52 protein-coding genes and 1 pseudogene (2 of these 53 running past the window's edge) are annotated in these 57671 nt (G+C 66.2%); 31 read left to right on the plus strand and 22 right to left on the minus strand.

Features of this window, described 5'->3' with window-relative positions:
- Together NL115_RS00785 and NL115_RS00790 are read right to left on the minus strand one after the other, a co-directional pair.
- Positions 1-1654, minus strand: partial view of an ATP-binding protein gene (locus NL115_RS00785; protein ID WP_254831334.1) — the 5' portion only. Its footprint begins 11 nt before the window's first position; the window shows 1654 of its 1665 coding nt (coding positions 1-1654); the start codon lies at positions 1652-1654; its stop codon lies beyond the left edge, outside the window.
- 58 nt (positions 1655-1712) lie between these two features.
- Positions 1713-2168, minus strand: coding sequence for an RDD family protein (locus NL115_RS00790; protein ID WP_254831335.1), 456 nt, complete (start codon positions 2166-2168; stop codon positions 1713-1715).
- Between the two features lie 232 nt (positions 2169-2400).
- On the opposite strand from NL115_RS00790, the gene NL115_RS00795 reads away from it, so the two are divergent.
- The 3 genes from NL115_RS00795 (at position 2401) to NL115_RS00805 (ending at position 6089) form a co-directional block, all read left to right on the plus strand.
- Positions 2401-3054, plus strand: coding sequence for an AIM24 family protein (locus NL115_RS00795; RefSeq protein ID WP_254833126.1), 654 nt, complete (start codon positions 2401-2403; stop codon positions 3052-3054).
- Positions 3055-3358: 304 nt separating this feature from the next.
- Entirely contained in the window at positions 3359-4444 is a 1086-nt protein-coding gene (locus tag NL115_RS00800; RefSeq protein ID WP_254831336.1) for a sensor histidine kinase, read from the plus strand.
- A 28-nt stretch (positions 4445-4472) separates the two neighbouring features.
- Positions 4473-6089 carry a bacterio-opsin activator domain-containing protein gene (locus NL115_RS00805; RefSeq protein WP_254831337.1) on the plus strand — a complete coding sequence of 539 codons (1617 nt, stop codon included), beginning with the start codon at positions 4473-4475 and terminating at the stop codon, positions 6087-6089.
- A gap of 11 nt (positions 6090-6100) precedes the next feature.
- On the opposite strand, the gene NL115_RS00810 is transcribed toward NL115_RS00805, so the two are convergent.
- A complete protein-coding gene (locus NL115_RS00810; protein WP_350355269.1) occupies positions 6101-6676 on the minus strand; it encodes a response regulator in 576 nt (191 codons plus the stop codon).
- A gap of 256 nt (positions 6677-6932) precedes the next feature.
- On the opposite strand from NL115_RS00810, the gene NL115_RS00815 reads away from it, so the two are divergent.
- The 3 genes from NL115_RS00815 (at position 6933) to NL115_RS00825 (ending at position 9559) form a co-directional block, all read left to right on the plus strand.
- Entirely contained in the window at positions 6933-7340 is a 408-nt protein-coding gene (locus NL115_RS00815) for an ArsR/SmtB family transcription factor (protein ID WP_254831339.1), read from the plus strand.
- A 5-nt stretch (positions 7341-7345) separates the two neighbouring features.
- Positions 7346-7567, plus strand: coding sequence for a hypothetical protein (locus NL115_RS00820; RefSeq protein ID WP_254831340.1), 222 nt, complete (start codon positions 7346-7348; stop codon positions 7565-7567).
- A gap of 144 nt (positions 7568-7711) precedes the next feature.
- Positions 7712-9559, plus strand: coding sequence for a sensor histidine kinase (locus tag NL115_RS00825; RefSeq protein WP_254831341.1), 1848 nt, complete (start codon positions 7712-7714; stop codon positions 9557-9559).
- A gap of 212 nt (positions 9560-9771) precedes the next feature.
- On the opposite strand, the gene NL115_RS00830 is transcribed toward NL115_RS00825, so the two are convergent.
- From NL115_RS00830 to NL115_RS00840, 3 genes are all read right to left on the minus strand, one after another.
- Positions 9772-11895 carry a heme-binding protein gene (locus NL115_RS00830; RefSeq protein ID WP_254831342.1) on the minus strand — a complete coding sequence of 708 codons (2124 nt, stop codon included), beginning with the start codon at positions 11893-11895 and terminating at the stop codon, positions 9772-9774.
- 249 nt (positions 11896-12144) lie between these two features.
- Positions 12145-14235, minus strand: a complete 2091-nt coding sequence (locus NL115_RS00835) for a hypothetical protein (protein ID WP_254831343.1) — start codon at positions 14233-14235, stop codon at positions 12145-12147.
- Positions 14236-14359: 124 nt separating this feature from the next.
- The gene (locus NL115_RS00840) at positions 14360-15190 is read right to left on the minus strand and encodes an IS5 family transposase (protein ID WP_254833127.1); all 831 of its coding nucleotides are present in this window, start codon (positions 15188-15190) and stop codon (positions 14360-14362) included.
- Between the two features lie 202 nt (positions 15191-15392).
- Between NL115_RS00840 and NL115_RS00845 the strand changes: the two genes are divergently transcribed.
- Positions 15393-15602, plus strand: coding sequence for a hypothetical protein (locus tag NL115_RS00845; RefSeq protein ID WP_254831344.1), 210 nt, complete (start codon positions 15393-15395; stop codon positions 15600-15602).
- Between the two features lie 167 nt (positions 15603-15769).
- On the opposite strand, the gene NL115_RS00850 is transcribed toward NL115_RS00845, so the two are convergent.
- Positions 15770-15979, minus strand: a complete 210-nt coding sequence (locus NL115_RS00850; RefSeq protein WP_254823024.1) for a cold-shock protein — start codon at positions 15977-15979, stop codon at positions 15770-15772.
- A gap of 164 nt (positions 15980-16143) precedes the next feature.
- Here NL115_RS00850 and NL115_RS00855 point away from each other — a divergent pair, with 164 nt between their 5' ends.
- The 3 genes from NL115_RS00855 to truD all read left to right on the plus strand — a co-directional run bounded on the left by NL115_RS00855 (position 16144) and on the right by truD (position 19489).
- Positions 16144-16413: a DUF7571 family protein gene (locus NL115_RS00855; RefSeq protein ID WP_254831345.1), complete on the plus strand. Its 270-nt coding sequence runs from the start codon at positions 16144-16146 to the stop codon at positions 16411-16413.
- Positions 16414-16632: 219 nt separating this feature from the next.
- Complete coding sequence (locus NL115_RS00860; protein WP_254831346.1) at positions 16633-17898, plus strand: hypothetical protein; 1266 nt, start codon at positions 16633-16635, stop codon at positions 17896-17898.
- Positions 17899-18097: 199 nt separating this feature from the next.
- Positions 18098-19489, plus strand: a complete 1392-nt coding sequence (truD, locus tag NL115_RS00865) for a tRNA pseudouridine(13) synthase TruD (RefSeq protein ID WP_254831347.1) — start codon at positions 18098-18100, stop codon at positions 19487-19489.
- Positions 19490-19506: 17 nt separating this feature from the next.
- On the opposite strand, the gene NL115_RS00870 is transcribed toward truD, so the two are convergent.
- Complete coding sequence (locus tag NL115_RS00870) at positions 19507-19938, minus strand: type II toxin-antitoxin system VapC family toxin (protein WP_254831348.1); 432 nt, start codon at positions 19936-19938, stop codon at positions 19507-19509.
- Positions 19939-19958: 20 nt separating this feature from the next.
- Positions 19959-20309, minus strand: coding sequence for a dimerization domain-containing protein (locus NL115_RS00875; protein ID WP_254831349.1), 351 nt, complete (start codon positions 20307-20309; stop codon positions 19959-19961).
- Positions 20310-20494: 185 nt separating this feature from the next.
- Between NL115_RS00875 and NL115_RS00880 the strand changes: the two genes are divergently transcribed.
- Complete coding sequence (locus NL115_RS00880; RefSeq protein ID WP_254831350.1) at positions 20495-21226, plus strand: DUF2103 domain-containing protein; 732 nt, start codon at positions 20495-20497, stop codon at positions 21224-21226.
- Positions 21227-21346: 120 nt separating this feature from the next.
- Here NL115_RS00880 and NL115_RS00885 read toward each other — a convergent pair whose 3' ends face one another.
- A complete protein-coding gene (locus NL115_RS00885; RefSeq protein ID WP_254831351.1) occupies positions 21347-23260 on the minus strand; it encodes a winged helix-turn-helix transcriptional regulator in 1914 nt (637 codons plus the stop codon).
- A gap of 148 nt (positions 23261-23408) precedes the next feature.
- Here NL115_RS00885 and NL115_RS00890 point away from each other — a divergent pair, with 148 nt between their 5' ends.
- Positions 23409-25613 (plus strand): acetyl-CoA hydrolase/transferase C-terminal domain-containing protein, encoded by a 2205-nt coding sequence (locus tag NL115_RS00890; RefSeq protein WP_254831352.1) that lies wholly within the window; start codon positions 23409-23411, stop codon positions 25611-25613.
- A 207-nt stretch (positions 25614-25820) separates the two neighbouring features.
- On the opposite strand, the gene NL115_RS00895 is transcribed toward NL115_RS00890, so the two are convergent.
- Positions 25821-26603 carry a helix-turn-helix transcriptional regulator gene (locus tag NL115_RS00895; RefSeq protein WP_254823015.1) on the minus strand — a complete coding sequence of 261 codons (783 nt, stop codon included), beginning with the start codon at positions 26601-26603 and terminating at the stop codon, positions 25821-25823.
- Positions 26604-26980: 377 nt separating this feature from the next.
- Between NL115_RS00895 and NL115_RS00900 the strand changes: the two genes are divergently transcribed.
- The 12 genes from NL115_RS00900 to NL115_RS00955 all read left to right on the plus strand — a co-directional run bounded on the left by NL115_RS00900 (position 26981) and on the right by NL115_RS00955 (position 39147).
- The gene (locus NL115_RS00900; RefSeq protein ID WP_254831353.1) at positions 26981-27703 is read left to right on the plus strand and encodes a hypothetical protein; all 723 of its coding nucleotides are present in this window, start codon (positions 26981-26983) and stop codon (positions 27701-27703) included.
- Between the two features lie 101 nt (positions 27704-27804).
- A complete protein-coding gene (locus NL115_RS00905) occupies positions 27805-28233 on the plus strand; it encodes a hypothetical protein (protein WP_254831354.1) in 429 nt (142 codons plus the stop codon).
- Between the two features lie 2 nt (positions 28234-28235).
- Positions 28236-29078: a PAAR domain-containing protein gene (locus tag NL115_RS00910; protein ID WP_350355271.1), complete on the plus strand. Its 843-nt coding sequence runs from the start codon at positions 28236-28238 to the stop codon at positions 29076-29078.
- A gap of 234 nt (positions 29079-29312) precedes the next feature.
- Positions 29313-29549: a hypothetical protein gene (locus NL115_RS00915; RefSeq protein WP_254831356.1), complete on the plus strand. Its 237-nt coding sequence runs from the start codon at positions 29313-29315 to the stop codon at positions 29547-29549.
- Between the two features lie 65 nt (positions 29550-29614).
- A complete protein-coding gene (locus NL115_RS00920; RefSeq protein ID WP_254831357.1) occupies positions 29615-29854 on the plus strand; it encodes a hypothetical protein in 240 nt (79 codons plus the stop codon).
- Positions 29851-30123 carry a hypothetical protein gene (locus NL115_RS00925; RefSeq protein WP_254831358.1) on the plus strand — a complete coding sequence of 91 codons (273 nt, stop codon included), beginning with the start codon at positions 29851-29853 and terminating at the stop codon, positions 30121-30123. The genes NL115_RS00920 and NL115_RS00925 overlap by 4 nt, the downstream gene beginning before the upstream one ends.
- 138 nt (positions 30124-30261) lie before the next feature.
- Positions 30262-30735 carry an ATP-binding protein gene (locus NL115_RS00930; protein ID WP_254831359.1) on the plus strand — a complete coding sequence of 158 codons (474 nt, stop codon included), beginning with the start codon at positions 30262-30264 and terminating at the stop codon, positions 30733-30735.
- Positions 30736-30876: 141 nt separating this feature from the next.
- Positions 30877-31659: an SDR family oxidoreductase gene (locus tag NL115_RS00935; protein ID WP_254831360.1), complete on the plus strand. Its 783-nt coding sequence runs from the start codon at positions 30877-30879 to the stop codon at positions 31657-31659.
- Between the two features lie 344 nt (positions 31660-32003).
- Positions 32004-34430, plus strand: coding sequence for a DUF6517 family protein (locus NL115_RS00940; protein WP_254831361.1), 2427 nt, complete (start codon positions 32004-32006; stop codon positions 34428-34430).
- A 239-nt stretch (positions 34431-34669) separates the two neighbouring features.
- Positions 34670-36568 carry a CocE/NonD family hydrolase gene (locus NL115_RS00945; protein ID WP_254831362.1) on the plus strand — a complete coding sequence of 633 codons (1899 nt, stop codon included), beginning with the start codon at positions 34670-34672 and terminating at the stop codon, positions 36566-36568.
- A gap of 272 nt (positions 36569-36840) precedes the next feature.
- Entirely contained in the window at positions 36841-38094 is a 1254-nt protein-coding gene (locus NL115_RS00950) for an outer membrane protein assembly factor BamB family protein (protein WP_254831363.1), read from the plus strand.
- A gap of 240 nt (positions 38095-38334) precedes the next feature.
- Positions 38335-39147: a glycoside hydrolase family 31 protein gene (locus tag NL115_RS00955; RefSeq protein WP_254831364.1), complete on the plus strand. Its 813-nt coding sequence runs from the start codon at positions 38335-38337 to the stop codon at positions 39145-39147.
- A gap of 63 nt (positions 39148-39210) precedes the next feature.
- Here the strand turns inward: NL115_RS00955 and NL115_RS00960 are convergent, their stop codons facing one another.
- Positions 39211-40143, minus strand: coding sequence for an outer membrane protein assembly factor BamB family protein (locus NL115_RS00960; RefSeq protein WP_254831365.1), 933 nt, complete (start codon positions 40141-40143; stop codon positions 39211-39213).
- Positions 40144-40303: 160 nt separating this feature from the next.
- On the opposite strand from NL115_RS00960, the gene tnpA reads away from it, so the two are divergent.
- Together tnpA and NL115_RS00970 are read left to right on the plus strand one after the other, a co-directional pair.
- Positions 40304-40693, plus strand: coding sequence for an IS200/IS605 family transposase (tnpA, locus tag NL115_RS00965; RefSeq protein WP_254831366.1), 390 nt, complete (start codon positions 40304-40306; stop codon positions 40691-40693).
- Complete coding sequence (locus tag NL115_RS00970; protein ID WP_254831367.1) at positions 40690-41928, plus strand: RNA-guided endonuclease InsQ/TnpB family protein; 1239 nt, start codon at positions 40690-40692, stop codon at positions 41926-41928. The genes tnpA and NL115_RS00970 overlap by 4 nt, the downstream gene beginning before the upstream one ends.
- Positions 41929-41979: 51 nt before the next feature.
- On the opposite strand, the gene NL115_RS00975 is transcribed toward NL115_RS00970, so the two are convergent.
- The 5 genes and pseudogenes from NL115_RS00975 to NL115_RS00995 all read right to left on the minus strand — a co-directional run bounded on the left by NL115_RS00975 (position 41980) and on the right by NL115_RS00995 (position 46698).
- Entirely contained in the window at positions 41980-42285 is a 306-nt protein-coding gene (locus NL115_RS00975) for an outer membrane protein assembly factor BamB family protein (RefSeq protein WP_254831368.1), read from the minus strand.
- Positions 42286-42366: 81 nt separating this feature from the next.
- Positions 42367-42885, minus strand: a pseudogene (locus NL115_RS00980) (RNA polymerase subunit sigma-70); the annotation flags it as partial.
- A gap of 52 nt (positions 42886-42937) precedes the next feature.
- Positions 42938-44194 (minus strand): RNA-guided endonuclease InsQ/TnpB family protein, encoded by a 1257-nt coding sequence (locus NL115_RS00985; RefSeq protein ID WP_254831369.1) that lies wholly within the window; start codon positions 44192-44194, stop codon positions 42938-42940.
- A 915-nt stretch (positions 44195-45109) separates the two neighbouring features.
- Positions 45110-45922 carry an SWIM zinc finger family protein gene (locus tag NL115_RS00990; RefSeq protein WP_254831370.1) on the minus strand — a complete coding sequence of 271 codons (813 nt, stop codon included), beginning with the start codon at positions 45920-45922 and terminating at the stop codon, positions 45110-45112.
- A gap of 140 nt (positions 45923-46062) precedes the next feature.
- A complete protein-coding gene (locus NL115_RS00995; RefSeq protein WP_254831371.1) occupies positions 46063-46698 on the minus strand; it encodes a hypothetical protein in 636 nt (211 codons plus the stop codon).
- 126 nt (positions 46699-46824) lie between these two features.
- On the opposite strand from NL115_RS00995, the gene NL115_RS01000 reads away from it, so the two are divergent.
- Positions 46825-47247: a helix-turn-helix domain-containing protein gene (locus NL115_RS01000; RefSeq protein WP_254823006.1), complete on the plus strand. Its 423-nt coding sequence runs from the start codon at positions 46825-46827 to the stop codon at positions 47245-47247.
- Positions 47248-47374: 127 nt separating this feature from the next.
- Here NL115_RS01000 and NL115_RS01005 read toward each other — a convergent pair whose 3' ends face one another.
- From NL115_RS01005 to NL115_RS01020, 4 genes are all read right to left on the minus strand, one after another.
- Positions 47375-48448, minus strand: coding sequence for an RNA ligase family protein (locus NL115_RS01005; protein ID WP_254831372.1), 1074 nt, complete (start codon positions 48446-48448; stop codon positions 47375-47377).
- 385 nt (positions 48449-48833) lie between these two features.
- Entirely contained in the window at positions 48834-49316 is a 483-nt protein-coding gene (locus NL115_RS01010) for a toxin-antitoxin system TumE family protein (RefSeq protein ID WP_254831373.1), read from the minus strand.
- A 3-nt stretch (positions 49317-49319) separates the two neighbouring features.
- Positions 49320-49907 carry a DUF7342 family protein gene (locus tag NL115_RS01015; protein WP_254831374.1) on the minus strand — a complete coding sequence of 196 codons (588 nt, stop codon included), beginning with the start codon at positions 49905-49907 and terminating at the stop codon, positions 49320-49322.
- 158 nt (positions 49908-50065) lie between these two features.
- On the minus strand, positions 50066-53614 hold the full coding sequence (locus NL115_RS01020) for a type IV secretory system conjugative DNA transfer family protein (protein WP_254831375.1): 3549 nt from the start codon (positions 53612-53614) through the stop codon (positions 50066-50068).
- Positions 53615-54239: 625 nt separating this feature from the next.
- On the opposite strand from NL115_RS01020, the gene NL115_RS01025 reads away from it, so the two are divergent.
- The 3 genes from NL115_RS01025 to NL115_RS01035 all read left to right on the plus strand — a co-directional run bounded on the left by NL115_RS01025 (position 54240) and on the right by NL115_RS01035 (position 56703).
- Complete coding sequence (locus NL115_RS01025) at positions 54240-54743, plus strand: DUF7342 family protein (RefSeq protein ID WP_254831376.1); 504 nt, start codon at positions 54240-54242, stop codon at positions 54741-54743.
- Positions 54743-55243 (plus strand): hypothetical protein, encoded by a 501-nt coding sequence (locus NL115_RS20670; RefSeq protein WP_350355272.1) that lies wholly within the window; start codon positions 54743-54745, stop codon positions 55241-55243. Before NL115_RS01025 ends, NL115_RS20670 begins: the two co-directional genes overlap by 1 nt.
- Positions 55244-55791: 548 nt before the next feature.
- Positions 55792-56703 carry a DNA-binding protein gene (locus NL115_RS01035; RefSeq protein WP_254831378.1) on the plus strand — a complete coding sequence of 304 codons (912 nt, stop codon included), beginning with the start codon at positions 55792-55794 and terminating at the stop codon, positions 56701-56703.
- Between the two features lie 221 nt (positions 56704-56924).
- Here the strand turns inward: NL115_RS01035 and NL115_RS01040 are convergent, their stop codons facing one another.
- Positions 56925-57338 (minus strand): MarR family transcriptional regulator, encoded by a 414-nt coding sequence (locus NL115_RS01040; protein ID WP_254831379.1) that lies wholly within the window; start codon positions 57336-57338, stop codon positions 56925-56927.
- 250 nt (positions 57339-57588) lie between these two features.
- On the opposite strand from NL115_RS01040, the gene NL115_RS01045 reads away from it, so the two are divergent.
- Positions 57589-57671: the 5' portion of a helix-turn-helix domain-containing protein gene (locus tag NL115_RS01045; RefSeq protein WP_254831380.1), read on the plus strand. The gene runs 868 nt beyond the window's last position; 83 of the gene's 951 nt are visible here — the first part of the coding sequence; the start codon lies at positions 57589-57591; its stop codon lies beyond the right edge, outside the window.

Genomic DNA, 57671 nt, shown 5'->3' on the forward strand with positions numbered 1-57671 from the left:
CCGCCGTCCCGTAGAGGCGGACGGTCACGCGGCTCCCGCGGGGGTCGTTCTCGGCGAACTCGAGCTCCCAGCCCAGCTGGGTGACCGCCCAGTTGACGAACCAGAGGCCGATGCCCTGCCCGTGTTCGAGCGGCGTCTCGTCGCCGGCGGCCAGGAGTCGCCGTTCCCGCTCCGGAATCCCCGGCCCGTCGTCTGCGACCGTCAGCTCGGCGGCCGCCTCCGTGCCCTCCCTGACGATGACCTCGACGTGAGGCGAGGGCTTGTCGGCGTGTGTGAGCGCGTTGTCGACGAGTTCGGACAGGACCTGCTGGACGACCTGCCGGTGCGACCGGAGCACCAGCTCGTCCGGGCGGTCGACCGAGATATCGCCGTCGTGGTCGCCGCCGCGGTACTGCTCGGCGACGGTCGTCGCCACAGCCGCGAGGTCCACACGCTCCGGTGACGCCATGCTGGCCGTCATGAGCTCCTCGGCCTCCCTGGCCCTGTCGCTGAGTGCGACCAGGTCGGTGGCACCCTCCCGGATCGCGTTCCGGGTGTCGGGGTCGTCGATCCGGTCCGCGTGGGCGAGGACGATATCCAGCTCGTTCCGCACGTTGTGCCGGAGGGCGCGGTTGAGCACCGTGAGGCGTTGCTCCCGTGTTCGTCGCTCGGTCACGTCACGGAACAGCACCGCCCTGGCGACGGGGTCGCTGTCGCGGTCCTCGTCGGCGTTCCGGCTGCCGACCGCCGACACGCTGAACCGGAACTGTCGGCGCCCCCGCGTCGTCCGGAGCCCGACCGTTCCGGTGGCACCGGCCGAGAGGTCCCGCTCCGCGATGCCGTCCGCGACCGACTCGATAGACGCGCCGATCAGTGCCGCGGGGTCGCGGTCGAACAGCCGTGCCGTCGTCGCGTTCGCGTCGATGATTCGGTTCTCCCAGTCGACGACCACGACCGCCTCCTGCAGGTCCTCGACGACGCGTGAGCGGGCGACGTAGTCCGCCTTCGGGAAGCCGGTCAGCACCGGATACCGCCACACCGCGACGCCGAGGAGTCCGCCGGCCAGGAGGAGCCCGAGCGTCACGCCGTCGGCCGCTGTCTCGGGGCGCCCCATCGAGCCGAGCAGATACGGCGCGCCCACGCCGAGGAGCAGGACGGCAACCTGCAGCGCCGAGACCCGGTCGTGACGCCGGCCGAGCCCGACCAGGAGGTACGTCCCGTACAGCCACACCGCCAGCAGGTAGAGGAGTTCCGTCCCCACGAGCGACGCGAAGGCCGGCTCGACGGCCGACTGCGACGGGGCGAGCGCGATGACGACACCGGCGAGGACCACGGGGAGGCCGATGCCGGCCAGCATCGCGACACGCCACACCGTCAGCCCGGTGCCCCGGCCGGTGTAGCCCAGCGTGTACAGCGTCCACAGCCCGGGGGCGAACAGCGCACATCCGATCTGTCCGAACTGCAGGAGCGACGCGACGTGGGAGTCCGCTGGGACGACGGGGAGCTCGGCGACGAGCGAGAACGCCGCCCAGAGAGCCAACGTGGCGGCCAGGGCGGTGAACGGGCCCGCACTCGGTCGCTCACGCGAGCGGAACGCGGTCCAGGTCACCCAGCCGAGGAGCGCGACCGCTGCGGCGTCGAGGGCGACGGCGGCGAGCGTGGCTACGACCGCCACGGCACATCACCTCCCGGAGGCGCTCGCCCCGCGTGCGCGAGGCGAGATGCGACGGTGGTCACCGCCTGACGACGACCGTGCCGCCGAGTCGGTCGCCGAGCCGGCGCGGCTGGCCCGAGACGAGAACGGAGAGGATTCCGATGCCGTAGCCGAACGGGAGCCAGTCGACGAGCCGGACGAGGTTGCGGACGAGCGAGGAGCGCAGCGAGAGGGGCGTGCCGTCCTCGCGCTCGACACGGATACGCACGAGTGCCTTCCCGACGGTCCGCCCGAACCGCCACTCGCTCAGCGTGTGATAGCCGACGCCGAGGCAGAGCCACAGCGCGAGCGCCGCGCTGGCCGGCCCGCCGTCGAGATCGGCATCGGTTCCGTTCGCCACGGTCTCGATCTGTCCGGTCGCGGCCGCGACCGCGTACACGGCCACGAACAGGAGTCCGAACCAGATCACCGAGTCGATCGCCATCGCGACGCCCCGGATTCCGAGGCCGCACTGGTCGGAACTGTCGTGTTGCATGAACGACGAACGGGTCGGGACGGACAAAGACCCGGAGGCGGTGTTTCCGGCCGTGAGACGATGCCGGAGTCCGTGGCGCGGGCGCGAGACGACGTTCGCGGTCGAACGGCTCGGCCGGAGTCGAGGCCCCGGAAGTACGGCCGCCGTCCGTCTCGCATCCGGAGACACCGCCTCCGGGTTCTTGTCCCGCTGGGCCCACGGACCGATAGAGCCGCCCTGGCTCTGTGAGATGATGGATATCGATCAGTTCAAGTCCCAACACCTCCCGACGGAATCGGACCGGACCTTCCAGTGCGAGAACAGCTACACCCTCGACGCCGCCGTCGACGGCGCCGTGATGGCGAAGGCGGGGTCGATGGTCGCCTACACCGGCGACCTGTCGTTCACCGGCCAGGCCTCCGCCGAGGGCGGCATCACCGGCTTCCTCAAGGAGGCCGCCACGGGCGAGGGAACGCCGGTGATGGAGGTGGAGGGCGAGGGACACGTCTACCTCGCCGACAACGAGAAGAAGGTACAGATCCTCCAGCTCGGCGCCGACGACGCCATCACGGTCAACGGCGAGGACGTGCTGGCGTTCGAGTCCGGGCTCTCCTACGAGATCAGCACCATCGACAGCCTGGCCGGCTCGTTCGCCGGCGGGTTCACCAACGTCTACCTCGAGGGCCCCGGCCACGTCGCCATCACCACCCACGGCGATCCGATCGTGTTCGAGCCACCGGTCGCGACCGATCCGAGCGCGACCGTCGCGTGGAGCGGCGTCTCCCCCGAGGTGGAGGTCAACTCCAGCCTCTCGGACATGGTCGGCCAGGAGTCCGGCGAACGCTTCCAGATGGACTTCGCGGGCGACGCGGGGTTCGTCGTCGTCCAGCCCTACGAGGAGCTCTGAGGCCGACGGAACGCCGCATCCACGTCGGGACCCGCATCGCTCGCTGTCGAGCCACTTCCGTTTCCCGGATGGGATTGCCCCCGACACCTCGTCGCAGGTCCGCTCCCGGCGGCGACTGCACACTTTGATACGCCGTCGCATACACCCTTTCGGCACTACTAGAGTGAGGGGCTATGGGTTTCCCACACCAACCGACGACACATGATGCCGAGCACAGCCCGACGCGACCCCCGCCGGTCGGGGGCTATCCGCCCGATTGCCCGGTGCGGGACCGCCGGTCGCCGACGGGAGCCCGGTGGTCGTTATGGATGACGACCGTTCTTCGCCCGGGAGCGGCGCCCCCTCGGTCCCCATCGAATCGATTCCGGAGCCCGTCGTCGGCTACGACGTGGAGGGAGAGCCGGTGATAACGGAGACGAACAGTGCCTTCGAGACCTCGTTCGACGCGGGGGCGCCCGGAACGGCCGTCCGGGAGTGGCTCCGGACCGTCGGTACCGCCGAGACATCGATGGACGAGGTGTGTGCGCGGCTCGCCGACGCCGCGCCCCTCGACACCGAACTGCGGCTCCGCGGCGATGCCGGGGACGAGCGCTGGTACCGGCTCCGGACACTCGATACGGCCGATGGGGACGGTGGCTACCTTCTGGTGACTGAGGAGTCGACGTGTCCCGACGGGATAGAGGCCGACCGGCTCGCCAGCGTCATCAGCCACGACCTCCGGAACCCGCTGGACGTGGCGAGCGCACACCTCCGTGCGGCCCGCGAGACGGGGAAGGACGAGCACTTCGACCAGCTCGAACGGTCACACGACCGGATGGAGCGGATCATCAAGGACGTGCTCACGCTGGCCCAGGGGGAGCGCACCCTCAACGTCGTCGCAGCGGTCGACATCGAGCGCGTCGCCGCCGAGGCGTGGGCGACCGTCGACACCGGGGCGGCATCCCTCGCGCTCGCGGCCGACCTGCCGGCAATCGATGCGGACCCGGACCGGCTCCAGCGGCTGTTCGAGAACCTGTTCCGGAACAGTGTCGAACACGGTTCGACGAGCCCTGCTTCGCGCACTCAGCAGGACAGTGTCGAACACGGTTCGACGGGCAGTCGGACGGAGTCCGGCGACGGGACGGACGACGGCGGCGTACAGGTCCGTGTCGGACGTACGGGCGACGGCTTCTTCGTGGCCGACGACGGCCCCGGCGTCCCGGCCGAGGAACGTTCGCGCGTGTTCGACCCGGGGTACAGTTCGGACGGGTCGGGCGACGGCACCGGGCTCGGACTGACGATCGTCGAGCGGATCGCGACGGCCCACGACTGGACCGTCTCGCTCACGCGGGGACCGCTCGGCGGCGCACGGTTCGAGTTCCAGCCGATCGAGGCGACGCGATCGACGTGACGACGGCGACGACCGAACACGACCACCAATGGACAACCGACTGGAACAGGCCCCGATAGGGGTCATCGAGACGACGACCGCGGGAGCGGTCGTGGCGGTCAACGGGACCGCCGCGAGGATGATCGAGAGCGACCCCGAGGCGCTGCGGGGGGCCGACCTCCGGGACCGGTTCCCCCGGTCGGCAGCCGGGACCCTCCGGGAGGTGTTCGACGACGGGCCGACCTCGCGGTCGTTCGAGGAGTACTACCCGCAGCTGGACCGGTGGCTGGCGGTCGATATCCAGGTGGAGGAGACGGTACTGGTGTACGTCCGCGACCGCACCGAGGCCCACGAGGAGGCCAGGCAGGTCGAGCGACTGGAGCGGCGACTGGACCGGATCGAACGGATCAACACGCTCGTCGTGACGGTGCTGCAGCGGGTCATCGGCGCGTCGGACCGAGGGGATATCGGCCGGACGGTCTGTGAGGGCCTGGGCGGGACCGACCTGTACCGGTTCGTCTGGGTCGGCGAGCGCGAGTTCCCCGACGAGCGACTCCGGTCGCTCGCCGCCGCGGGGGACGCGCCCGACCTGCGCAACCGGATCGACGACGCACTGACGGACGGGCGGGCACTCCCCGAACAGGAGGCCGTCACGGAGGGGGAAACACGCATCGTCGACGCCATCGCCGAGGACGATGCCGTCCCGCGGGCGGTCCGCCAGGCGGCGTTCGGCCACGGCCTCCGGTCGTGCCTCGCGGTCCCGCTGGCGTACGAGGGGACCGTGTACGGCGTCGTGTCGGTGTACTCCGGCCGGGAGGAGGGGTTCAGCGAACAGGAGCGGGTCGGCCTCGAGACGCTCGGGCGCATCGCCGGGTTCGCCATCAGGGCGCTCCGCCAGGAGGACCTGCTGGTGGCCGACACCGTCACCGAGGTGACCCTCGCGGTCCGCGAGGAGACGGTCCCGTTCGTCCGGGTCGCCCGTGAGGCGGGCTGCCGGCTGTCGCTGGACGGGGCCGTCCCACGGGGTGACGGTGCCGTCGTCTGCTATCTCGGGGCCGACGACGACGAGGCGGCCATCGCGGAGCTGCTCCGCGACCACGCGGCTGTCACCGATGTCAGGTGGGTCCGGTCGGAGGGGGACCCGCTCCTGCAGGTCACGGTCACCGGCGAGACGCCGGTCACCACGCTGGTCGCCTGGGGAGCGACGGTCCGGACGGCCGAGTACACCGCGGACGCGGTTCGGCTGGTCGCCGAGGCGCCGCCCGACGGCGATGTCCGCCGGATGGTCGAGACCGTCGACGACACGGCCGGCGAGACCACCCTCGTGTCGAAGGAAGAGCGCACCCGGACCGCCGACACGGCCGAGGCATTCCACGACGCACTCGACGAGCGGCTGACCGACCGACAGCGGACGGTCCTGCGAACCGCTCACCTGTCGGATTACTTCACCTCGCCGCGGGGGAGCACGTCCGAGGAGGTGGCAGAGACGCTGGACATCGCGGGGTCGACGATGCTGTACCACCTCCGACGGGCGCAGCAGGAGCTGGTCGATGCCTTCTTCGAGGCCGCCAGGGATGCAGCCGCGACCGACGGTGCGCCCACCACGGCGGACGGTGACCACGCCACGGCCGAGGGGAACCACTCCACCAGCGACGACGACCGCTGACCGGTCGCCGGCTACCTATCGATTCCAGAGAACGACGAGAGCAGTTCCTCCGCCTCGGGCAGCAGGCTCCGGACCCGGGTCTCGATCTCCGCGAGGTGCTCCTCGATGTCGGCGAGCCGCTCGTTGTTCGCGGTCTCCTCGGGCAGGAGCTCCGCGGCGACGACCGCCCGCTTCGACTCGAGCTGGAAGTACTCCCCGAGCAGCTCGTACGCGAGCACCCGGCACTGCTGATCTACGGCGGCGTAGAGGTCCTCGCGCTCGACGGGTTTCGAGAGGTAATCGTCGAACGGCATGTCCAGCACGCCCAGGTCGGGGTCGATCGCCGTCACCATTATCACCCGGGTCCGGAGCTCCCGTTCCCGGAGCCGGTCGAGCACCTCGTCGCCCGACAGGCCCGGCATGTGTCGGTCGAGCAGCACCACGTCCGGTTGGTGTCCGCCATCGACGGTGTCGAGTGCCTCCTCCCCCCCGTACGCGACGGTCACGTCGGCGACGTCCTCGAGCCGGAGTGCGTAGGCGTCCGCGACGCGCTTCTCGTCGTCGACCATAAGCACCGACGGCTCCCTCACCCGCATCTCCTCACCCATTCTATCGTCCGGTACGACCTCATCGTAGTAATATCCCGGGTCCCGAGCCGGAGAGGCCTCCGCCGACCGCTCCGGGCCCGGAGCCCCCGTCGAGTGGCTGCCGTCGGGTGGCCGGTCGCGAGCCGGTGCCGCGGACGATGAGCGGCCCGGACGAGGGCTCGGGCCCATCTCTGCATTACTAGAGTGGGTGGTCGGCAGGAGTTGCGCATGGTAGCACCGGACTACAGGGGGCTATCGTGGGTGGATGGAGATGAAGATGCGAGACGATAGCCCTCCCCTCCGCCCGTCGGCCGATACCCCGAGTCAGCGTTCCGGCGGCTCCGAGCTGACGGTCGACGCCGACGAGTTCCTGTCGCTCCTCGGTGACGAGTACACCCGAGAGATACTGACCACGCTCGGTGAGCAGTCCCTGTCGGCTCGAGAGATCGTCGACCGTTCGACCGTGTCGCGCCCGACGGTGTACCGCCGCCTGGACCGCCTGGAGGAGGCGGGACTGGTCGAGACGACGATGAGCCTCCACCCGGACGGCCACCACCGGAAGGAGTTCCGCATCGTCGTCGAACGGGTCGAGCTGCGGCCCGGGGACGATACCCTGGTCGCCGGGGCGGATTACCGGACGGCCGACAGCTCGGACGAGCGCCTCCCCGTCCACGCCTCGGACTGACCCGCATGAACGTCTCCAGAATCGCTGCCCCGCTCTACCCGCTCGGCCTGGTCCTCGCCAACCTCAGCGCCGGGGTGGGGCTCTACGAGACGGGAGCACTCGGGTTCTCGTTGCTCCTCTGGCTCAGTGGGGGGCTGGTGCTTCTGGGGCTCGCCCTCTCGGTCGGCCACAGCCTGACCGGCTCGCTGCAGGACCCGGTCGAGGACCGGCGGTGGATGCCCTTCTGAGGTCGGTCCCCTGCCGGGCCTGCGGACGAACCGCTGCGGGCGTCGGCGTGGCCCCCGTGACCGACCGTGGGCGAAGGGTTAACAATCTTGCCTCCCACCGCCGCATATGGCCGGGAGGAGCTACGACTCCCGTCGATTCAGGACATGAGCCGCGTCTCCCTCCTCCCGGACCCCGTCCGTTCACGATACGCGCTGAAGCTGCTCGGCGTCGCCCTGGTCATCGTCCTCGTGATAACGGCGCTTACGACGATGACCGTGCTCCAGATCTCCGATCGTGTCCGGGACAACCAGCTCCAGTCGGTCGAGACGAACGCCGAACTCGAGGCCCGTGCGCTCGGCCAGTGGATCGATGGCAAACAGCAGGTGGTGCGGACGCTCTCGAATCACGAGGGGGTGACACCGGTCTCGGAGAACCGCACCCAGGCCACGCTCGTGAGCGAACTCGACACGCTCTCCGACGAAACGGCCTCGCTCTCGGTCGTCGAGCGACGCCCGGACGTGTACTCCAACGGGACGGACGAACCCATCGTCGCCAGCACCGAGACACGGCTGGTCGGCCGGCCCCTGTCGGCGACCGATATCGACTGGAAGCCGACGGTCGGGTTCAACTTCGATGACACCGACGACGTGACCCTCTCGTGGGTGTACACGGACGGCAACGACACCCTGGTGGCGCTGGCCTCGCCGACGCCGGACGGCGACCACGTGCTGGTCGCCGAGTACCGAACCAGCGCCCGGGCCGAGCGGTTCACCAGTGCCATCTCCGGGACCGAGACCCTCGTCCTCGGGGGGTTCACCGGCTACGTCCTGTTCGACGAGAACGAATCCAGTGGAATCACCCCCTACGAGGGTGACCGGGACAGCACGGCCATCGGGCGAACCATCCTCGCCTCCGAACCGGGCACCGAGATACGCGGGTCGGTGCTCACCGACACCGAGGTCAAAGGGTACGCCAGCGTTCCGGGGAACGAGGTCGACTGGGTGGTCATCAAGGAGGTACCGCGGGCGACGGCCCTGGCAGTGACCGATCGCGTCCAGCGTGACCTCTGGCTGCTGGTCGGGCTCGTCCTGCTCGGCTTCGGAGTCGTCGGAGTCGTCATCCAGCGGGGGCCGATCCGGTCGATACAGCGGTTAGCGGAGCAGGCGAACGCGATCGCCGAGGGTGACCTCACCGCCACCATCGACACCGGCGACCGGCGTGACGAGGTCGGCGAACTGCGGGCGGCATTCAGCAACACCAAGGAGTACATCCGGACGATCACCGAGCAGGCCGATGCCCTCTCCAGGCAGGAGTTCGACGACGACAGTCTGGACGCCGACATCCCCGGTCGCGTCGGGGACTCGATGGCGACGATGCGGGACGACCTGCAGCAGTTCATCACGCGACTCGAGGTCTTCAACCGCATCCTCCGCCACAACCTCCGGAACCAGCTCGATATCATCAACAGCCACGCGGAGGTACTCACCGACGACGAGCATCGGGAGGCGATCCTCGCGGCGACCGACACGCTGGCCACGATAGGAAACCGCGCCCGCCGCATCGACCACATCATGTCCAAGGAGCTCCGGCCGACGAGGGTCGACCTCGCCGACCGGGTGGAGGCAGCACTGACCGATGTCGAGACCGAGGATGTGAGCGTCGAGGCATCCGTCCCCGACGGGGTCAGGGTCGTCACCGATGCGGAGATACTCGCCATCGTTCTCCGGAGCCCGCTGGAGAACGCGGTCGCCTACGGTGGCTCGAGCGTCACCGTGTCGGCCGCATCGACCGACACGGGCTGTCTCATCGAGATCTCCGACGACGGGCCGGGGATTCCCGCGGCCGAACTGGAATCGCTGGCCGCCGAGCAGGAGACGGCGCTGCAACACGGTCGAGGGCTCGGCCTCTGGGAACTGAAGTGGGGCGTCGACGGACTCGACGGGACCCTCTCGTTCGAGACCGACGACGGGACGACGGTGACTATCGAACTGCCGGATCTCGACCGGGAGTGACGAGGGGCCCCGTTCCCCGCCGAGCGACGGGTGAGGAACCCGTTGGATTCCGCCGGCCCTGTCCAGTGAGCCGCCCCACCGTGGGTTGTTCGTGGGGGTGAGACAGCGCGTCCAGGCGCGGCAGGGGCGTTCCCTCCATCGGTATTGGGAGCCTCCACGGGCCCGCCATCGGGTCATCGGACCCCCGGCAGGGTCGTCGACCGAGAGCGCCGCTACGCCAGGAAGACGTGGCGCGGCCGGTCGGCCAGCACCTCGCGGCCCCACTCGACCGTGTCGCGGAACGCGTCCGAGCGGAAGAACGCCATCGCGTCGTCGCGCGAGCGCCACTGGCTCGCGATGAACATGTCGTTCTCGTCCTCGCGGTTGACCATCAGGTCCGTATCGAAGTGGCCCTCCATGTCGGCGAGCATCCCGCCCACGTCACCGAAGGTGTCGACGAACTCGCCCCGGTAATCCGGTTTCACGGTGTAGAACATCCCCATCGTGCCGAAGCCGGACTCCTCGCCGGCCCGCTCGACGACGCCGGGCAGGTCTGCGAGGAAGCCACTCGCGGTATCGGCGGCATCGGCGGTGTCCCAGATGCTGACCACGGCGGTCCGGTCGCCGTTCCCGTGGCTGGCGTCGCCGTCCTCGCCGCCCTCGCCGGGCGCCCCACGCGCGTCGTACAGCGCCGTCTTGACGTGCGTGTCGTAGTGGTCGAACCGCTCGCGCATCCCGAACACCTCGTCGGCGAGTTCCCCGGCGTCGGCCTCGGAGTAGAGGACGACCGCGTACACGTCCTCGCCGTGGGGCTGCCCGGCGTAGACATCCAGGTCCTGGAGTTCCTCCCGGAGTGACTCCGTCTCCGCGTCGTCGGTGCCCGCGGTACCGTCCTCAGCGTCCGCGTCGCCGTGTTCGCCGTCGGCCTCGTCGGCCGCATCCTCGTCGGCGGCGTTGTCGCCGCCCGGGAGCGGGCCGCCGACGCCGCGCTCGACGTCGGTCAGGTCGCCGAGGAAGCCGCTGGCGGTGTCGGCTGCCCGCTGGTTCGCCCACAGACTGATGGCCACCGAGCGGCCCTGGTCGGCCCGCACCGTCGTCAGGACGTGCGTGTCGTAGTGGTCGAAGTTGCTCCGGAGCCCGTCGACCTCCTCCATCAGTGCCTCCGCGTCGGCGTTCGAGTAGAAGACGAGTCCGTAACCCGCCCCGGAGTGGTCGTCGGTGTCGACACCGAGGCTCTGTATCTCCCGCTGGATGGCCTCCTGCTGTATCTCCTCGTGCGGGGCCTCGTCGGGGGTCTGCGGCCGGCCGCCGCCACCGGTGTCGGGGTGGTCGCCGTCCGAGTCGTCGCTCGTCTCGGCTGCGTCACCGCTCTCGCCGGCGGCGTGGGGATGCCCGCCGTCGTCGCTCGCCTCGCCGTGTGCGTGGCTCCCGTCCTCGTCACCGTGCGCGTGGCTGACTGGTGTCGACTCGTCACCATGCGCGTGTTCGGCCTCGGCGCTGCGCTCGCTCGCGGGCGCGTGGCCGGTCGTGTCCGCACCCTCGCTCCCTCCGTCGCTGGGGACGGCCTCGCCCGCGAACAGCGCGGGCAGGTCCGCCGGCGGGAACCGCTGGCCGAAGTAGAACGTACCGAACTCGGCGTAGCGCGAGGATGAGGGGTCGAACCGCATCTCGTACAGGAGCTTCTTGATCTGGGTCGGGTCGTCGGCGAACAGCGTGACGCCCCACTCGTGGTCGTCGAGGCCGACGCTCCCGCTGATGATCTGGGTCACCTTGCCGGCGTACTCGCGGCCGATATCGCCGTGGGCGCTCATCAGGTCCGCGCGCTCGTCGAACGGGAGGTCGTACCAGTTGTGGTCCGGGCCGCGGCGCTTGTCCATCGGGTAGAAGCAGACGTGCGCCATGTCCGGAATCTCGGGATAGATGCGCTGTTGCATGTAACGGCGCATCCCTGCATCCTCGACGTTCTCGAGGCCCGCGTCCAGGTCGTCGTGCATGTAGCCCGAGACCTCCGTCACGGAGAGGTAGGAGTCGGTCTGCTCGGTGTAGCCGGCCAGCGCCGTCCCCTCGAACGCGCGCTCGGCGCGGTCCAGCGCCGCCAGCGTCGGCCGGAGGTGCAGCACCATGAAGTCGGCCTTGTGGCCGACGACGGAGAAGACGGCCGTGCCGCCGTCCTCGCCCTCGACGTCGGCGAGTGCCGCGTGGCGTTCGAGGTAGTCGACACCCTCGTCCAGTGCACGCTGGCGCTCGCGGTCAGGCGCGTCGCGCCACGCGTCCCAGTCCACACTTCGCAGGTCGTGGAGCACGTACCAGCCCTCCTCCGTCGGCGGGGCCCGTCGACGTTCGGCGTCGTCGCTCATACCCCACCCTTGTCCCCCGGTGGTCAGGGGTCTTGCGGTTCGGAGTTCGATGAGGGTGAATCACCGTTCCGCTCACGTTGGGGCAGTCGTCCGTTGTTGGGTCGGCCCCGTTGAAACCCTCAGCACCTGATAGGAACAGCTTGCTGACTATAGAGAGTGAGTTCAGCAGCGGTCAGTGTCCATCTCACCGGAAGACGGTGAGTCAAACTGGTAGAGTGGGCGGGCAATCCTTTTGCCTGATGGGCGGACTCAGTGGCCGGACCGGCGAGAATAGATTCCCACCGCAACCAATACCAAGAGCGCGGTGAGCAGCCCGAATCCGGCCCCCGTCTCGCTGGTCGCCGTGCTACCCGCGTCGGGAGACTGCTGTGACCGTTCGGTTGGTGTGTCCTGCCCCCGAGTGTACGTCACGGAGACGGTGGTCCGGTGGGTCATCTCGCCTGCGTGAATCTCGAGTGTGTGACTGCGCTTGCCGGCGTCCGATACAGCGGGATCGAAGACGGCAACGCCACTCTCGTTGGTCGATTGCCGTCGCTCACCAAGCCGGACAGTGGCGTCAGCAACCGGAGTACCACTCACCTCCGCGACCGATATGGCGACCGACCCATTCTCGACCGATGCAGTGGCCGATAGCGAGTCATCAAGCCCACCGTAATGAGTGACGGTGGTCTTGCTATTGTTGCGCTTGAATAGATAGAACTCACCGTCCCGAACCTGGACTGCACTCACACTTTCATCCGTTCGGAGGGAGGCCGGGAGCCGCCCCACAATCTCCTCGTGTTCGGGATCGTACACCGTGTAGTTCCCCTTGACGCGGCCGAAAGACCGCTCGCCGGCAATACGCGTGTTGTTGCGGGGGAACTGTGGGACGAGGACGAGGCCATCTTGTGTCACCTTCATCTGCTGCACGCGGCCGGGCGCGTAGGGGAGTTCGTCGACGGTTTCGTTCGTCCGGAGGTCGATGACCTCCGCGGGCCCGGAACTTCCGTCCCTGGCATAGATGTCGGCGGGTGAGACGACTACCGCGTAGTCACCACCAGCGCCGACCCGATAATCTCGGTAGGAGGGTGCCCAGCGGTCTTCGTGGGTTCCCGTCGTAATTCGCTGGGCGGCGATTTGACCTGTTTCAATGTCGACAATCCGGACGCCTCGACTGCGGTATTTACCGGATTTCGATCTGCCGCTCATCTTCACGACAGCATACTCACCATTCTGAGTCAGGAACTGGAAGTCGCTGAAATCACCACCGATACGCTCCCCATCGAGTTCTGTGAGATGAAAGCTAGTTGCTGACTCATTGTAGAGGGACATCGTGGCTCCTGTCCGCAGGTTAATCGCCCCGTTATGCCCATAGAGGGTGTTGTTGTGTCGTACGGCTGTCTCGATGGCCGTCTGGTTCAGTCGCCACTCTGCCTTGCCAGTAGTGACGTTGTACGCGACGAGATCGCTCCCGGCGATAATGACTGTCCCGGAGCCAACCCCGTCGTAGACGCTCGTCGGGCCGAAATCAGGGGGAGCAAAGGGAACGACATCGCTGTTTGCTGGGTTCCAGACGGGACGGCCCGTCTCTGCAGGCTGGTCGGTGAGCCCAACGACAGACTGGAAGATGATTGGATACCCCGTCTTCGAAACGCGGGGTTCATACGCCGCGACCCGGGCTTCAGTAGAGACATACTCCTCGCCCCTGACGGCCGAGATATTCTCAGGAGGCTCGACGACGTGATTCGTCCAGTCCGGGATGGCGAAATAGAGGTTCTGATTCGCCGTCATAACGTAGTACCCGCCTGCCGTTACGACCGCACTCGGGTCCGTCGTAATCGTCGGGTAGCCGCCAATAGTGGCATTCGCACGGCTGTGCCACGTATCCGTCTCGAGGTCGTAGGCGAAGGGACCGAACGTCGTCCCGACCGCTAGCGTCCCGCGGTCGGTGTATCGGACATGCTCGCTTCCTGGTTGAACGAAGTCACTAATATCCGATTCAGCCGTCGCCGCATATTGACCGACTAACAACTCTCGATTCAGAAACCGCTGGCCGTTCGGCCGAGAAACTGTATGGGCGGTACGCGTTGTTGCGTCGTAATAATAGAGGTGTGTCCCGTCGATCTGGTAGAACGCCGCGCGGTCGTCGGACGACTGCTTCAACCCGGTTTCGGTAGCAAACCCCCTCGTGGTGGCAGTCGTATGGCTGTCGTTGAGCGCAACCGTGTCTTCGACGGTCCCATTCACCGCAGCGACTGTGGATGACTGCTGTGTCGCATCAACGACTGCGTGCTGGTTAAGAGCAACAACACCTGTGGCCGGCACGATGAGTGCTGTCACGGTCAACAACGCAATCAGCATTCCCCCCCGTCTCCTCATGTGTGGGTACGTCCTCGGTGTGTCACATCATTCCATCGGAAGTTGAGATGAGATACGCGACCGACTCGTGCCCTCGGCCTTGTTTAGACGCTCGAAATCATCCGATTTAGACGGTGAGAGACTGCACGATGTTTCTGACGGCGGACTTTAGGACGATCTCTCGAAACTGACCGAACCACGTTCTGGCTTTAACCGTCGAGCCGAATCGCTTGCGAAGCGCGAAAAATATCGATTCGACGATAGACCGTCGATGGTACGTTTCATCATCTATCCGAGCATTGTGAGCGGCATCAAGCGAGTAGAACTCTCGATGCTTGATTACTGGTCTGATGCCTTCTCTACGCAATTTATGACGAAGTTTGTCCCAGTCGAAGCCTTTGTCGGCGACCACAGTACCCAAGCGGTCGAGATTTCTCGTAAGGACTTGCCACGCGATCTGTGTGTCGTGTGGAAGGTTCATCGAGCAGTGTACGTCGAGGATTGCTCTCGTCGAGCAATCCACGAGAAGCGTCGTTTTCACCGACTCAAACGTACCTTTGACACGTTTCGCGTAGTTATGGCTGGACGAGCGATGGGCGAGGCTGGTAGAGTCGATCGCCTGAATCTCTCCAGTATCAAACAGATTCACCGACAGCCGCAACAGCACTCGCCACACCCGCATCTTCAGTGCCTGCTTCCTGGCACAGACCGTGCTGAAGTCCGGTAGTTCCTCGACCGTCAATCCGAGTTTCTCCACGATATCAGGCATCTCACGGAGGATATCAAGGAGTCGTCGGTACGGAAGGTCGAGATACTCACGGAGTCCATGAAGGGCGACGATCACCCAATCAGCGTAGCCACCTTCCCCTTTCTTGACAGGCTGTTCTTCGGCGCTCCCGACAGCTTTTTGAGACAAAGCCACACATCGGTCGGTGAAGCGAGCGAGTTTCGAAGGCACATCGAACTCTGCTCGCTTCATTTCCTAGTATTCCCGACAATTAGGCAATATTACTAGCGTCTAAACACGGCCCGTGCCCTCTATTCAGCACGGCTTCGAAAACGTATCACCGAGTGAGGACGTTAGGAGAGCCCGTCAGTTTCGACGCGCGGCTACACACCCCTGGCGTAGTTCCAAATACCTCCAGTCCCAAGCGTCACGCATGCTCCGTCGCATCCTGGCCTGGCTGACCGGGCGTGGTGACGACGAGGCCGACGACGAGAGCGGCCGGTTCGTCCCCTCCGAACTCGATATCTCGGTCCGGGAGGCCCACGGCTCCGGGCGGGCCGAGGCCGAGCGCGAACTGGCCAGCATCGAGGCGCAGGCGCGACTGCTGGAGGAGAACGAGGACCAGCACGAGCCCGAGCGCTGAGGTCACTCGGTCGGTCGACCGCAGCACCGCCTGTGGCCGTGGCTCCGGAGCCGGTGGAGCCCGAGCGAGGAGTCGCGTCGCTCGGGAGTGTGAAAGAACGGAAACTGCGAACGGTCACGCCCATCGCGCGCTGCGGCGGGGAGCCGTCGGTACTGTCTGCGAAGGAGTTACTCGACGCGAACGAGGTTCGCCGCGCGCGGGCCCTTCGGGGACGACTCGATGTCGAACTCGACCTCCTGGCCCTCCTGCAGGTCCTCGCCGCCGACGTCGTCCATGTGGAAGAAGACGTCCTCGTCGTCGTCCAGGTCGCCGTCGTCAGTAGAGATGAAGCCGTAACCGCCAGTGTCGTTGAAGAAGTCAACTTTTCCGGTTGCCATTGCGAATAGATGTAACGTGGTCGCGGGGATAACCCTTCCGAGGGTCGAGTTACCACGACCCCCGACGACGCTGGGGGTGGACGAGGTCACGGGGAATCGCCTGCACACTTCGCCGCGGGGGGCAAGGCTTTGTGTGACCATCACATGGGGAGAGACGCATCGCCATGAAACCGTGTCAGAACTGTCAGGCGGTCATCGACGAGTACATCCTCGACAAACAACTCGAACCCCTGCGCGACCTCACGGTCGACGATTTCAACGTCTGCGCGGACTGCACGACGGTCGTTGCTGATGCGTGCGTGGAGTGTGGCGGCGCGGTGTACGTCCCCCGGAACATGGGCGGGACGCCGGACTACTGCCCGGCGTGCCGGTCCGACCTCATCGCTCGGACGGGTGAGGACCCCGGCTGGCATTGCGAACCCATGTCCTCCTGAACGGCGGCCCGGACCAGATATTCTTTCCCGAGGTCTCACCCGACAGAGCCGGGAGCAGGAACCTGCCGGTCATCCGTGGGTAGCCGTCGCGTTCATCCGGGACGTGAACACACCGCAAAGTGAACTCGCTGTTTGTTCCTCCGCCGGATTGAATATATATTCAGCCATCGGGGCGAGTGACGGTTCCATCGGCCCTCCAGGCCAGGGTACCCGCTACCAATGAAACTACGGAACCTCCTCACGGTCGCGCTGGTGGCGCTCCTTGTCGCGCCAGCGGCGACGGCCTACGTACCGACGGACAGTACGCCCGCACAGCAGGGCGAACCAGCAGCGGTCGCGACGGACGGCGCGTCGAACGGTGACGCCGCGGCGACCGCCCAGGAGCGCAACTACACGCGCCTCTACATCGAAGAGGGCTACCGCAGCAGCGAGGTCAGGCCCGGCGAGTCGACGACGTTCAACGTCACAGTCGGTAACAGCGAGGACGAGTCGGTCGAACTCGACCCGCACGTGGTCCTCCCGCAGGTCAGAGGCCGCCCGCTCGCGAAGAGCTGGGTCAGCATCGAGAGCGCGGACACGACGCTCGCGGCCGGCGAGGAGCGCACGTTCACGGTGACCGTCTCGGTCCCGTCGGACGCCGAACTCGGCGAGTACCGCGCGCTGGTCGCGTTCACGAACGAGACCGTCACCTACCGCCCGGGGCAGCCGGCGCGGCCGGTCCACGCGGCGACCATCAACGTCGAGGTGTTCGAAGAGCCGACGGTCAGAATCAGTAGCGACCGGTACTACCGCACCCAGGTCCAGGCCGGCGACGACTACACCTACCAGATCGAGGTCGAGAACACCGGCGAGCAGGCGGTGCCGCTGAACCCGACGCTGGAGACCCAGGAGACCCGGCGTCGCTATCCCGGCTCCGAGCAGACCGTCGAGCGCTCGTGGTTCGAGATCGACGCACCCAGCGAGGTCGCGCCCGGTGAGACCGCGACCGTGAACGTGACCGTGAGCCCGCCCGAATCCGCGAGCGTCGGTGACTACAATGCCGAGATCGACCTCGGGTTGCAGGACCCGGCCCGCCCGGACCGGGGCGACTACTGGCAGCAGGTCGACCTGCACTTCCAGGTCTGGACACAGCCCGACGAGCCCTTCGAGACGACCTTCGGCGTCAGCGACGACACCGAGAGCGCGTCGGTGACGCTGTCGACGGGGAGCCCGGCCAACGACCGGTCGGCCAGCTTCGACGTGACCTTCGTCGCGCCGAACGGCACGACGGTCGAGGCCGAACGGGTCCGCGTCACGAACGACGGCCACGTCTCCCTCGGCGGTGAGGGCCCGCGCGGCGAGAGCCAGGGACCCTACACCAGCCACGGGAGTCAGAAGGAGTTCGTCTACCGCATCGACGACCCGACCGAGGGGCAGTGGACCGCCCGGATCATGCCCCGGAACGCGGTGGACTTCCAGTACGAGATTACTCGCGACGAGAACTGAACGCCCCTCCCGGGGTGCCTGTCAGATTTTTTGCCGCGACTACCGTGGCCGACAGCCGGTACGAGAGAGCGGCGTCGCAACACCGAGAGGTGAGGCCGGCGGTCGCGAACCGACCGGAAAGACCGAGGCCCGTCGCCGGCCACGTCCGGTATGCACCCGACACACCGACCCGCGCTCCGTGACCGAGGTGGCGGTGCCGATGCGTGAGGCCGACCCTCGCGAGCGGGAGATGGGGATGGAGTGGTACGTCAGCGACGCCGACGGGACCGGTGGGGAGTTGCGCTTCGCCGAGGAGGATTTCGTCGTCCGTGAGCGCGAGCGGTTCGACGTGGACCTGCATCCCGCCGACGCCGACACAGGCGCCTATCCCCACCTCGTGTTCCGCGCGACGCTGCGTGGCTGGGACACCAACGACTTCGCGAGCGCGCTCTCGCGGAAGCTGGGGATGAGCCGCGAGCGCGTCTCCTGGGCCGGCACGAAGGACAAGCGGGCGGTGACGACGCAGCTGTTCTCCGTGCGGTACGAGGAGCGCGAGTTGCCCGAGCTGGGTGACGCCGATATCGAGGTCCTGGGCCGGGCGGGGCGGCCGGTCCTGTTCGGCGACCTCGCGGGCAACGCCTTCGAGATTCGCGTGCGGAGTGCCGACCACCCAGAGAACGCGGCTGCCATCACGGAGTCGCTCCGGGCGTTCGCGGCCGGGGTCGACACCGACGCGGGGGATGTCTCCGCGGACGACCCCGCGGGCGTGCCGAACTACTTCGGCCACCAGCGGTTCGGCTCGTATCGCCCGGTCACGCACCGCTGCGGACTCGCGGTCGTCCGGCAGGACTGGGCGGACGCGGTGATGACCTACGTCACGCAGACCGCCCCCGAGGAGCCCGCGGACACGCGCGAGGCCCGCGAGTTCGTCGCGGAGACGCGCGACTGGAACGCGGCACTCGACCGGCTGCCCGGCAAACTCCGCTACGAGCGCGCGATGCTCCACACGCTGGCCGAGCGTGTCGGCGAGGGCGAGCCGACCGACGAGGACTGGCGGGCCGCGCTGGAGTCGCTCCCGTCGAACCTGCAGACGATGCTCGTCAACGCCGCGCAGTCGTACGCGTTCAACCTGATGCTCTCGGAGCGACTGGAACGTGGCCTCCCGTTCACGGAAGCCGTGGCGGGCGACGTGGTCTGCTTCGCCGACCGAAGCCCCGAGATTCCGGACGACGTGGCGCTCCCGGACACGGACCGCCTCCAGCGTGTCGATGCGGGCCGCGTCGACACCGTCAATCGCCACTGTGCCCGCGGCCGGGCGTTCGTCACCGCGCCGCTGGTCGGCACCGAGACGGAACTCGCCGACGGCGAGCAGGGCGACATCGAGCGCGAGGTGCTGGACGAACTGGGCCTCGAACCGGGTGACTTCGACCTGCCGGGTGCGTTCGAGTCGACCGGAACGCGGCGAGCGATACTGCTACGGACGGACCTGGACGTCGAGCGCGTCGAGGAGGCCCCCGAGTCGCTGTGGTTCCGGTTCGCGCTTCCGAAGGGGTCGTACGCGACGGTGGTGTTGCGGGAGTACCTGAAAGACGACCCACTGGCGTTGACCTAGTCGGAGATGAGATCGCGTTAACGGCTGTCTGGATTCTCTCCGGTATCCGCCGGGACGCGGGTCATGCCGAGTGTCTCGAAATCCTCCTCGAACGCGAAGATGTGCTTGATATCGTATTCGGCGGAGAGGACAGCATTCATGTGGTCGACGAATGAGATTTGCTGGTCGTCGTACTGCTCGAACCGACGGGCAGTCCGCTCGAACAGCGGTTCGGTGACTTCCAGTATATTCATCGACGGGGATTCACGGATGTTCTGGAGTGCCCGGACCGCATCACGGTGGTTGCTTCCGTACAGCAGCACCGTGGCCGTTTCGGAGAGCACGTGGCGACTGGTGAACAGCGGTCCATAGGGATGGCTTCGGTCCTCGATTCCATCGATGACGGCGTTGGCGCGTTCGTGGTGGTCGTCGCTTTCGTCGTAGATCGCGACGAACGCGTTCGTGTCCACGAACAGCGGTCGCGGCTCTGTCACGTTCCCTCTCCGTACAGTAGTTCGTCCACCCGCTCGGAGAGGTTCTCATCACCCGAACGGAACGTGGGACGGTCGGTGAAAATCGGGTCGTCGGGATTCACCGGTGTCGGGTCCGCGGCGTCGAGGCGCCAGTAGACCATCCGGCCGGCCGTCTTGCGTCGCCCGAGCCGGCCCTGGTCGTATAGCCGGCCGAGCTTCCGCCGCGCCGAGTCGCTCGAGCAGCCCGTGGCCTCGGCTACGTCGCCCGTCGTCACCACGGGCCCTTCCACCTCGTCGAAGACCCCGAGCACGTCAGCGAGGCTGACCTCCTGAGTGAACCGTCCCGCATCGTTGCGATTTCGGCTCATACGTGGGGATTCATGCCAGGTAACTAAGGCCTTGCGCCGTTCCCAGTATGGGAATATCGCATGGATGCGTGCCGATTCAGATTCCCGCAGTGGTGCTGTCGCGGCTCGGGGGTCGTCCAGGGTGGGACCGGGGTACCGACGGCTCGAACCGCCCGGCTTATGCGCGCCCACGGCCACCACCCAGTATGGAGTGTCGCCAGTGTGCCACGCCACTGGAGCGCCCTGGCGACTTCTGTCTCACCTGTCGGACGGAGAACGCGGACCGGGTGGTCGTCGCCTGCGAGCGCGACCGCGCCACCGTGACGGTCCTGCTGGACGAGGACGTGGTCGCCGAGCGCACGGTCACCACGCGCCCCGAGAGCGACGGGGAGCGCGAGCCGGTCGAGTTGCGCAACTTCGCAGGCCGCATCGCCGACGAGATCCACCGCAAGCGCCCCGAAGAGGTGTACGCGGCCGGCAACCGGGACGTGCTGGAGGCCGTTCGCGAGCAACTGCACTACCCCCTCCGGCGTGTCGAGCCCCGGGGCGACCAGTCGGTCGTCGATGCCGTCCGGGAGCGGGCGGGCGAGCGGTCCCTGGAGGTGGTGGAGACGCCGCCCGACGAGAAACTCGGCGGCTCGCACACGACGCTGGTCGGCGGTCGCGACGGGATGACGGCGGTCCGGACCGTGGCCGCACACCCGCACGTGAAGAAGGTGATTCCCGGTCCCATCTCCGCCGGCGGCTCTGGTTCGCGCACCGGGCTCCGGGCGAAGGCGACCCGCGCCGACGAGAACGGCAACGTCAGACTGCTGATTCGAGACGGGTCGTCGGTGCAGGAGAACCGCGTCGTGACGACGGCGGGGAGCCGCGAGATGGGCGAGCGGGTCCGGGACGACCTCGACGAGTCGCTGCGGGAGGCCGGGCTACAGAGGTAGTCGGCCGTCTCGCCGCGCCAGCGAGCCCACGTGAAAACGTCGGCCCTTCTACCGGGGGGCGCAGTGGGGACTCACGGACCTGCACGGCGGCGTACCGACGCCGGGATACCCGGCCACGCCTCAGTCCGCCTGCGCCCCGGAAACGGTGTCCCCCTCGGTGCTCGGCTCGGCACCGTCGGCGCCGAGACGCTGCTCGGCCGCGTGGCGGCGACGTTCCGTCTCGGGGTCGAGTGCGGCGCGGGCGGCCGCCGAGAGCTTGTTCTCGACGGCGCGCCCGTTGCGTTCGCGGACGACGATGTCGTCGTCCTCGAGTTTCTGGAGGTGATGCGTCACGGTGGCTGGGGAACGGTCGACCGCCTCGGCCAGGCCGCTGACCGACGCCGGCTCCAGACGGACGAGCGCATCGAGGATATCCGCGGTACTCTCGTCGGCCATCGCCGCCGCCAGTTCGAGGTCGTCCGTGCCGGCGGGGTAGAACCGCTCGCAGTTGCGGATTCGGGCGGTCGCGACCAGCCCCTCGCGCTCGAGCACCTTCACGTGGTGGCGGGCAGTCGAGAGGTTCACGTCCGCCCGGTCGCTGACCGCCGTAATCGGCTCGCCGGGCTGGTCGCTGATGGCCTCGTAGACGTGCCGCCGCGCGTCGAGCTCCAGCGGGTCCGAGTCATCGTACCGGGAGTACCGGAACAGCGACAGCATCCGGGCGAGCCGGCCGTCGCCGGTCGCGAGTGCTGTCGAGGCGGCTCGTGCGGCCGCCGTCCCCGTCCCGGTCCCACCGACCATCGAGGTCTGCCTGGCCGCGATTCCCGCCGCACCGAGCAGTGCCGCCGTCGCCGCGCCGCCGGCCGCGGCGCCCTCGGGGGAAACCGGGAGCTCGCCGTCGAATCCGGACGGCACTGCACCAGCGGCCCTGTCGGTCGTGGCCGTGGACGTCTCGGTCCCGGACTGCTCCGTGGCCGGGGTGGCGGTGTCGAGCCGGCCCGTCCGCGCTCCCGTCGTGTCCGGCCGGTCTGCAGGGGCAGGACCGACGGGGTCCAGCTCGCCGTTCTCCCCGGCAACCGGTGTGGCCGTCACCGGGCTGGCGGTCGACGGGTCCATCGACCCCGAGTCGATGTCCGTGCTGTCGACGGCCTCCAGATCGTATCCCAGGTCCCCGACGCCGCTGCTGCTCGCCGAGAGCCGGAGCCCGTCGTCGCCGCCGATACGGAGGCCGTCGGTGAGTCCCACGGTGATGCCCTCGTCACCGCCGACCCGAATCCCCTCGCCGACCTCCGCGGTGACGCCGTCGTCGCCACCGACACTCACGCCCTCGCCGACCTCCGCGTGGATGCCGCTCTCACCGCCGACACTCACTCCCTCACTCACCCCGACGGCGACACCGTCGTCCCCACCGACGGCGATACCGTCGCGGCCCAGGGAGATGCCCTCGCTCCCGCCGAGTGCGAGCGACCCGTTCCCGGTGCTGACCGGTGACTCGCCGACCGTCAGGCCGGAGTCCGCCTCGTACCCCTGCTCCAGAACCGTCACGCCGTCACGCCCCGCCGACAGCACGCTTCCGTTCGCGACACTCACGCCCTCACCGACCTCTGCGTGGATGCCGCTCTCACCGCCCACACTCACGCCCTCGCCGACCTCTGCGTGGATGCCGCTCTCACCGCCCACACTCACACCCTCACCGACCTCCGCGTGGATGCCGCTCTCACCACCCACACTCACACCCTCACCGACCTCCGCGTGGATGCCGCTCTCACCGCCCACACTCACACCCTCACCGACCTCCGCGTGGATGCCGCTCTCACCACCCACACTCACTCCGTCACCGGGTTCGAGGGCGATTCCCGAGTCGCCGCCGAGGCTCACGCCATCCATCCCGAGGTTGATGCCCTTCGGCCCGCCGAGTTCCAGATTGGTCCCGTTCGTCGCGACGACGGTGTCGTCATCGTCGTCGGCTGCTGCGAGCGGGGCCCCCGACACGACCCCGACCAGCAGTGCGGTGGCGAGGAGGAAGTGGACTGCGGGCCGGACGGTTCGGCTCATCGCTGCTGGTGATGTACTGAACGCTCATTCACTTGAAACCCCGGCTCACATCGGCTCTGGTAGCCGGCTGCCCACGCACCGTCACGAGGGACGGTCCGAGGAGGAAGTAGCCGTCATTGATACGTCCGGGCCGAGAACCCGTCGACCAATGCCACCAACGGAGTTCGACGACGTGTCGGCGTGTGTCGACCGCATCGTCGACCGGCTCGGCCACGATATCACGGTCGCGACGCCGCTCGGGCTCGGGAAGCCGAACCACCTGCTCAACGAACTCGTCGAGCGGGCGCTTGCGGACCCCTCGCTCGACCTCACCATCTGGACGGCGCTGACGCTCTCGGAGCCCGGCTGGGAGTCCGACCTCGAACGCCGGCTGGTCGAACCGCTCGGCGAGCGGCTCTTCGACGGCTATCCCGCCATCAGGTACGACGAGCTGCTGCGTGAGGGCGACCTCCCGGAGAACATCGATGTCCACCAGTTCTACTTCCCGCCCGGTGACTTCCTGGGGAACCCCGACGCCCAGCAGCACCATCACAGTGTCAACTACACCCACGCCGCCCGGGCCGTCGCGACCGCGGACGTGAACCTGCTCGTCCAGCTCGTCGGGGTCGGCGAACGGGACGGCGAGCGGTGGTTCAACCTGGGGTCGAACCCCGACCTGAGCCACGAGGTGATCGAGATGCTCCGCGAGCAGCACGCGGGCGGCGACGAGGCGATGGTCGTCGGGCAGGTCAACCGGAACATGCCGTTCATGTACGGGGAGGCGCCTATCGACCCGGGCGAGTTCGACGCGGTGCTCGACGACCCGGCGTACGACTTCCCGCTGGTCGGCCCACCGCACCTTCCCGTCTCGACGGACGAGCACGCCATCGCACTGCGGGTCAGTGCCCTGGTCCGCGATGGCGGCACGCTCCAGATCGGCATCGGCTCGCTGGGCGACGCCATCGGCGCGGCCATCGAACTCCGCGACCAGCACAACGATGTCTACACCGACGCCATCGAGGCGCTGGGCGTCCCCGAGGACTGCCCGGACCTGCTGGCCGACTGGGGCGGTCGCGACCCGTTCGACGAGGGGCTGTACGCCGCCTCCGAGATGGTCGTCGAGACCTTCCTCCATCTCCACGAGGCGGGCATCCTCTCCCGGGAGGTCTACGACGATATCCACATCCAGCGGCTGGTCGACGAGGGTATCGTCGCGGACGGAATCGACCTGTCGGCACTCGACGCGCTGGTCGAGATGGGGGCCATCGACGAGGCGCTCGCTCCGGCGGACGTGGCCTACCTCCGGGAGTGGGGTGTCTTCCGGGACGCCGTCGCGTACGACGCGGGCGAGTTGCGGGTCGACGGCGAGACCTGCCCGGCCGACCTCTCCGACGAGGAGGCCCGGTCGGTCATCGCCAGCCACGCGCTCGGAGACGGACTGGCGAACGGGAGGGTGTGCCACGGCGGCTTCTTCCTCGGGTCCCAGGACCTCTACGAGCAGTTCCGGGAGATGGACGAGACCGAGCGCCGACGGTTCAGCATGCGGAGCGTGCAGTTCACGAACCAGCTCCGGCGAGGTGGAGACCTCGCTCGCCTGCAGCGCCGGGATGCGCGCTTCATCAACACGGGGATGAAGGCGACCGTGACGGGCGCCGTCGTCTCGGACGGGCTCGCCGACAACCGGGTCATCAGCGGCGTCGGCGGCCAGTTCGACTTCGTGAACATGGCCCAGGAACTCGACGACGGCCGGTCGGTCATCCTCGTCCGGGCCACCCGCGAGACGAGCGACGGGGGCGTCGAGTCGAACATCGTCTGGAACTACGGCCACATCACCATCCCGCGCCACCTCCGCGATATCGTGGTCACGGAGTACGGTGTCGCCGACCTCCGGGACCGCTCCGATGCCGCGGTCATCAAGGAGATGGTGAAGGTCGCGGATTCGCGCTTCCAGGCCGACCTCGTCGAGCAGGCGAAGGCCGCCGGGAAGCTCCCGGAGGACTGGTCCATCCCGCCCGCCTATCGCGACAACTACCCGGAGACCATCGAGTCCGCGCTGGAACCGTACGACGACCACCTGCCACGGTTCCCGCTCGGGACGGCGCTGACCGAGGAGGAGCAGGCCCTCGCCCGGGGGCTCCGGACGCTCCAGCGACAGGTCAGCAGGTTGCCCTCCTCGGTCGGGGCGGTGCCGTCGGCCGTGGAGTCACTGCCCTCGGCTGTCGGCTCGCTGGGGTCGGTCGGGAAGGGCCTGCTCGTTCCCGAGGCCGCGCGGCCGTATCTCGAACGGATGGAGCTCGACGAGCCGACCACTCGCCAGGAGCGGGTGTATCGCCACCTCGTCGCCTACGCGCTGGCGGAGGCCGACGCGATCTGACCGGCCCGCAGAAACGTGGGACCGCGACGCGGTGAGTGCCTGGAGGGCCACCCGAACGGGCACGCGCCGGCAGCATTACTCTGTATTCCCGTTCCGAGCGGCTGCCTCGCTCCGTGCGAATTACGACTACCCCTGGTCGAACGTCGCACGGGGGTGGGCGCGGGCACGCCGTGCCGCCGGCGCGTCGCTCGCCCAGCCACCGAGGCCTCAGGATTCGACGCTCGCGAGCGTAATCGGCTCGGCCTCGGCGCTCGCTCGCCGGTATCTCTCGGTGGCCCACTCGACGGCGGCGTCGGTGTCGTTCACCATGATGCCCCGGATGCCCCCGCCGCCGTAGATAACCACGCCGGCGTGGGCCTCGTCGGCAACCCACAGCCCGTAGGGGTGTGGGAGAGGCGTCCGGTAGAACTCGATTCGGTCCGTCTCGAGTGCCCGGGTCATCTCCGCCGCGTACACGTCGAACAACTGGTCGAAAACGGCCGGCTCGAAGACGAGTTCGACCTCCATCGACTGGTCGGCAGTCACCTCTTCGTGAACCGACGGGACATGACCGGCCAGCGCCTGGGGGACGAGCCCGTGGAGTTCGTCGGCGGCGCGGACCTGCTCGACGAAGGTCGTCACGGCCCGGTCCGGCAGAATATTGCCAGGCTCGTGAACCGTACAGCCATCGAGCATCGCCCGGCCGATGTCGATATCCGGGACGGCCCCGAGTACCGAGGCCGCGTCGGCGACGCCACTGACCCGTTCGGTGTAGTCGGCGTGGATCGCCTGTGCCGTTCGGCCGACGGATGTCGGTCGCCAGCGGCCGTCGTCGTAGCTGACGAGGCCGGCCTCGGCGAGTTCGCGCATCACGTCGTCGAGCGTCGACCGGGGTATCTCGAGTCGCTCGACGAGGTCGCGCTTGTCGTCGACCCCGTCGACGACCGCCCGCAGCACGGCCCGGCGTCTGAGCAACAGTCGCTGGAACTCGTCGTCCGGCGTGCCGGTCATACCCGTCTCTCCGGGGCGGGCCGGCATAGTGGTGGGTGATATCCGGCCCACACCGTCCTGCGGCCTACCTCCTCGCTCCCCCTGTCCGCGGGTGAGGCGTGGTGGCTTCTCACCGGCGCCGGTTCCGCGCCGGGATTTATGCCACTGGGCGAGTGAACGTGTCCCACATCGCGCCCGGTCGCGTCCGTCGTGGCTGGGAACCGTTGGCCGGTACCTTGCCCGAACACGATATGTGTCCGACCCCCCGCGAATCGACCGACGTAGCGCCGACGGATGGTGAGCCCCCGGCTTCCGAGCCGCCACCTGCCGAGGCGGACGCAGAGCCGACCAGTTCACGCGCCACCGACGCGGGGTCCGCTGGCGTCGCTGCCACGGCCGTGGCTGACCGGCGCCGGTTCCTGCAGGCGCTCTCGGCCTCTGCAGTCTCGACCTCGGTCGCCGGGTGCGGGCAACTCGACCTGGGCGAGGGGGCACCACTCGACGACCTGTCCCCCGGCGACAGAACCGACTACTCCGGCGCCTTCCGCTTCGGCGACGCGTACCGGATGCGGGTGACCCGACCGGGCGACGGAGCGCCGCTCACGGTCGCGCGGTTCGACGGCGACGACCGCTACCTCCGGCTCCCGGAGAACGGCGCCGAGCCGGCTGTCGAGTCCTACATCGTCGACGGGGACGGGTACGTGGTCGTCGACGGGGATTGTACCAGATATCCGGACGTGGATTCCGGGACGGAAGCCCTGGTCTCGGTCGCCGAGCAGCCCGGGGGCGACACCGGGACGCCCGAGCTGGAGGTGACGGAGACCACATCGCTCGACGGCCGGGAGATGCTCGTCCTCACCGTTCCCGCCGCCGACGTTGCGGCAGGGACTCCCTCCGGACCCGCCGACGGGCCCGGCTCGGGGCAGAACCGGACGCGGACCCGCGACGGGAACGAGGACGAGGCAAGCATGGGAACACACGGCCGGATGACGTACTACGTGGACGCCGAGACGCGGTACCCGCGCCGACTGGAGACGGGGGCGACCGTCGTCGACTACCGCTCGTGGGGGGATGTCGAGCCCATCACCGTCCCGGACCTGGACTGTACCACCGTCGAGTGAGCGCCTCTCGGCAGCGACCTGGGGGTTGTCCTGGGGTGACGTGGCTGGCGGCCCCGAACGGCACCATGAGTTTCTTGATACCACCTACCAAACACCCACGCATGTCAGTAGATGGGGGGAGCCCCGAAGATATCGGGTGGCAGATCGATATCGACGACGAGGCCGAGGAGTTACGGCTGGAGCATCCGGCGTCGGGGTCCGTGTACCGGCTCGACGCCGAGGGCGGACTGCGGGTCTCCGGTGAGGGCCCCGAAGACATCGAGGGCGCGGGCGAGGCGCTACAGGACCTACAGTCGACGCTTGCATCGGCGCTCGAGGCGGAACAGCAGCGCAGCGACGCCAGCGCCGCATCGGAGTCGGCGCAGTCGTCGTGCCGGGTCGAGTGCAACCAGCAGGGGGAGGTCGTCATCGAGAGTCCGACGAGGATATCGCTGGACGCGCCGACCATCGACATCTCGGCGGACGCCCAGCTCACGACCACCTCGGCGGGAATCCTCACCCTGCAGGGCTCGCTCGTCAAGATCAACTGACCATGCCACCGGGAGTCAGAGTCAGCGACATGACCGCCCACGGGACACCGCTGAACGGCGTCGGGAGTCCGAACGTGCTCATCGGTGGCCTCCCGGCGTGGCGGGCCGGGGCCGATGTCCACAGCTGTCCGCTGTCGACCGGCCCGGTCCCCCACGTCGGTGGCTCGGTCGTGACCGGCAGTACCACGGTCCTGATAAACGGCTATCCCGCGGTGCGTGTCGGCGACACCATCGCGGAGAATGGCCCTCCGAACACCATCGTCTCCGGAGCGTCGACGGTGCTCATCGACAGCGGGGGGTCGGCGACCACGACCGACGAGTCGGCCTCCGAGAGCGGGGAGTCGTCGTCGGATTCGGCCGACGCCACCTCCGACGGTGAGGCGTCGTCGGTCGCCCCGCCCGACCTGCCGCCCACGGGGGCCATGGCTCCGGTCGAGCCGGTGTGGGTGCTGGAGCTGTACGAGCGACTCGCCTCGTACATCGAGCGATACAACGGCGCCATCGCCGGGGCCGAGCTCGGCGCCGCGCAGGAGCAACTGGCGAGCGAGCAGGTGAACCTGCGCGTGACCGCCGCGGAGGGGGTGGCAGAGTTCTCGTTCGTGACCGACGGACAGACCCGGATCGGGTCGTTCCAGCGGGGCCCCCGCGACGACGCGACCATCCGCATGGAGACCGACCGCGAGACCGTCGAGCGTATCGAGGCCGCCGACCGCCCCGCCCGGGCGTTCCGGGACGCGCTGGTCGATGACGACATCTCCATCGAGGGCATCGGGACGGTCAACCAGGTCAAGTGGACGATCGCCGAGTTCGCCGAGGAGGTCGCAGACCTGCTCGGGTTCGTCTGAAAATAGTGGTCCCTGTTCTGGTGCTGGACCGGCCTGTAGCCCGTCGTTTGGAGGTCTACCGGCCACACCCGCACCACCTGGCGAGCGTCTCGTCACCGGGTCGCAGGGGTTCAGCTGCGACTCCCTACGGCGGGACGGGTCGCCGGAGGCTCGCCGCCTCCGTGTATCCGTATCGCGTCCCGGTAGTGGCCAGTTGGGGCGAAAGGGTATCCCGGCAGGGCCCGTAGAAGAGCCGTGACGGAAACAGGCGACCAGGCGGCGGCCGGCGGACTCCAGCGGAATCTCGACGAGAGCGGGCTCGGACTCGCGTCCCTGGCCGCCATCGGCTCCGTCGCCCTGGCGCTGTACTACGTCCGCAGCGACACACAGCGCGGACAGTTCATCGGGCTGTGGCCGGCGACCATCCTCGGCCTCGCCAGCTACCGCGAGCCGGACGCGCTCCAGCGGCTGGTCCAGCAGGCCGACGACTGACCCATCGGCCACCGGTTGTACCGCTCCCGACACCCAGTCGCGAATCCGACGATACCCCCTGTGCCATGAACTCAACACTCACGACGACACTCCAACGACTCGACCTCGAGACCAGAATCCAGTACGGCCTGATGTTCCTCTTCGGGAGCCTCTGCCTGCTCGCGGCGATCGCGCCCCTCGAGTTGCTGGTCAAGGCCGTAATCGTCTCCACGCTGTTCGGCTTCACGGCCGGCATCTGGGTCTCCCATCTCGTACAGATCGTCCAGCAGGCCGCCGAGCGACAGCAATCGGGGACCACGCAATGAGTGCCGACACCGTCGACGAGGAGTCACAGTCCTCGACGTTCCTGACGAGCATCGAGTTCCTCACGGGTGAGGACCCGAGTGCGGGGTCGTTCCTGCTGGTCGTCGGCATCGTCACCTGCCTGTTCATCGCGGTCTTCCAGTTCACGCTCCCGTCGCCGATCTCGATACTGTTGACCGGGCTCGTGCTGGTCGTCGCCGTGATCAGCTTCCTCATCGGGGCGGTGCTGGATGCGCTCGACTACTTCGACACGCCGCCCGTGAACGACTGATTCGTCCGCTGCCGACGCGCGGTCGCGGCACTGTCGAACCGGCCGTCGTAAACAATTCCAGAATAGGCTATTCTGGATTAGGCTATCTGAGATTAGTTTAGCTGGAAGCATTACGACCTCTCGATTCGACGGTCGGGTATGGACGGCTTCGTGGACCGTGAGGTGGAACTCTCCCGGTTGCGAGACTGCTACGATTCGGATGTGGCGGCGCTGGCGGTCATCTATGGCCGGCGTCGGCTCGGAAAGACACAGCTCGTCCGGCACTGGCTCAGCGAGCGTGACGACGCCGTCGTCTACCCGGAGGAACCCTTCCTCGATATCGGACGCTGGTGGTACCAGGAACACGAAGTGGATGTCGTCGGGTTCACCGATGCGGGCACGATGGTCGTCGGGGAGTGCAAGTTCACGAACGCGCCGCTGGACTACTCGGCACTCGCTTCGCTGGAGGACCACGCTGCGGAGATCCGGTGGACGCCACTCGGGGGCGGGGACCCGGATATCGAGTACGCGTTGTTCGCTCGAAGCGGCGCAACCCGGTCCGTGCGGGAGGCCGTCGCCGAACGTGGGGACCTCCAGTTGTTCGGCCTCGAGGACGTGACGGAGAACGCGTAATCACCGTTCACGTTCGCAGCACCAGTAGGCGATAGCATGGGGCAGGGTGCTATCCTGCTCGTGCAGCTACGATAGCATCTCGCAGATGTACCGGACTCGTTCGGGGCTAGTCCTTTGGACATCTGGGAGCTACTCAAGTGTATGAGCCAACCGCACCGGACGCTGGTGACCGGGGGCACGGGAACGCTCGGGCAGACGTTGGTGCCCCGACTGCAAGAGGCGGGGCACACGGTTCGGGCCACGAGTCGCTCCGCTCGGTCCGGAGATGACGTGGAGTGGGCGCAGATGGACCTGGCGGATGGGACCGGGATTCGCGACGCCGTCGCTGGTGTCGATGTGATCATCCACACGGCGAGTGACCCACTCGGAGACACCGAGGCGGTGGATATCGAGGGGACGAAGCGCCTCCTCGACGCCGCCGCCGAGGCGGGTGTCTCGAACTTCGTCTACATCTCGATCGTCGGCATCGAGAACATCCCGTACTCGTACTACGAGGCCGAACTGGAGGCCGAACGCGCAATCGAATCGAGCGACGTGCCTTCGACGATCCTCCGGGCGACCCAGTTCCACCCGTTCGTCGACGAGATGCTCGGGATGGTCACGCGGCTACCGGTCTGGTTGTTGCCGACCGAGATGCGGATCCAGCCGGTCGATACCGGCGTCGTCGCCGACCGGCTGGTCGAACTCGCGACGACCGAGGCGAGCGGGCGGCCGGACCCGGTCGGTGGCCCTGAGGTCCGGACCGTCGGCGACCTGGCGACGGCCTATCGCGAGGCACGCGGCAGTTGGCGACCGGTCGTTCGGCTACCGATTCCGACCGCGACGTTCGCCCGATTCCGCGAGGGGGCTGCGACATGTCCCGACCACGCTGTCGGGTCGGTAACCTGGGAGGAGTGGCTGGAAACCGAATACGGAGCGCGCTGACCAGTGGCGTTCGACCACGGACGCCCCGCACAGGTGGACAAACCCTAACGAGGAGGGCACAGACCGGAGTACCGGCGACGGGAAACGTGCCTCCGTGGGCCGACAGAGCCACCACCCCCAGCCGAGGAATCCCACGGCTTCAGCCCGGGGGATGGCAAGAAGCAGGCGAGCGTACGATGCTCGCCGAGTTCGCACCGGTCCTCAACCGGCTCGTAGGCGTCGATCTCGTCGATAACCTGCAACGACTTCTCGCGTTCGACCCCCCGGCAGCAGCAATTCGGTTCAGTCGAAATTCCATGCACCCAACCACTAGATTAAACCAGGAGGAAGATACTCGATTTCTCATGGGGGTTGATACCAATGCGGTTGGAGGCGGGGACCCGGCCGACGAAGGGCGTCGACGACTTCTCCAACTCGTCGGCGCGGCGACGGTTGCGGGACTGGCAGGCTGTTCGGCCACCGAGCGGCGGTCGGCAGGGCCGGTCGCACTCGACGGGGAGGGTGAGGCTGCAGCCTATCGGCTGGAGGAGGCAACCAAACCCACGCGGACGCTCTCCCCGGACGCGGTCGATTTCGAGCTGACGATCGAGAGTCAGGTCGCAAGTTATCACCGCAGCGGTACTGCGTTCCTCTCGGATGTGGGCGTCGGCCTGCTGGCGACGCCGCCAGCCAAGGAGGCGGGGCAGACGCTGAACCCGCTCGCGGCCCGTTCGCTCGGCGACCTGATCACCAGCGATATCGGGCGACCGCTCGTCGAGAAGCTCGGCGTCGAGACCGACTGGGCGGATTCGCCGACGAAGCTGGGCGAGCGGTCCGGGACCCTGCTCGGGATCGGAACCACCATCCAGACGTTCGCCGGGCGGACCACGGGTGGCGACCTGGTGTTGCTGAATCTGACCAGAGTCGAGCACGACGGGGACGCGGTCCTCGTCGGTGACGGTCGCAGCCGAGCGCTGGAGGAGGGGGAGCAGTCCCAGTCGGCAGCTGCGCTCGTCTCCGGGAACGAGCAGCGTGAAGCCGCACAGTCACTGGCCGACCTCCTTCCGCACGTCGTCCGGGAGTCGCCCAGCACCCCGGAATCACCGACCCCGACCCCGACGCCCACACCGACACCCACCCCGGGCGACGAGCAGCCGCCGGCACGCGTGCCGATTACATCGGTCCCGGACACGCTTCGCCGGCGGGTGGCCAGGTTCGTCGAGCGAGCCGCTGGCCAGCGGGAGACGTGGCCCGATGGTGCCACACTCGGGGAATCCGCCCACCGCGTCACCCGGCCGGATGTCGAGGGCGTCGCCTACTACGAGATCGAGATCGAGCCGCAAGGGTTCGTCCTGGCCGCGACTGACGAGCACGACGCACCGATCCCCCACTGGAACGCCGACAGCCGACCCATCGGGCGCGTGCTCGAGGAGCAGGCCGAGGGCGGGCCGCTGGCGTGGGTCGTCTGGATCGACCGGCTCCGATACGTCGGCGAGGATCCGGACGGGAACCGCATCGCGACACGTGGCCGGGCCGTGCCCCGGATCGAGAACGTCGAGGCACTCACCGATGTCCCGGACGCAGTCACGGCAGTTCGGTACGGTCCGGAGGACGAGATGGCGAATGACGACCAGGTCACGGAGGACTACGAGGGGACCCAGCTCATGGCGGAGAACGAGGTGGACCCGCCTGATATCTCGTTCAGCGAGTGGGAGTCCCACAAGCAGCTGCAGGAGAACTACGAGGACGCGTACGGGCCGTTGCTCGCTGATCTCCGCGAGCGAGCGGCGGAGGCGTGGGCCACCTACCGGGAACGAGGCGGCGAGAACAGGGACATCGGGGTCGACAGGGAGGTTCGGGAGCCGCTGCTGTCCGGGCAGCGGGTGGCCGCGATAGAGGAGCCGACGCGAGAGGCGTTCCGTATCGAGCGCGAGCTCGACGACTTCGGCCACGACACGCTCGTGATCACACCGACCGAGGCCGCGACCGCGGGCGACGCGGTGCGATTCGTCCTGGAGGACGATTTCGGTGGTCGCGAGCGAGTCGCGTATTCCGCAGTCGACCCGGCCGACGACCCCGTCGAGTCGGTCGACCTGTCCGTCGTCGAGGATGCCGTGCCGACGACCACCGAGGGGATGTCGGCCGTGACTCCGTCCTGGGCCGGCGGTTCGCGGCTCCAGCCGTGGTTCTACCAGTTCGATTACCAGGGCTGCCCGGTCGGCTGTGGCCCGGTCGCGTGGGCGATCCTGTTCGCCTGGTGCGACCGGCAGGCCGACGGCGGCAAGTTCAACAGTACCTGGTGGCCGCGGTGGGGTCTCTATCGCCGTAATGGGGGCTACGGTGCGGATGCCGTCGCCCCGAAGAACCACGATTCGAACCCGCGGATCGGCTCCACCGGCCTCCGGAACATGATCAAGGAGCTGAACGGGCACCTGAACGTCTTCTGTCTCGGGGACAACGGCGCGACGGCCCCGTGGGATATGGACAACGCACGCGAGTACCTCTGGGGCCGGACCGGGACGGACCTGGAAGTTCGCTACCACGCCGGGGGCTTCCCGAAACAGCGGTGCAAGGTGGAGACTGCAGAGTCGATCAGTGGGGCCGCGAACGGCAAGGAGGCGACGCCGGTCGTGGTGGGGAAGGGCTGGCTGAGCCACTATCCCGTCGCGTACGCCTACCGGAACGACTGGATCGACGACGTGAAAGTCAACAACGGCTGGGGCCCGAACCACGACGAGCGGACGGAGTGGATCTGGGCCCAGTCCTGGTTCAGCGGCGAGACGTACCCCTGATCCGGTCGGGTCGGGACCGGTTTTCGCATCGATGTCGGGCGTGCGCCCCGCGAGACCGACTGTTGAGGACGCGTTACCAGCGTGTGCCCGATATCGAGGCACGAGCTGCCCCCCGTCGAATCGGGTGTCCGAGACTCGGCGCCCACGAATCAGATGGCCTCGTTCGCCCTTCGAGGACGGCATAAACGGACCCCGATAGACGGCAGAACCGTTTTTGACGACTCCAGCGAGGCCGTGGTGTGACATCCGATAGCATCTCTCGCCGGGGCGTCCTCTCGGCACTGACCGCGACCGGGGCGGCTGCCGCTGGCTTGCCTGGTGCGATGGCGACCGACCCGGTCGCCGACGATAACTTCGAGGAACGCGAGTGGGGCTACGTCCACCAGGAGTTCGAACCACCGCCGCGCACCGCTGCGATACTCGAGAAGGACGGCTATACGGGTGCGAGCACACAGCGCCCGCCGACACATTACCTCCGGATGCGTGATGGCGTGCTGCTCGCCGTGGCCGTCCATCCGCCCGAACGGAACTCGAAGAACGACCACATCCTGGTCCGGGCCAGCATCCGAGGCACCGGGTGTTCGGGCGGCCAGTTCAACCTGTTCGACCGCACGCATGCCAAGGACGGCCGCGAGGTGATCGAGTGGATCGCCGACCGGCCCTGGGCGCTCGACCGGGTGGGGCTGTTCGGGTCGTCCTACGGCGCCATCACGGCGCTTCTGGTCGCGACAGCACAGCCGCCCTCCCTGGCGGCCCTCATGGCCATCAAGGGCCTCGGCGATGTCTACCGCGATATCGCGTATCCCGGCGGCATCGGGAACGCCGGTTTCCCGGTTGCGTGGTCGGCGGCCCTCCGGCCGGCGATGGCGGCCCAGGGGTCGGCCGAGGGCATCCGGAGCGGGGACCGCATCTGTGCCGAGAACACCGCGACTCGGCCACCACAGGACCCCCGCGACGCCGCCGCGACCTGGGCGACGTACCCGATGGACGGGCCACGGTACCGGGTCCGGTCGGCCATCGAGTACGCCGACCGCATCGACGTGCCGACGTACCTCGCCTATGGGATGCAGGACGAACAGACGGGGCCCCGCGGGAACCCGAACCTGTTCCACGAACTGAGCCCCGAGCCCGCATCGCCGCCGGGGACACCGCCCGGCCTGGATCCGTTGCACGAGGAGCCGAAGCTGCTGCGTGTGGTCAACGGCTATCACGCGACGGTCGCCTCCGATCCCCGCGGCTGGTTCGACTACTGGCTGCGCGGCGAGGAGACCGGTATCATGGACGAGCCGCCGGTTCGGGTCCGAACCGGGGTCAACACCGACGACGCCGAGGTGGCCTGGGAGATGGACTCGTTCCTCCAGCCCGATGTCGACTGGACGCGGTTCTATCTCGGGGAGGCGGGATCGCTGTCGCGGACTGCGCCCGATTCAGAAGGGACCGACCGGTACGTCACCGGGAGTCCACGCCAGTCGTGGGTGTTCAGCGGCGGCAACACGGGCAGCGAGGTGCTGCTCGCCGACGGACCCGACGTGCTGACCTACCGGTCGCCGGCGTTCGAGACGCCGACCCGGATTGCCGGCCCGATCACCGCGACGCTGCACGCCAGCACCACGACGCCCGGGACCGATGCCCCGCTCCGCGGGACGAGCACGGACTTCTTCGTCCGGGTCGCCGACGAGTTCCCGGACGGGAGCGTTGTCCCATTACAACGGGGCGTCCTTCGGGCGACCCACCGCCAGCTCGACGAGGAGCGCACGCTGTACAACGACGACGGCGAGATCGTCCGTCCGTACCACCCCCATACGAATCGCGAGACGATTCTCCCGGGCAAGGTGTATCGCTACGATATCGAGGTGTGGCCGCTCGCGCATCTGCTTCGTGAGGGCCACCGTCTCGTCGTGCGGATCCACTCGCCACCAGCGACCGACGGCATCTGGTCGTACGAGCCCCTCGACACCCCTGGCGTGAACACGGTCCATCGGTCGTCCGAGTACCCGTCCAGCGTGTTGTTCCCGCTCCAGGAGTGGCCGGAGAACGAGCCCCTCCCTCCGAAGCAGGACTGCGGCCAGCCCGAGGGGTATCGCTGCGTCAGTGGATACGACTCGGGAGTGGGTGTCGAGATGAGCGACCCGGTCTGATCTCACGCAGTGACGCTCCCCTCTGCATTGCAACGGTCTCGTGGTTCGGGTCCTCGATTAGCTCCCGGTGGTCGGGCTGTATCCGGCGGCCCAGAGTGAACGATCGGCGTAGTCCAGCCAGCGGGTTCGCTCGAGCCAGCCGTTGTTCCTGCTAGGACATCGTCGTCAGCCGATGCAACGGATTGCGTGAGTGGTTCGATTACCCCCGTGGTGGCTGCGCAGTCGAGTCATCCACAGGTGTTTTTGGGCTGGTTCGGGTTCCTCCGGCACGGATGAGCGGAGGAACCGATTCGGGGGTGGAGCGGTGGCGTTTCGAGGCCGATGATTACCTGCGGTCCTCGCCAGCGGCAGTCGATGGCACCGTCTACGTCGGCGTCATCGGTGGCAGCCTCTACGCGGTCGACGCGACAACGGGAAGCCAGCAGTGGTCGTTCTCGTCCAGGCATGGAGTGACCGCCACGTCCGCGCCGGTGGTGGCTGACGGCACTGTCTACGTCGGGACCCGGGACCGGCACCTGTTCGCGGTCGATGCCGCCAGCGGGACCGAAGAGTGGCGGTTCGAGACCGATAACTGGGCCACCAGCACGCCGGCGGTGGCCGGTGACACGGTCTACATCGGGACGCGGAGTGGAACCCTGTACGCCGTGGACGCGGACCGGGGTACCGAGCGGTGGCGGTTCACCTCGGACCGGCGCAAGTACTCCTGGCCAACAGTGGCTGGCGATACCGTCTACTACGGCGGTGACGGAATCCTGTGGGCGCTCGACGCGACCACAGGAACCGAGCGATGGCGTTTCACGCACGAGACGGCCGTCAGGAGTCCGACCGCTGCCGTCACGAACGGGGAGGCAGTCTACACCGGCGGCAACGGGGGAGTGCCGCTGTGTGAGCTAGACCCGGTCACTGGGGATGAACGACGGCGGCTCGTTCCGGAGCCGTTTTCGATGGACACCTGGGCGAGTGCGCCGCCGACGGTCACCGACGACACGCTCTACGTCGGCGGCGGCCGCCGGTTGTACGCACTGGATACGGCGACTGATGAGGTTCGGTGGGCCTGCGAGCTCGATCGGAACAAGATTATCGCACCACCAACGGTTGCTGACGGCGTCGTCTACGTTAGCGCGGTCCACTCGTCGAGCACGGCCGGCAGCGTGTACGCGGTGGATGCAGCGGACGGAACCGAGTACTGGCAGTTCAAGGCCAGAGACGAGATCGCGGCTGCGCCGACGGTGGCCGACGGCACCGTCTACGTCGGGGGCGACGAGGGCACCCTGTACGCGATCCAGGCCGAGAGGGGGGCCGCGACGGGTGATGCCACACAGGCCGGCGGCGGTGACGCAGGGGCCGACACGCAGGTGGACGCCGATGCCGGCTGCCCGAGCTGTGGGGCCGCCCTCTCGGGCTATGACGACCCGTCGTTCTGTCCGGAGTGTGGTGGCGACCTCGGCGGCTGTCCGGAGTGCGGTGCCGACCTGTCGGACCGTGGGGAGGCCCCCTTCTGTCCGGACTGCGGTACCCGAATCTGACTCTAGGCGCGAACACCCCGGGGTCGTCGGAAGGCTCCGTCCTCAGGAGGCAGTCACAGAAACGGACTCGACACCGTCACGGACCTATCCGACACACAGCCACACAGCCGGAGTTCTACGCGGACCTCGTGGCGGCGGTGCCCGACCGTCTCGAGGCGACCCACGCCAGTGATGTCGCTGCCCTCGACTGGCGGGAGGAGCTGGCGTGAGACTTCGAGGACGCGCTGTTCGCTCGAAGCGGTGCCAACCGCGAGCGAGCGTTCGTATCACGGCGACCGGCTGCCGTGGGAGTACTCGCCGCCCGCCGAGGCAGCCGCGAAGAAGTTCCTCCGACTGCGGAACCGGCTGGTGCCGTACCTGTACGCGCTGGCTCGTGAGGCCCACGACGAGGGGCTCCCGATGGCGCGGGCGATGTGGCTCGCCTACCCTGACGCGGAGCCGGCCGCCACGTTCGACCGCCAGTACCTGCTCGGCGACGACCTGCTGGTGGCGCCCATCGCGACGCCCGGGCCGGTCGCGACGAAGGAGGTCTGGTTCCCGCCGGGCGAGGACGCATGGGTGGACATCTTCACCGGCGAGCGCTACGAGGCGGGCCAGGTCGCGACCGTCGAGGCACCGCTCGACCGGATGCCGGTCTTCGCCCGGACCGGGACGGTCCTGCCGCTCAAGCCGCTCGGCGACCGTGCTGGTGATTCCGAGGCCCGTCGTGAGATTCGTGTCTACGCGGGCGACGAGGGCGCGTTCGAACTGTACGACGACGCGGGTGAAGGCCTCGGGTATCGGGCGGACGAGTTCGGGCGGACGCCACTCCGATACGAAACGACGCCCAACGGGCATCGCTTCGTCATCGAGGGGATGGAGGGCGACTACCCGGGCCGCCCAGACGAGCGGGCGTACGACGTGACGTTCGTCGGCGTCGAGGCGCCCGAGCGGGTCGTCGTCTCGGGCGCCGGGCGGACGGCGGACTGGACATACGACGCGGATGCACGGGAGGTGACCGTCTCCGTGGACCCGCGGCCCGTCTCCGCTCGCGTCGTGGTGACCGTGGCGTAGTCGGTGGCAGGTGGCGTGTCGCTGCAGGTCCGGCGTCCGGCGAGTGACGCCCCCGGGTGGCCGCTATCGGAGTGTGCCGACGTAGACCGTATCTCCGTCGAGCACCACTCCCGGTTGCCGCCCGGTCTCCGTCTCGAACGTCCACGCCTCGCTCCCATCGCGTTTCTCGAACGCATGTACCATCCCTTCCTCCGTCCCGGCGAAGACGGTACTCTCTCCGATGACCGGGGGGTGTTCCAGGTCCTCCGTGAACGTCTCCGACCAGCGCTCGCGTCCATCTCGCTGACGGAATGCCTGTAGCGCTCCGTACGACGCGGCCCCCGAATTTCCGCCCCCCGTGTCACTGAGTCCGTCACCGGTGACGAAGATGGTGTCACCCGACTGCTGGAGCACCATCGATGTCAGCTCCGTGACGGTTCGCCACTGTTCGGTCCCGTCGCTCGTCGAGAGTGCGAACAGACGGCCGGCATACGCGGCGTACAGTGATTGGCCCAGACCCATGGTCGAGGGCCAGCTCGCACCGAGCGGCATAATCTCGCCTCCGGCTGGTGCCTTCCACTGCCACCGTTCGGTTCCGTCCCCGGTCGTGAGCGCATAGACCCGGTTCCCGGTCGTACTCGGGTAGACGTGGCCGCTGTGGACCGCCATGCCACCGCGAACCGGCTTCTCGGTGTCGAACGTCCAGCGCTCGCTCCCATCCGTCACGTCGATCGCAATCACCCGACCGTCGCGCGAGCCGACGAACGCGGTGGTGTCGGCGACCGTCGCCGCATTCCTATCCAGCGCCCCACCCTCGTATGTCCAGCGCTCGGACCCATCCTCGAGGGAGAGCCCACGGAGGCGTTCCTTTCCACCCCCCACGACGACGGTCCCATCGACGGGGCGTGGTACCAGCCACATCTCGGCGTCGCCGGCAACCGTCCACTGCTCGCTCCCATCGGCCGCGGAGAGCGCGTAGAGTTCCTTGCCGGCGGGGACCAGGAGCGTCTCGTCCACCAGTACGGGGTCCTTGATAAAGATACGAGCGCATACCCCCGTATTCAGGCGGGGGTCAATCGGACAATAGCGTACACCACACCCAACGACGCTATAACTGGGTTTCCACCCGTTTTATCGGTAGTATTAATACGCCGACGATACATAGTATGCGACACGGATGAAGACCACACGGCACGCGACCTACAACCTCAACTACCACATAGTGTGGGTGCCGAAGTACCGGAACTCGGTACTCATTAACGAGGTCGCAGACCGTGTGCGAACCATCCTCCACGAAATTGCCGACGACAAGGGTCTCGAAATCCTCGACCTGACCGTACAACCCGATTACATCCACCTGTTCGTCAGTAGCCCGCCGAAACATGCCCCATCCCTTCTCGCCAACTGGTTCAAAGGCATCAGTTCGCGGAAGTACAACCACCGCTACGCCGACCACGACGGCGAGAAGATCGGGTGGGCGAGGGGCTACTACGCGGGAACTGCCGGAGAGGTCTCCAACGAGACGGTCTCGAACTACATCCAGCGTCACGAGGAGAGCGAGTCGTGACCGAACTCACGAAGACGCTGGAACTGAAACTGGTCGAGCCGAACGCGCACAAGCGGCGAAAACTCCGTGAGACGAGAGCCGCGTATCAGCAGGCGCTTCAGGATGCCTTCGGCCAGCATTGCACCACGCAGTCCGAAGCGAACGACGTGGTGGTCGACTACGACCTGAGTGGGTACGCAAAGAACGCACTCAAGAAGTACGTGCCGCAGTTGACGACAACGTACAATGCGGGTGAACTTCACGACGACCACCCCGTCCGCTTCACAAACGAGGGGCTCCGGCTCGACCACAAGCCCGAGAACGCCATCGAGTGGTACGTCAAGATTCCACATCATGAGGATTACCACCTCTGGCTCCCCGCACAGCCGAACCCAGAACAGCGGGACTGGCTCGAAGCCTTGAACGCTGGCGATGCGGAGCTGGGAGAGAGTCGGCTGTTCGAGCGGGATGGGACGTGGTTTCTCCACGTCACCGCGACCCGCGACGTGGCGGACGGTTCCGAGGTGTCCGCCGAAGAGTGGACGCCCATCGGTGTCGATATCGGGGAAGCGTCACTCGTCACGGTGTGTCACCGCGACGGAGACGGGACTCCAACCGCTCCCGAACTGTGGGCCGACGAGGGCAAGACCGTTCGTCGGCTCCGCAAGACCTACTTCACGGCCACCCAGCGACTGCAGGAGCGTGAAAGCGAGCGTATCGCAGAATCGTTCGGCGACGACCTGTGGGACCAGATCGACGACGTGTTCCACCGTGTCACACGCGAAGTTGTGGCGTACGCCGAGTCCGTCGAGAATCCGGTTCTCGTGCTGGAAGACCTGACGTACATCCGGGAGTCGATGGACTACGGCGCGTACATGAACCGCCGGCTTCACGGCTGGGGATTCGCGAAACTCCACGCGCAGATCCGCTACAAGGCCGTCGAGAAGGGCATCCCCGTCGAGACGGTGAACCCACGCAACACCTCGAAGGAGTGCCACGCGTGCGGTGAGGTGGGATACCGCCCTCAACAGGCGACGTTCAAGTGTACGAACGATGCGTGCTGGATGGGGGAGTATCAAGCGGACGTGAACGGAGCGGTGAATATTGCGGATCGCTACCTCAGTGGAGAGAGTCGTTCCAGAGAACACGAGAACGACGATGACTCGGCTGAGGATGGGGGGCGTTTGACCGCCCCACAAGACAGCCAAGCCGATGCTGAGACCCAGCAGGCGACGCTTGGAACGTATGCGTCTTGAAACCGTAGGGCCAGGCTCAGCCTGAAATCCCGTGGTGGGATTCCCGCGTCTTCAGGCGCGGGAGGAGGTCAAATCGTTCGTGTACTCGAACTCGACATCGTAGCTCCAGCGCTCTTCGCCATCCGTGGTCGCGAGCGCAGAGACCGTCGTTCCTGACCCGACGACGATGGTGTCGTCGAAGAGGGTGGGGCCACCATCAACGGCCCCCAGGGTGGTCACCCAGCGCTTGCTGCCATCGGTGCGTGAAAGTGCGTACACGCCGTCCTTCTCCGGGCCGAAGCATCCCGCGCAGGCGGTCACGATGCCAGCGGCTCCCGCTCGAAGGAGGTCACGACGCCCCATCCAGCCCCCAGCCATGCTAGATACTGGCTGACGTATGTGTGATATAGCTACTGCTTCGGCTGGTTCAGGTGAGTGCGTCGCTCCGATTGTGGAAGCTCACGGCTGGGCCCGGTCTCTCTCCCGATAGGCGACATCGAGGTCGAGGTCATCGTACATTCGGTCCAGCATCGCCAACGCCGATTGGAACTGGGCGTAGTGTTCGCGCATATACGCGATTGTCTCCTCCTGAGGAATCACCGGGTAGCCTTCGACGTGCTCGATGTCGAGCGATCGACGCGGGTCAAGGACGAACTGCAGTGGCCCTGCCACCTCATCAGGGAGCTGGCGTTCGGATGCGGTCGGAAGGCCGAACGACTCGAAGAACGACTCCCAGGCGTCGACATCTCGCTCGCGAACTGCGAGGAACAGCGGGTAGTCTTCGGGGCTCCGACCGACCTGGTAGCCTCCCTGTGTCCACACGTAGACGGCATCGATTCGCGTGAATGCGAACGGCCAATTCCCGAACTGCGGGAGCACGTAGGCCTCCTCGATAGTAGGTGGACTGACGCCGGCGCTCGCAGCGACGAGTTCGCGTGCAGCAACCCTCACACGGTCGTCGACTATCGAGAGGCCATCGGCTTGACATCCTCCTCCGGTTAAAGCCGGAGGAATCCCGAGCGTTGGGATATTAGGGTTTGCAGTCTCCCTGCTCTCTCGTGTTGAACGACCCGCTCTCGCGGTCGAACAGGAAGACTCCGGGCTGTGCCAAACAGCCGTTACTCATATCCCCCGTCGGGGGACTCTGAGTTATCTTTCGGCGGATGTTCACCGCACCGTTCACGTCCGCGTTCATCGTCGCCCCGCACGACTCACAGACGTACAGACCGCGCTCCACCCGATTCGAGTCACGAATCTGCCCACAACACGAACACGTCTTGCTCGTGTTTTCCTCATCCACTTGATCAACGAGGATACCGTGTTCCTCGGCCTTGTATTCGAGCAGATTCGTGAAGCGGTCAAACTCCCATCCGTGGAGTTTCTTGTTCCCCGACACGCCCCAGTTCCGCGAGTCGCCGTGCCCATCCTCGCGTATGTCACCGAGGTCGCCAACTGCTATCTTCTCCACACCTTCTTCGACACACCGCTGAACGATGTGTTTCGAGAGCGTGTGGAGGAAGTGGGCTTTGCGTCGGGAGAGTTTCTGTCGAGCTTTCCGCGCACGCTTCGACGGGCCGTTCTCGCCTTCGGTCTGGTACTCCTCGCAGGTGAAGTAGTGCTTGTCCTCTTTCAGCACGTTCCCCGGATATAGTTCACTCGCGCCATCTTCGTAGTCGATAGCGAGGTAGTTGCTGATGCCAAGATCGATACCCGCCGTGTTGTTACCCGATGCGTTTTCGACTGGAATCTCTTTCTTGCAGACGAGGTGGAGTTCCCACTCGTCGCCGTTCCAGACAGCACGCACCTGTTGGATGTTTTCGACTTCTACGTCGGGGCGAGTTTCGTACTCTGCGAGGATGAAGTCAGACCGGCTCTCTTTCAGGTTGAAGCCTTTCGAGAGGCGGAGTTGGCCGTGCTTGTCGTCGTGCTTGATGGCTCGCTTCTTCCACGTGACGGTGGAGCGCGCGTGGTCGTTGCCACGTTTTCGGTAGCCCGGTGGGTTGTTGCCGCCGTCGGAGTTATACCAGCCGGTGAACGCTTCAGCAAGTTCTTCGAGAACTCGCTGACTTGACTGAGAATGCAGGTCACTGTAGCGTTCGTGATCTTTCAACTCCGATTTCAGCTCGGCTTCGTCGGGTATCTCACCGGTTTCGTCCCACCGTTCTTGGATGTAGTAGCGTCCGACGTTCCACAGTTTGGATGCAGAGAACCCGCACTGGTCAAGGTCGTCACGAACCTGTTGGTGGTTCGTGATGCGTGCGACGTAGGTGCGAGTTGTCTCCAGCATCGTACTGTCTTCATAATATGTTATGGAAGAATATGTATTAAAATCAACGACCAAGAGAGGAGAATATCCGGCTATGGCATCGACCGGCAGAAGTCACGCACCATGTCGGCTGTATCCCCCGCCTAAAGGCGGAGGTATTAGCCTTGTAGTCTCTATAAACAAATATCATACTACAGTATCCGGGGGGCTGTCTGATTCCTGGAGACCGAGCCACGACGCATCGATAGCGACCATATGTACTGTGGAACCGGATAGGGGCCACAAACCACCCGATACCCGATTTGGGTGCTGCTGAGGCGCCCTAACCTTTGTCTCGGTCTCCGCTAGAGTGGGTTGTGTGACCGAAATCAGTGGTAGAATCGAGTAGAGAGGGAGAAACGGGGGCGATGTCTCGCGGCGCGCTCCGAGGACCGAGGAATCGGGGAATAGAGTGGGCTCCATATCGATGAGGAGCGAACGTTCCAGAATCCTGTACTGACGTAAGGATGCATCGAATCGCAAGACTGCACCAACCTTACGCTATCCGTGCGCGAGATATCATTCCCATCTGAGATGAATATTGAATCCTCCCTTCGCGTAATACTCCCCGGAACCGCTTCGCCAGGCCTGCTCGGCGAGCCGTCGCCCTCTGGTTGCTCTCCGAGCGAAGCGGTCCCTCACAGTTCACTAGTCGATTTTCAACACCTCCATCACACTCTAGCGGAGAACGCAGCTAACCTTCGGCCGCCTGAGCGACGACTAGCCGGCTTGGAATGCAACGAGAGCCAGTAACCCCACTCCGAGGTAACCTTACGGAAAATCAAGAAGAAAGCCTCGCCGTGAAGGGCGGGGCGGATGTCAAGTCGGCTCCGTCGACAATCTGCATCGGTGCAGCCGCTGCGGTTCGTGTATCCACGTTCTCGCAGGGTGTTGGGGTCAATCCGTCTCCATCTGCTCCCGAAGCGCGGTCGCGGCGTGATCGAACCGCTCATGGAGGAAATCGGTTCCCGATACCGCGCGCTCCTCGAGGAACTGGGCGTGGTCGGAGCGTTCGTCAGCATCGATTTCGGCCGCCCCCACGCACTCGACGTACCCGTCCAGCGCCCGCTGGAACGCTCGGGCGAAGTGGTCGTACGACCCGTCGACCAGCTCCATGTTGTCGTCGAGACCTTCGATGAGTGCCCGGTAGACCGTAGCCGCTGACTCGTAGGCTCCTCGGGATTGAAACGTCGACGCCAGGTCGAACAGGTCCGAGAAGTCGATCGGTTCGAAGACCACGGCGTACTCCGGATTCGTCTCCTCGAACCGTCCATCGATATCCGTACGGAGATCGTCGACGGATCGCGGGGTAGACTCGCCGAATCGAGCGACAAAACGGTCACGCAACGAGGGGTCCGTGGCCAACTCGTCACGGAGGAACGCACGGAGTTCGTCGGCCTCGGCCCGGTCGAGCGTGGTCTCGACGTGGTGGCCTTCGTCCTTGGGTGGGTCGTCGACGAGCGAGAGCAAGACGGCCACCGCGTGCTTGCAGATACCGGGCCCATCGTACGGGCAGCTGCACTGGCACTCGATATCTGCTGTCGAGTGGTCGAGTGTCAGGTCGTAGTCGCGACTGCCGCTGACGACGGCCGTAACCGTCTCACCGAACCTGGACCGTCGCTTGATTCGGCCCTCCGCCAGGTACCTCTCTCCTCGCTCGTAGACGGCTTCCGTACAACGATCTCGAACGTCGCTCTCGGTGAGATCCATCCTCTAGCTGCAGATGCAATGATACAGGGATACATGAGCCTTGGAGATAGACGGCTGTCAGCTACATCCTCTCCCGAATTCTGAATACATAGCGGATATCCAGACGCTCAGGCCCCACCTCGAGTGTTCGAATAGGTGGACTACGGGATCTCATCAACCGCCGCCCGAAGGTCAGATACCGTCGCCCAGGTGAAGACTCGCTCTCGGGAGAGGTGTTCGAGATGGGCGGCCGCCATCCCGTTCTCGTAGTGCTCGCGCTGGGTCCGGTCGTCGTCATATACACGCTGGAGTACCCACGCCTTCGCCCGATAGGACGGTGCGTACAGCAGGCCCAGTTCCCACACGTAGCCGCCGTCGAAGTCCTCCAGCACCGCAACTACGTGGGTCGCCATCCCACACAGCACGTCGAACAGGCGGGCCCACAGGGCCATCTCCTCACGGGTCAGACCGAAATCCTCCAGCCGGACGGCGACCGCTGGTGGGTCACGACGGTCGTCAAGTCGGCCACAGACCAGTCCCCGGCGGTCGGCTGCCTCACCGTCTCCACCCGCGCCCGCCACGAGATACCGACGTGAGTGGCCCTTGATCTGCTCGAGCCGGTCACCGTTCACGAGGTCCTTGAGTCGCTGGTATTCAGTGGGTGTCAACGAGGTCGCACCAGCATCCACGAGTCGGTCTTCTACATTCGCGGCCGCATCCACGTCTGCGGGCGCTGGCGATGATTGCTCCCCTTTACCCGAACCGTCCGTGTGGTCGTCACCGTCGGCAGGGTCCATGCTGGTCGTCGCTCCGGAGCACACATCAATTATGTGTTCGGATACCATATCACTTTGTAGACTATCTGTGGAATCAAACTCATTTGAGTGAAAGTGTTTATGGCGCCGCGTGGTGTACGGGGCGATATGGAACCGCAGACGAGAGAGCCCGACCACGGCGACGAGGGGTTCGATACGTGGCGGGCGCTCCAGGAGGCGACGGACACGCCCCGGGCGGACCTGCTGTCGGACATCGCCGGTCATCCGAAGGGTGCACCGAGCGTCGAGGAGTTGGCGTACGTGAACCCCGACAAGAGCGAGGACGCCATCCGCCGGCACCTCCGGCGCCTCGTCGACGCCAAGGTCGTCCGGGTGCTGGAGGTCGTGCCCGGCAATCGGCGCCGGGACTTCCCGAACAAGTTCTACACGATCACCGACGAGGCGCGGGCGCTGTTCGACCGGAACGGGCTGTTCCCACGCGAGGCGTGGCAGCGCCAGTACGAGGCCGTCGAGAAGACGGCCCGGATTCGGGATGTCGAGCAGATGCCCCGACCGGCGGGGAAGGACTGACTGATTTCGGCCCCACGTATTCGCCGAAATCGTTCACCGACAGAGTTGCCCAACAGGCGGCGACGTACATCGATACGGGCTGACCCTCGATAGCACTCATTGTCGCTACCGCACTTCCTTCTCGCAGTCAGCTCAGGTGCTGCCAGATGGTCGTCGGGTCGGCACTATTGAGTTCTGCATTCGTCTCCATCTGTCGGAGTTCTCTCACACAGCGCTTCGCGACGAGCGGGTAGACATCGGCAGGGACGAGCTCTCTCTCGAGTCGCATGATCTCCTTCCAGTTCTCGGCCCACATGTCCTCGACGACGCGGGGGTACAGGTCGTCGGTCAGATGGACGCCGAACTCCCGGCCCTCCTCGACGACCATCGAGCGGACCTCCTTGCGGATGCGCGCCGACGTGCAGTATGCCGCGACGAGATACGCCGCACCGGAGTCGGCGTCGTCGGGGTTGCGGCCGAACTGCTCGCGGTTGAGCTCCTCGAATGCCTCGCGGACGACTTTCACACGGCGCTCCTGAGCGTCACTCCGGATGACGACACCCTCGGCGCGAACGTCCGGTGCGAGCGAGGACGGTGGAACCTCGAAGGACTCCGGGTCGACCCCCGACGATTCCTCGAGGATGGTTGCTGGGACGAACGCGTGTGCTGTCGGCGCTGTCTCGTCGCGAATGCGCTCCAGAACGTCCCAGGCTTCAGCCGTCGAGAGGAAGCCCTCGAACGTCTCGGCGTAGGGGTCGCCCGCCGGTGTCATCGTCTCGATAGCCGTGTACGGAAGCACGTCGAAGCCGACCAGCGCAGGGAGGTCACGGTCGGTGTAACCGTAGTCCAGCGTCGAGTAGACGAGGTTCTCCGCGTAGACGATGAGCGGGCTGTCGTACGCATCGTGTAGTTCGCGGAGGGCCGCCGACTCGATACCCTCGCGGAGGCAACGGACGGCCCGGTGGAGGGCACCGTCGATATCGTCGAGGTTCTCGCGGTGGTTACCCCGAATCGACCGCCGGGTGCCGAAGACCAGACTCCCATCCCTATCCGCTGCACTGACGACTGACTCGGGATACACCTCGGAGTACCGCTTGTCGAAGCACGTGAATCGGAAGCTGCTCCCGTCGTACTTCTCGACCACCGTCAGATCATCGGCGGCGAAGAACGCCTCCGGGACGACGGGATGGTCGTAGCGTGGGACTTTGGGGTAGACTTTCATCGTATCGGGGCGACCGAGTCGCTGTCCTATCGTTCCGTCCCGTCGGATTAAGCGATGCGCCGCATCGTGAAGCAATCACACGGGGTCGAACGGTCTCCCCTGCTGGAGCCTTTTATCACTCAGATGGCATCGGGTATATTCCGCTCCCAAGCATCCGTTCTCTCCGTTCGTGGGAATCCCACTGCCACTCGTCATCCTATGGACGCCGTGAGCATCACTACGATCACGAGTACCGTCCAGTCTCGTAGCGGGGCGACACGACACGTCGCCGGAGACCATTGAAACCTGATTGTATTCTGTTGCTGCGGGGCTGGCCTTCGACGTAGAGACACTCTTCGGTAGCCTCTCGAAACAGGTCGAGATCCCCCTCTCGCAGGAGGAGGTCTTACGGAGGATTTCGTCCTGCGTTCAACGGATCGTATGACCGGCCATGATAGGCGACGCGCCACAGCTTGAGCACGGCACGGGTGACCAGTGCCTCCGGTGACTGCTTGATGCAGGAATCTTCGACTTCGTTTGGATCCGCACTCGCATCCGGTGGAGGATGATAATGTTCGAGGCCGAGTGCGTGGATATAGTCACCATCGTGTGGGTGCTTTCCCCACCGGAAGTTCACGCCCTCTGAGTCCGTATAGTGGAACTTGTAGTTTCCACGGGTCGTCCACTGAACGTCAATCCGCCCATGTTCGGCATCACAAAAACCATCCTCGAGTGTGACCTCCAGCACGGATGGGTCGAGATAGTCGTCGAGCGCGGGGGTCGCGAGCGGCTCCAACTCGTCGATGATGTCGCGGATCGTCATGAGTGCCGGCCGATCGAGCGGGCCACGGAGCGAGTGGCCCTCCTCCGTCACAGATGGGTCCGACATCGGCTACGCCGAAATGCTGCTGTCAGTCGGGCGACTACCACCATCGACGAACCGTTCGGCATTCGCGATCGAGAGGGCGGCGTTCGCGAACGCGAGGTTGCGGCGGAGTGTCTGCCAGTCCTGAATCGTCTCGGAATCGATATCCTGCTGTTCCGAGGTGGCTTCGCCGAGCGTCTGGTTCGTCTGCTCGACGGCTAGCTCTTCGGGCGAATCAACGCCGTATTCAGCGCGATACTCAGTGAGTTGGTCGCGCATCTCACCAATACGCGTGACGAGTTCATCCGTCGAGACATGCTCGAGGATATCTGCCGCTTGCTCGACGACAAGCGACTCGGGCGAACGACGATAGGTGGTCCCGCCGTGTTCGCCAGTGGACGTGACGACGAAGCCTTCATCGGCGAGTGCGTTGAGGTGTTTTCGAGCCGTCTTCGGCGAGGTAAGCGCATCCTCGGCGACAGTGTCGGCCGACACGGCCGTATACGTGTGTGCGATAACGCGGCGGACACGCTCGTAGGGGGTTGTCTCGGCCTTCCAATCATCTTGGACCGACTCATTGATGTCCGCGAACTCATCTGGAGTACGATCACTCATATGAATCTCTTCGAGTTGGAGTAATATAGTAGTTTGCTCCGTGCCTATATTACCGATGGGCGCATCCTGCTAGCCCGCCAGCAGCCCCCAACCAGTAACGGAGACTGGTTTCCCGATTGAACACCACCCCGCTATCAGGAGACAGACTTGGCCAGACCCTACGCTGCTGGGCCCTTCCCACCGAGTGCCTCTCTGACCTGCTCTAAGGTGTACATCGCGGTCAATCCTGCCTCGCTGATCTTGAACGAACTGACGGGTGAGGTCTTCGCGTACGTCTTCTCGACGCGAACATCGCCTTCGAGCGGGTCATTGAGCGCGGCGAGTACCTCGTGGCCCTCGGTGTGCGACATGACGATCCAGATTGCCTCATCCGGGTCGCACGCGGCCATCTTATCGAAGTCCTCAGGGACCGCCCGCTTGATATCGTGGTTCACCCGCTCGACCTCGATTGCGACCACCACATCGCCCTCACTGTCGACACCGGCGATGTCGAGACGCTGGTTCTCCCCGAGGTCGTAGTACGGAATCACCTCGACCACATCGGACGCCGGGTCATCCCGATACTTGCCCTCCAGATACCGACGGCCGATCTCCACACCGAGGACGTGCTCGCTCGATTCTTCGAGGTCGCCCTGGCCGTGGCCGTAATCCACGCCCTGCCGATAGCTCTCGCCGATCACGTTCCGTCCCTCCGGCGAGACCGTGTACAGTCGGTGTGGGCGATCCGTATCGTGGCGCAACAGGTCGGCATCGATGAGGTCCTGCACGGCGTCGCTCTCGATGCCGACGTACTCCTGCAGCCGGAGCATCGAGTCCCAGAGTAGGTCGTACTCGAGCGGGTCGAACCGGAGCTGCTGGGCGTTGTAGACTGCCTGGAGGAACATGAGCTGTGCATCCGACCACTCCGAGTCGAGCCGCTCGGCCTCGGTGAGTTTGAGGTTGAGTTCGCAGATGGGGATGTCGTCACCATCGACCGCGTCGATTGACGAGCAGCACTCGATGGCGCGTTCCATCCCGTCGATGGAGGGGTCGTAACGCGTATCGCATCGTGTACATCGAAGGGCGTGAATCGAGTCGTCGTACTCGACGGTCGGGGGAAGCCGCTTCGTGTGTGGGAGGGCGCTATCGACCCGAACTGCGGAGGATGCGCCGTCGGATGCCTCGGAATCGGCCGGGGCATCGAGGTCGCTCGGTGTCTCCTCCCGGACGACACTCGGCGACGATAGGCCGAGGCCGTACTCCGCCCGTGTCCGGGCCTGCATCTCGATTGCTGCTGCGGCGAGCGTGGACTGCTCGTCGAACGAGAGTCCTCGCTCCCCATCCGGGTGGCCGGGCGGGAGCGGCGCCGACTGGACGAGGAACGGCCGCGGCTCCGGCTGGTCGAACGCGGCGGGGAGGCTGACGAGCCACTGCCCGCGTCGGAGGGCACGGAGCCGATTCCCGACCTGCTGTGGGCCCATGTCATCCGTCGCGAGGCGCTGAGCGAAACGCGCGTCTGACGGGACGTTCCCCGTGAGGACGGTCGAGACGTTGTTGAGAATCTCGTCGTAGACGTCCTGGTCGTAGCCCCGGAGCTGTGCGGGGAACTGCATCGCGAGCGTGACCGAGCAGTCGAAGCTGCGTGACTGGGAGAGGAGTTCCTGCAACAAATCGGAGACGGCGATGCTCGCGGCTTCCTCGATGTAGAGGTTGACCAGGGGAAGGTTCTCCCTGACCGCGCGCTTTCGCCGGCGTTTGAGCGCCGTCCACAGCTCCGAGAGGATGAGGAGTGCGAGAACACGCTGTGCCTCTGTCCGGAGGCCACCCGTATCGAAGACGATGACGACGTTCTCGTCGAGGAAGTCGACCAGATCGAAGTGGGAGCCATCACCGTCCTCGTCTTCGTCGGCGTGCACGTGGTTGAACAGGCGGGCGAGCCGGCGGTCGACCGGGACCTTCTCGATGCGGTTCGCCACTCCCTGCATGATCTCGTCGAACGTCTGCGCACGGTTGGCGACGACGCCCCCGAGCATCCGTTCGAGGTCGTCGTCAGCGACGGCGGGCGCGGACTGGCGCTCGTGCATCCGACGGGTGGCCTCGTGGAGTTGCCGGTGCGAGAAGTAATCCGAGCCGTGGACCGGGTCGAACAGCGCCTTCACCAGATATCGGATGATGTCGGGCGAGCGGACGGCCTGGTCGAATCGGTCGCGGCCCATAATCGCCCGGAGAATCTCGATGTAGTGGTCGACCGCATCCGCGACGGCCGTCTCGCGGGGGATGCCTGCGTCGAGTTCGCCACGGATATCGAAGAACGAGATCGCGGGGAGGACCGCCGCACAGTCGAAGTACAGGACATCGTCGAGCGAGCCGTACGCGGCGAAGTGCGCCCGGAGGTAGTCCTTCCCCATACCGTCGCCTTTCGGGTCGATGAGGATGCTTGCGCCCTCCGTGGCCTGGTGATTCGCGAGCATCGCGTTCACGAGGGCTGTGGACTTGCCAGCACCTGTCCGTCCGAACCAGCCGACGTGGAGGGGCTGTAGCGACGGTGGGAGGACGAGTGGCTCGTCCGTGGCCTGGTCGTCGTCCGTGAGTGGGTAGCCGAGCGTCATCCCGGCGCCCGAGTAGGGTGCGAGCTGGTCGGCTGGTGGAAGCGAGAGGCCGGTTCGTTCACTCGGGGTAACGCCCACGCCTCGGACACCCGCGCTCGTCAGGGCGTCGCCCGGGAGCGCACAGAACGAGCCGAGTTCCCGAGCGTCGACGACGAGGCCCGGACTGGTTCGGCGACCGGGGCTGGTGAATGAGCGGCCGTACGTCGGTGAGTGGAACGTTCGCCCGTGGAACTCGTCGACGAGTTGCTGGGCTTCCGTGCCGGTCGAAACGGTCCCCTTGACGCGGTAGAACGGGCCGCCGACTGGCTCGAACGCGAGCGCGAGGTCACGCAGGACGCGTTCTGCGTCTACCGGGTCCGTGGTCGAGTCGACGATTGCCCGGGCGTTCACCTCGAACGAACGGTGCGTGTCTCGCTCTCGGAGATGGACGACCCGCTCCTCGTCGGCGCCGAGCATGACGAGTTCGTCCTCTGGGGGCGGGCCGACGAGCGCGTTCATCAGTTTGCCACCGAGCGTGTCCGAGCCCCGTTCGAGGTCGAGGCGGCGCTCGTCGGCCTCGACGGACCAGTCGGGCTTCGGGCGGACGAGCACCTGATAGCAGGCTGGGACCGGACTGTCGGCGAGCGTCTCCGCGACGGCCGCGAGCGGTGCGCGGACGTGTGTTCGGTCGCGCTCTGATTCGTGGAAGACGCTGAAGGGTGTGAGACAGGTCTGCCAGTCCTTGCGGAGTTTCGGGTCGCCTTCGAAGGCGAGTGCAACGGTGTCAGCGTCTTCGGAGAGGGTGAGCGGTTCGAGGAGCGTCTCGCGGTCGGTTTCGGCGATAGCGTAGCTGTCAGGGAACAGCCCGCGGATGGCGTGTTCGAGTGAGGAGTGAGCGGCCTCGTCGTCGACGCCGACGGCATAGGTGAGACCGTGTTCGTCGCCGGAACTGGTCAGTAGCCATTCGACGGTCGGTGGTGACGCTCTCGTGAGGAAGCCACCCTTTTCGAGACCGGTCAGTCCGTGGAGACGCCGGAGATGAGTCTCGACGGTCGCAGGGTCGAGCGGGGAGTCCGCAGGTCGAATCGTGAAGTAGGGTGGCGAGGCGGGAGTTGAAAGTGAATCGTCAACGGCAGCCACGGGTAATCGCTCCTCTCAGGGTGTGCAGCCAGCATAACTGTTGTCGATGGAGGGGGTAGCTGGGCTGAACAGGAGGATTCGAGGCCCTCCGAAAGCCCCCGGGCGCTCGACCCTCCGGGACCGACTCGCTCCGCTCGCCTCGCCTTCGGCGACGGCTGCGTGCCTCGGCCTCACTTCGTTCGGCCTGCGGTGCTTGCCGGGTCCGGGAGGAATCGACCGCCCGGCCCCTTTCAGCCCCACCCCGTTGTGTTTCGGGGCCGCGCTGCGGCGGGAGTAGCATTTCCCTGGTGGCTGAGCAGGCTTCCCCTCGGTGTCCCCACGATGGGCGCTGACGCATTCGTTGCGCTAAACGGAGTTACACTCTCTACACGGAGCTCCGATTGCATGGTGGACTCGACAGGGCTTCTCTGGCGGTTTGGAGGCGTAGACCGTCCTCCGGAGCGAACGACGCCCCCACCGACTCCCGTGGAAGATAGATCGGGGCCTACAGGCCTGGCCTCTGGAAACGACTCCTCGCTGTTGCTCGTTGGGACTTGGATATTTGAGTGCAGCCAAATTATTTACGCCATCCGGCACAAACATCGGGCTGATGGGTGAATCGAGTCAGGAATCGTGGACGGAGAGCATGAGTGGGCGCGAGCGCGTCCGGCACGTCGTAGAGCTGCTGGACGAGCCGGTGCCGGTGCAGGAGATCGCAGACCGAGCAGATGTCTCTCGTGCAACGGCGGACGACGAGCTTCAGCGACTGCAGAGCGACGACTGGGTTACCGAGACGACCGTCGACGGGGCAAAGGCCTACGATCTGAACCCCGTGCGGATGCTCTTCGACGAGGTAACTGACCTGATCGACGCGCATTCGCGTGACGAACTGGAGCGCCAGCTCGTCGAGCTGAAAGAGGAACAGGAGGCGCTGACTGCGGAGTACGATGTCAGCTCACTCGAGGAGTTCCGCGAGCAACTCGCTGAGGAAGATCTCTCGGCGGCAGACGTTCGGGAACGCCGCAACGTGATTTCTACGTGGGAGGCAATCAATACGGAACTCGGCCTCGTCAAGCACGCCCTTCACCTGTATGGCGATGTCGTCGAACTCTCCTCACCGCGAACGGATTCGTCCTCGACACTCGCCTGATGGTCGTCTTCCTAGCGAACCGGGCGAACTTACAGAGCAAACGGCTCCATGACCGCATCTGCAATCGGCTCGACGGAGTGCTCGACAACGTCCGACGAAGGCGTGCCGAACCGCGCGAAGCCGGGCCATATCGCGTGGTTGGGGAACTGAACCCGCGGCAATTCCTGGATGACGATGCGTATCCGGTAACGACGGCGCGAGTCGAGATCGGGTTTCAATTGCAGACTGACGAGCCGTACGAGTACTACTGGTTCAACTGGGTCGAGCCAGAGCGGAGTCTCCTGGTCGGTTGGCATCAGGACGATACGCATGACGATCTCGGCCCGGTCCATCTCCAGGTCAACGATGGCGCGACGGCCGTCGTCCACCAGCGCGCCCGGTTCATCGATACGCATCCGCTGGATGTCGTCGAGCGCAGACTCGACGCGTTTCCAGGCTTCGTCCTCGCTGTCGAGTGGGAGCAGGGACGACCCGTCGGACTCGATTCGGCTGCCACTTGAGTGACCAAGCATTCCGAAAGCCCCCGGACGGTCGGCCCCTTTCAGCCCTGCCTGGTTACTATCCCGGACTCATCGTACTCAGGTGTCGGCACTCGTTACTGGCAGAAGGCGGGCCCGTCGGTGGCGTCTTCCCCGTGAGCGAACCAGCTCGGGTATCGGTCGCCGCGCGCGGCGCCCGCTCGCTCGGGGCCGTTCGCGTCTCCCCGACGCGCCAGCATCAAGTGCAGTTTCGGTTGCGCCCCGGCGAGCTTTCGCGTTCCAGCCTCGGGGCCCCCTGCGCGTCCGCGCCACTACGCGGCGCGAGTGCTCGGCGACCCTCTCATCTGGACACGACTCGCTGCGGGCCGGACCAAGAACTGACTTGAAGCTGGCCTCGCCCCCGTCGCGGGGGCGCCACTACGCGGCTTGCGTGTGTACGCACTCTCAGCGATGTTTCGCTCGCGCCCGGCAAGCCGGGCGAGGGCGCGAGCGAGAAACGTAGCTGGGTGGGACTGATTCATCCAGGAAGAAGACGCGGTCGAGAGCGCCTTCAGGAGCTGTAGACTCCAATGAGTACGAGAGACATCTTCGGTAATGACGTTTCGGGTCGGACAGACAACGAACAGTGGGCGACGTGGGCGGCTGAGGAAGGGCTGGAGGCTGAGGCGGTCGACGAGGACGAGGCGTACATCGTCGACGAACGGCCGGAGCTGCACGCGACGGTGGCAATGGAGATCCGTGCGAAGGTCGACACCAATCACCCCGACACCCGGAGAGCGGGGCTGACACTCGCAGCGGAGGAGCGAATCGAAGCCCGCGAGTGGGAGATCGAGCGAACGCGGACGCGGATGGACCGGTCACCGAAGTCCGACCGGGAGGCCCGGACGGCGCAGGTGGTCGAGCGGGAGAGCCGCGAGCGGCGCGTGAGCTTCGAGCGACGGGCGGCGAGCGTAGACGAGCGACGTAATCCGGATGCACCCGACCCGCGCGAGCGGCTCAACGGCGAGGAGCTGGCGGCGGTCAATCAGGAAGCGAAGCGTATCCAGGGTGGAATCCCCGGAGCGGGGTCGACGGCGGCCATCTCTCGTGAACTCGCAGAGCAGGTCCTGCGAACGGGCAACCTGCTGAGCGCGACCGTGGCGGTGGCTGATCGAATCAAAACGGAGCCGGGAACGGTGACGCCGATCTCACGGCTGGGCGACGTGCCGCACGGTGAGGTCGACTTCGGGGGCGAAGTCGTGGTGCTCTGGGAACCAGCGCACCCATCGATCCAGCAGGTGGGCCTCGTCGGGGATGAGACGGGTCAGGTGAAGATGACCGTCTGGGACGCGAGCGACCAGCCGTGGATGGACGAGGGCGAGCGAGTCCGAATCCACGGTGCGGCGAAGAGCTGGTATCAGGGGCGCGTCTCGGTGGCGCTGACATCGCGGAGTCGGGTCGTCTTCCCCGAGCGTGAGTCGTGGCAGGAACAGCTTTCGTAGCCGCGCTCGCCCCCCTTTTGCTGGGAGGCGACGGTAGGCTGCCGCCCTCGCGATGCGCTCTTCGCCACCCTCCCCAGCCGTCGGTCCTCCGCTTCGCTCCGGCCCCGCCCCTCGCGCGTTCTCGGCGCACAGGGCGCCGATTCATCGCGCGCCGTGCTCCGCATCAAAGGAACTAGCGCGCCGTGACTGGAGTCGTGGGTCGATGACGCGGAAGGGGGATGTCAAACGTCGTCCGGACGGGGTGCGTTCTCGTACTTGACCATCTTCTCGGGCTTGTCGGAGATGGTCTTATAGATCTGCTGGAGCGTCTCCTCCGCAGCGAGCAGGTTGTGCTTCTCAAGGAAGTCGCGGCCGTCCTCGGTGAGGCCATAGAACTTCCAGGGGTACCCCTGCCGGCGCTGGTCATCGTCTAGAGCAACCTCCTTGACGATGCCGGCGTCGATGAGCTTCTGGATATGCTTGTAGACGGTGGCATCACTCACGCTGGGGTTGAGCTCCTCGAGCTCGTACATCGAGGGCAGCTGATCAGGGTGCTGGAGGATGTTGTTGACCAGCGCGAACCGCGTCTGTTGAGTGACGAAGTGGACGAGTTCCCGGGATTCCATCCCCGCAGCAGTCCCCAGGTCGGTGCTCATACGACATGTTACACGGCCTGACGGCAAGTAGTTTACTCTTGAGTAAACTACACGGGAGTAAATCAGATTCGAGTAATTTGGTTACTCTGCGTTCCCCCGCTGGGTGGCCCGACCAACGGGGTCTTCAAGCGTGCGAGCTGGCAGTTCGACCCATCGCCAGTGAACGTGCTCGCTGCTCCCGTCGCCGAACAATTAAGTCAACTAAAATCCAAAAACGTACTTATACGAATAGGACTTAGAGTAGACACAGATGCTCAGCAAGGCCGGACTCGCTGTCATCGATGCGTTGAGTACCGGCCGGGAGGCGACGGCAGCTGACCTCGCGACGGACAC

This window comes from Haloglomus salinum, from assembly GCF_024298825.1.
Taxonomy (GTDB): domain Archaea; phylum Halobacteriota; class Halobacteria; order Halobacteriales; family Haloarculaceae; genus Haloglomus; species Haloglomus salinum.

What these genes read in the sequence shown, in the direction of transcription:
- NL115_RS00805 (WP_254831337.1), top strand. Translation starts at nt 4,473, where the DNA reads ATGGACAACCGACTGGAACAGGCCCCGATAGGGGTCATCGAGACGACG.
- NL115_RS00795 (WP_254833126.1), top strand. Translation starts at nt 2,401, where the DNA reads ATGGATATCGATCAGTTCAAGTCCCAACACCTCCCGACGGAATCGGAC.
- NL115_RS00820 (WP_254831340.1), top strand. Translation starts at nt 7,346, where the DNA reads ATGAACGTCTCCAGAATCGCTGCCCCGCTCTACCCGCTCGGCCTGGTC.
- NL115_RS00920 (WP_254831357.1), top strand. Translation starts at nt 29,615, where the DNA reads ATGAACTCAACACTCACGACGACACTCCAACGACTCGACCTCGAGACC.
- NL115_RS00830 (WP_254831342.1), bottom strand. Translation starts at nt 11,895, where the DNA reads ATGAGCGACGACGCCGAACGTCGACGGGCCCCGCCGACGGAGGAGGGC.
- NL115_RS00810 (WP_350355269.1), bottom strand. Translation starts at nt 6,676, where the DNA reads ATGGGTGAGGAGATGCGGGTGAGGGAGCCGTCGGTGCTTATGGTCGAC.
- NL115_RS00895 (WP_254823015.1), bottom strand. Translation starts at nt 26,603, where the DNA reads ATGACCGGCACGCCGGACGACGAGTTCCAGCGACTGTTGCTCAGACGC.
- NL115_RS01010 (WP_254831373.1), bottom strand. Translation starts at nt 49,316, where the DNA reads ATGTCGGACCCATCTGTGACGGAGGAGGGCCACTCGCTCCGTGGCCCG.
- truD (WP_254831347.1), top strand. Translation starts at nt 18,098, where the DNA reads ATGCGTGAGGCCGACCCTCGCGAGCGGGAGATGGGGATGGAGTGGTAC.
- NL115_RS00880 (WP_254831350.1), top strand. Translation starts at nt 20,495, where the DNA reads ATGGAGTGTCGCCAGTGTGCCACGCCACTGGAGCGCCCTGGCGACTTC.
- NL115_RS00905 (WP_254831354.1), top strand. Translation starts at nt 27,805, where the DNA reads ATGTCAGTAGATGGGGGGAGCCCCGAAGATATCGGGTGGCAGATCGAT.
- NL115_RS01035 (WP_254831378.1), top strand. Translation starts at nt 55,792, where the DNA reads ATGAGTACGAGAGACATCTTCGGTAATGACGTTTCGGGTCGGACAGAC.
- NL115_RS01000 (WP_254823006.1), top strand. Translation starts at nt 46,825, where the DNA reads ATGGAACCGCAGACGAGAGAGCCCGACCACGGCGACGAGGGGTTCGAT.
- NL115_RS00790 (WP_254831335.1), bottom strand. Translation starts at nt 2,168, where the DNA reads ATGCAACACGACAGTTCCGACCAGTGCGGCCTCGGAATCCGGGGCGTC.
- NL115_RS00860 (WP_254831346.1), top strand. Translation starts at nt 16,633, where the DNA reads ATGAAACTACGGAACCTCCTCACGGTCGCGCTGGTGGCGCTCCTTGTC.
- NL115_RS00975 (WP_254831368.1), bottom strand. Translation starts at nt 42,285, where the DNA reads ATGGCTGGGGGCTGGATGGGGCGTCGTGACCTCCTTCGAGCGGGAGCC.
- NL115_RS01005 (WP_254831372.1), bottom strand. Translation starts at nt 48,448, where the DNA reads ATGAAAGTCTACCCCAAAGTCCCACGCTACGACCATCCCGTCGTCCCG.
- NL115_RS20670 (WP_350355272.1), top strand. Translation starts at nt 54,743, where the DNA reads ATGGTCGTCTTCCTAGCGAACCGGGCGAACTTACAGAGCAAACGGCTC.
- tnpA (WP_254831366.1), top strand. Translation starts at nt 40,304, where the DNA reads ATGAAGACCACACGGCACGCGACCTACAACCTCAACTACCACATAGTG.
- NL115_RS00910 (WP_350355271.1), top strand. Translation starts at nt 28,236, where the DNA reads ATGCCACCGGGAGTCAGAGTCAGCGACATGACCGCCCACGGGACACCG.
- NL115_RS00890 (WP_254831352.1), top strand. Translation starts at nt 23,409, where the DNA reads ATGCCACCAACGGAGTTCGACGACGTGTCGGCGTGTGTCGACCGCATC.
- NL115_RS00875 (WP_254831349.1), bottom strand. Translation starts at nt 20,309, where the DNA reads ATGAGCCGAAATCGCAACGATGCGGGACGGTTCACTCAGGAGGTCAGC.
- NL115_RS01025 (WP_254831376.1), top strand. Translation starts at nt 54,240, where the DNA reads ATGAGTGGGCGCGAGCGCGTCCGGCACGTCGTAGAGCTGCTGGACGAG.
- NL115_RS01015 (WP_254831374.1), bottom strand. Translation starts at nt 49,907, where the DNA reads ATGAGTGATCGTACTCCAGATGAGTTCGCGGACATCAATGAGTCGGTC.
- NL115_RS00950 (WP_254831363.1), top strand. Translation starts at nt 36,841, where the DNA reads ATGAGCGGAGGAACCGATTCGGGGGTGGAGCGGTGGCGTTTCGAGGCC.
- NL115_RS00825 (WP_254831341.1), top strand. Translation starts at nt 7,712, where the DNA reads ATGAGCCGCGTCTCCCTCCTCCCGGACCCCGTCCGTTCACGATACGCG.
- NL115_RS00995 (WP_254831371.1), bottom strand. Translation starts at nt 46,698, where the DNA reads ATGGACCCTGCCGACGGTGACGACCACACGGACGGTTCGGGTAAAGGG.
- NL115_RS00835 (WP_254831343.1), bottom strand. Translation starts at nt 14,235, where the DNA reads ATGCTGATTGCGTTGTTGACCGTGACAGCACTCATCGTGCCGGCCACA.
- NL115_RS00855 (WP_254831345.1), top strand. Translation starts at nt 16,144, where the DNA reads ATGAAACCGTGTCAGAACTGTCAGGCGGTCATCGACGAGTACATCCTC.
- NL115_RS00940 (WP_254831361.1), top strand. Translation starts at nt 32,004, where the DNA reads ATGGGGGTTGATACCAATGCGGTTGGAGGCGGGGACCCGGCCGACGAA.
- NL115_RS00800 (WP_254831336.1), top strand. Translation starts at nt 3,359, where the DNA reads ATGGATGACGACCGTTCTTCGCCCGGGAGCGGCGCCCCCTCGGTCCCC.
- NL115_RS00815 (WP_254831339.1), top strand. Translation starts at nt 6,933, where the DNA reads ATGCGAGACGATAGCCCTCCCCTCCGCCCGTCGGCCGATACCCCGAGT.
- NL115_RS00930 (WP_254831359.1), top strand. Translation starts at nt 30,262, where the DNA reads ATGGACGGCTTCGTGGACCGTGAGGTGGAACTCTCCCGGTTGCGAGAC.
- NL115_RS01040 (WP_254831379.1), bottom strand. Translation starts at nt 57,338, where the DNA reads ATGAGCACCGACCTGGGGACTGCTGCGGGGATGGAATCCCGGGAACTC.
- NL115_RS00935 (WP_254831360.1), top strand. Translation starts at nt 30,877, where the DNA reads ATGAGCCAACCGCACCGGACGCTGGTGACCGGGGGCACGGGAACGCTC.
- NL115_RS00985 (WP_254831369.1), bottom strand. Translation starts at nt 44,194, where the DNA reads ATGCTGGAGACAACTCGCACCTACGTCGCACGCATCACGAACCACCAA.
- NL115_RS00990 (WP_254831370.1), bottom strand. Translation starts at nt 45,922, where the DNA reads ATGGATCTCACCGAGAGCGACGTTCGAGATCGTTGTACGGAAGCCGTC.
- NL115_RS00885 (WP_254831351.1), bottom strand. Translation starts at nt 23,260, where the DNA reads ATGAGCCGAACCGTCCGGCCCGCAGTCCACTTCCTCCTCGCCACCGCA.
- NL115_RS00845 (WP_254831344.1), top strand. Translation starts at nt 15,393, where the DNA reads ATGCTCCGTCGCATCCTGGCCTGGCTGACCGGGCGTGGTGACGACGAG.
- NL115_RS00850 (WP_254823024.1), bottom strand. Translation starts at nt 15,979, where the DNA reads ATGGCAACCGGAAAAGTTGACTTCTTCAACGACACTGGCGGTTACGGC.
- NL115_RS00925 (WP_254831358.1), top strand. Translation starts at nt 29,851, where the DNA reads ATGAGTGCCGACACCGTCGACGAGGAGTCACAGTCCTCGACGTTCCTG.